Origin of the sequence: Flavobacterium sp. Arc2, assembly GCF_041431385.1 — a bacterium.
Classification (GTDB): domain Bacteria; phylum Bacteroidota; class Bacteroidia; order Flavobacteriales; family Flavobacteriaceae; genus Flavobacterium.
Window position 1 is genome coordinate 115,343 of sequence record NZ_JASMRH010000001.1, and the last position, 57,671, is coordinate 173,013.

44 protein-coding genes and 2 tRNA genes (2 of these 46 running past the window's edge) are annotated in these 57,671 nt (G+C 34.9%); 26 read left to right on the plus strand and 20 right to left on the minus strand.

Annotated features, from left to right (window positions below; translation table 11 throughout):
- The 3 genes from murA to QO182_RS00590 all read right to left on the minus strand — a co-directional run.
- Positions 1-281: the 5' end (the start) of a UDP-N-acetylglucosamine 1-carboxyvinyltransferase gene (murA, locus tag QO182_RS00580; RefSeq protein WP_371541110.1), read on the minus strand. The gene continues 1,033 nt to the left of window position 1, outside the view; 281 of the gene's 1,314 nt are visible here — the first part of the coding sequence; it begins with the start codon at positions 279-281; the stop codon falls past the left edge of the window.
- Between the two features lie 91 nt (positions 282-372).
- Positions 373-1,095, minus strand: a complete 723-nt coding sequence (locus QO182_RS00585; RefSeq protein WP_371541108.1) for a DUF4290 domain-containing protein — start codon at positions 1,093-1,095, stop codon at positions 373-375.
- A 92-nt stretch (positions 1,096-1,187) separates the two neighbouring features.
- Positions 1,188-1,472, minus strand: coding sequence for a DUF493 family protein (locus tag QO182_RS00590; protein WP_371541106.1), 285 nt, complete (start codon positions 1,470-1,472; stop codon positions 1,188-1,190).
- Between the two features lie 152 nt (positions 1,473-1,624).
- Between QO182_RS00590 and QO182_RS00595 the strand changes: the two genes are divergently transcribed.
- The 5 genes from QO182_RS00595 to QO182_RS00615 all read left to right on the plus strand — a co-directional run bounded on the left by QO182_RS00595 (position 1,625) and on the right by QO182_RS00615 (position 6,217).
- The gene (locus QO182_RS00595) at positions 1,625-2,164 is read left to right on the plus strand and encodes an AAA family ATPase (protein ID WP_371559317.1); all 540 of its coding nucleotides are present in this window, start codon (positions 1,625-1,627) and stop codon (positions 2,162-2,164) included.
- 72 nt (positions 2,165-2,236) lie between these two features.
- Complete coding sequence (locus tag QO182_RS00600; protein WP_371559319.1) at positions 2,237-4,132, plus strand: ATP-dependent DNA helicase RecQ; 1,896 nt, start codon at positions 2,237-2,239, stop codon at positions 4,130-4,132.
- On the plus strand, positions 4,132-5,079 hold the full coding sequence (gene fmt, locus QO182_RS00605; protein ID WP_371559324.1) for a methionyl-tRNA formyltransferase: 948 nt from the start codon (positions 4,132-4,134) through the stop codon (positions 5,077-5,079). Before QO182_RS00600 ends, fmt begins: the two co-directional genes overlap by 1 nt.
- 179 nt (positions 5,080-5,258) lie before the next feature.
- Positions 5,259-5,531, plus strand: a complete 273-nt coding sequence (locus QO182_RS00610; protein ID WP_371541099.1) for an HU family DNA-binding protein — start codon at positions 5,259-5,261, stop codon at positions 5,529-5,531.
- A gap of 125 nt (positions 5,532-5,656) precedes the next feature.
- Entirely contained in the window at positions 5,657-6,217 is a 561-nt protein-coding gene (locus tag QO182_RS00615; protein ID WP_371559328.1) for a YqgE/AlgH family protein, read from the plus strand.
- Here the strand turns inward: QO182_RS00615 and QO182_RS00620 are convergent.
- Positions 6,214-7,053, minus strand: a complete 840-nt coding sequence (locus QO182_RS00620; protein WP_371559331.1) for an aminotransferase class IV — start codon at positions 7,051-7,053, stop codon at positions 6,214-6,216. The two genes, QO182_RS00615 and QO182_RS00620, sit on opposite strands and share 4 nt — an antisense overlap.
- A gap of 55 nt (positions 7,054-7,108) precedes the next feature.
- Positions 7,109-7,501, minus strand: coding sequence for an START-like domain-containing protein (locus QO182_RS00625; protein ID WP_371541094.1), 393 nt, complete (start codon positions 7,499-7,501; stop codon positions 7,109-7,111).
- Between the two features lie 156 nt (positions 7,502-7,657).
- On the opposite strand from QO182_RS00625, the gene QO182_RS00630 reads away from it, so the two are divergent.
- Positions 7,658-7,731: transfer RNA gene (locus QO182_RS00630), tRNA-Met, on the plus strand.
- An 855-nt stretch (positions 7,732-8,586) separates the two neighbouring features.
- The gene (locus tag QO182_RS00635; RefSeq protein WP_371559334.1) at positions 8,587-9,966 is read left to right on the plus strand and encodes an exonuclease domain-containing protein; all 1,380 of its coding nucleotides are present in this window, start codon (positions 8,587-8,589) and stop codon (positions 9,964-9,966) included.
- A gap of 193 nt (positions 9,967-10,159) precedes the next feature.
- On the opposite strand, the gene QO182_RS00640 is transcribed toward QO182_RS00635, so the two are convergent.
- Positions 10,160-11,521 (minus strand): exonuclease domain-containing protein, encoded by a 1,362-nt coding sequence (locus QO182_RS00640; protein WP_371559336.1) that lies wholly within the window; start codon positions 11,519-11,521, stop codon positions 10,160-10,162.
- 107 nt (positions 11,522-11,628) lie between these two features.
- On the opposite strand from QO182_RS00640, the gene QO182_RS00645 reads away from it, so the two are divergent.
- On the plus strand, positions 11,629-11,814 hold the full coding sequence (locus QO182_RS00645; protein ID WP_371559338.1) for an SOS response-associated peptidase family protein: 186 nt from the start codon (positions 11,629-11,631) through the stop codon (positions 11,812-11,814).
- A 203-nt stretch (positions 11,815-12,017) separates the two neighbouring features.
- Here the strand turns inward: QO182_RS00645 and QO182_RS00650 are convergent, their stop codons facing one another.
- From QO182_RS00650 to QO182_RS00660, 3 genes are all read right to left on the minus strand, one after another.
- Entirely contained in the window at positions 12,018-12,281 is a 264-nt protein-coding gene (locus QO182_RS00650; protein WP_371559340.1) for a hypothetical protein, read from the minus strand.
- Between the two features lie 477 nt (positions 12,282-12,758).
- Positions 12,759-12,947, minus strand: coding sequence for a transposase (locus tag QO182_RS00655; protein WP_371559553.1), 189 nt, complete (start codon positions 12,945-12,947; stop codon positions 12,759-12,761).
- 344 nt (positions 12,948-13,291) lie between these two features.
- The gene (locus QO182_RS00660) at positions 13,292-13,564 is read right to left on the minus strand and encodes a transposase (protein ID WP_371559342.1); all 273 of its coding nucleotides are present in this window, start codon (positions 13,562-13,564) and stop codon (positions 13,292-13,294) included.
- A gap of 578 nt (positions 13,565-14,142) precedes the next feature.
- On the opposite strand from QO182_RS00660, the gene QO182_RS00665 reads away from it, so the two are divergent.
- From QO182_RS00665 to QO182_RS00695, 7 genes are all read left to right on the plus strand, one after another.
- Positions 14,143-21,990, plus strand: coding sequence for an Ig-like domain-containing protein (locus QO182_RS00665; RefSeq protein ID WP_371559344.1), 7,848 nt, complete (start codon positions 14,143-14,145; stop codon positions 21,988-21,990).
- A 14-nt stretch (positions 21,991-22,004) separates the two neighbouring features.
- Entirely contained in the window at positions 22,005-23,030 is a 1,026-nt protein-coding gene (locus QO182_RS00670; protein ID WP_371559346.1) for a PorP/SprF family type IX secretion system membrane protein, read from the plus strand.
- Between the two features lie 388 nt (positions 23,031-23,418).
- Entirely contained in the window at positions 23,419-23,577 is a 159-nt protein-coding gene (locus QO182_RS00675) for a hypothetical protein (protein WP_371535102.1), read from the plus strand.
- 775 nt (positions 23,578-24,352) lie between these two features.
- The gene (locus QO182_RS00680; protein WP_371559348.1) at positions 24,353-26,464 is read left to right on the plus strand and encodes a choice-of-anchor D domain-containing protein; all 2,112 of its coding nucleotides are present in this window, start codon (positions 24,353-24,355) and stop codon (positions 26,462-26,464) included.
- A 109-nt stretch (positions 26,465-26,573) separates the two neighbouring features.
- On the plus strand, positions 26,574-29,864 hold the full coding sequence (locus QO182_RS00685; RefSeq protein ID WP_371559350.1) for a LamG-like jellyroll fold domain-containing protein: 3,291 nt from the start codon (positions 26,574-26,576) through the stop codon (positions 29,862-29,864).
- 473 nt (positions 29,865-30,337) lie between these two features.
- Positions 30,338-35,302, plus strand: coding sequence for a LamG-like jellyroll fold domain-containing protein (locus QO182_RS00690; RefSeq protein WP_371559352.1), 4,965 nt, complete (start codon positions 30,338-30,340; stop codon positions 35,300-35,302).
- A gap of 109 nt (positions 35,303-35,411) precedes the next feature.
- A complete protein-coding gene (locus QO182_RS00695) occupies positions 35,412-35,657 on the plus strand; it encodes a hypothetical protein (protein ID WP_371535108.1) in 246 nt (81 codons plus the stop codon).
- 85 nt (positions 35,658-35,742) lie between these two features.
- On the opposite strand, the gene QO182_RS00700 is transcribed toward QO182_RS00695, so the two are convergent.
- Positions 35,743-36,198: a DUF4442 domain-containing protein gene (locus QO182_RS00700; RefSeq protein ID WP_371535110.1), complete on the minus strand. Its 456-nt coding sequence runs from the start codon at positions 36,196-36,198 to the stop codon at positions 35,743-35,745.
- A gap of 196 nt (positions 36,199-36,394) precedes the next feature.
- On the opposite strand from QO182_RS00700, the gene QO182_RS00705 reads away from it, so the two are divergent.
- The 5 genes from QO182_RS00705 to QO182_RS00725 all read left to right on the plus strand — a co-directional run bounded on the left by QO182_RS00705 (position 36,395) and on the right by QO182_RS00725 (position 40,703).
- Entirely contained in the window at positions 36,395-36,850 is a 456-nt protein-coding gene (locus QO182_RS00705; RefSeq protein WP_371535111.1) for a DUF4870 domain-containing protein, read from the plus strand.
- 125 nt (positions 36,851-36,975) lie between these two features.
- The gene (locus tag QO182_RS00710; protein ID WP_074723411.1) at positions 36,976-37,305 is read left to right on the plus strand and encodes a PadR family transcriptional regulator; all 330 of its coding nucleotides are present in this window, start codon (positions 36,976-36,978) and stop codon (positions 37,303-37,305) included.
- Between the two features lie 5 nt (positions 37,306-37,310).
- Entirely contained in the window at positions 37,311-39,041 is a 1,731-nt protein-coding gene (locus tag QO182_RS00715; protein ID WP_371559354.1) for a PspC domain-containing protein, read from the plus strand.
- A gap of 2 nt (positions 39,042-39,043) precedes the next feature.
- Entirely contained in the window at positions 39,044-39,784 is a 741-nt protein-coding gene (locus QO182_RS00720; protein ID WP_371535115.1) for a head GIN domain-containing protein, read from the plus strand.
- Positions 39,785-39,869: 85 nt separating this feature from the next.
- Positions 39,870-40,703: a GIN domain-containing protein gene (locus QO182_RS00725; protein ID WP_371535116.1), complete on the plus strand. Its 834-nt coding sequence runs from the start codon at positions 39,870-39,872 to the stop codon at positions 40,701-40,703.
- Between the two features lie 191 nt (positions 40,704-40,894).
- On the opposite strand, the gene trxB is transcribed toward QO182_RS00725, so the two are convergent.
- The 6 genes from trxB to QO182_RS00755 all read right to left on the minus strand — a co-directional run bounded on the left by trxB (position 40,895) and on the right by QO182_RS00755 (position 48,019).
- Positions 40,895-41,842, minus strand: a complete 948-nt coding sequence (gene trxB, locus QO182_RS00730) for a thioredoxin-disulfide reductase (RefSeq protein WP_371535117.1) — start codon at positions 41,840-41,842, stop codon at positions 40,895-40,897.
- Between the two features lie 380 nt (positions 41,843-42,222).
- On the minus strand, positions 42,223-43,395 hold the full coding sequence (locus QO182_RS00735; protein WP_371535119.1) for an alanine--glyoxylate aminotransferase family protein: 1,173 nt from the start codon (positions 43,393-43,395) through the stop codon (positions 42,223-42,225).
- A gap of 12 nt (positions 43,396-43,407) precedes the next feature.
- The gene (gene rraA, locus QO182_RS00740) at positions 43,408-43,887 is read right to left on the minus strand and encodes a ribonuclease E activity regulator RraA (RefSeq protein ID WP_371559357.1); all 480 of its coding nucleotides are present in this window, start codon (positions 43,885-43,887) and stop codon (positions 43,408-43,410) included.
- 94 nt (positions 43,888-43,981) lie between these two features.
- Positions 43,982-45,607: an isocitrate lyase gene (locus QO182_RS00745; protein ID WP_371535121.1), complete on the minus strand. Its 1,626-nt coding sequence runs from the start codon at positions 45,605-45,607 to the stop codon at positions 43,982-43,984.
- Positions 45,608-45,690: 83 nt separating this feature from the next.
- Positions 45,691-47,289, minus strand: a complete 1,599-nt coding sequence (aceB, locus tag QO182_RS00750) for a malate synthase A (RefSeq protein WP_371559359.1) — start codon at positions 47,287-47,289, stop codon at positions 45,691-45,693.
- Between the two features lie 655 nt (positions 47,290-47,944).
- A tRNA-Pro gene (locus QO182_RS00755) sits at positions 47,945-48,019 on the minus strand.
- Between the two features lie 444 nt (positions 48,020-48,463).
- Between QO182_RS00755 and QO182_RS00760 the strand changes: the two genes are divergently transcribed.
- From QO182_RS00760 to QO182_RS00785, 6 genes are all read left to right on the plus strand, one after another.
- A complete protein-coding gene (locus QO182_RS00760) occupies positions 48,464-49,231 on the plus strand; it encodes a ParA family protein (protein ID WP_091092104.1) in 768 nt (255 codons plus the stop codon).
- 4 nt (positions 49,232-49,235) lie between these two features.
- A complete protein-coding gene (locus tag QO182_RS00765; protein WP_371559364.1) occupies positions 49,236-50,138 on the plus strand; it encodes a ParB/RepB/Spo0J family partition protein in 903 nt (300 codons plus the stop codon).
- The gene (locus tag QO182_RS00770) at positions 50,138-50,698 is read left to right on the plus strand and encodes a DUF5683 domain-containing protein (protein WP_371535126.1); all 561 of its coding nucleotides are present in this window, start codon (positions 50,138-50,140) and stop codon (positions 50,696-50,698) included. Before QO182_RS00765 ends, QO182_RS00770 begins: the two co-directional genes overlap by 1 nt.
- Positions 50,699-50,756: 58 nt before the next feature.
- Positions 50,757-51,458 (plus strand): 4-hydroxy-tetrahydrodipicolinate reductase, encoded by a 702-nt coding sequence (gene dapB, locus QO182_RS00775; RefSeq protein WP_371559367.1) that lies wholly within the window; start codon positions 50,757-50,759, stop codon positions 51,456-51,458.
- Positions 51,459-51,524: 66 nt separating this feature from the next.
- Complete coding sequence (lepB, locus tag QO182_RS00780; protein ID WP_371559371.1) at positions 51,525-53,099, plus strand: signal peptidase I; 1,575 nt, start codon at positions 51,525-51,527, stop codon at positions 53,097-53,099.
- A gap of 68 nt (positions 53,100-53,167) precedes the next feature.
- On the plus strand, positions 53,168-53,794 hold the full coding sequence (locus tag QO182_RS00785) for a WbqC family protein (protein ID WP_371559375.1): 627 nt from the start codon (positions 53,168-53,170) through the stop codon (positions 53,792-53,794).
- 13 nt (positions 53,795-53,807) lie between these two features.
- On the opposite strand, the gene QO182_RS00790 is transcribed toward QO182_RS00785, so the two are convergent.
- From QO182_RS00790 to mutL, 4 genes are all read right to left on the minus strand, one after another.
- Positions 53,808-54,854 carry an endonuclease/exonuclease/phosphatase family protein gene (locus QO182_RS00790; RefSeq protein WP_371535131.1) on the minus strand — a complete coding sequence of 349 codons (1,047 nt, stop codon included), beginning with the start codon at positions 54,852-54,854 and terminating at the stop codon, positions 53,808-53,810.
- A gap of 83 nt (positions 54,855-54,937) precedes the next feature.
- Complete coding sequence (locus tag QO182_RS00795; RefSeq protein ID WP_371535132.1) at positions 54,938-55,801, minus strand: rhomboid family intramembrane serine protease; 864 nt, start codon at positions 55,799-55,801, stop codon at positions 54,938-54,940.
- A gap of 50 nt (positions 55,802-55,851) precedes the next feature.
- Positions 55,852-56,598, minus strand: coding sequence for a rhomboid family intramembrane serine protease (locus tag QO182_RS00800; RefSeq protein ID WP_371535134.1), 747 nt, complete (start codon positions 56,596-56,598; stop codon positions 55,852-55,854).
- Positions 56,595-57,671: the 3' portion of a DNA mismatch repair endonuclease MutL gene (mutL, locus tag QO182_RS00805; protein ID WP_371559379.1), read on the minus strand. 780 nt of this gene lie beyond the right edge of the window; 1,077 of the gene's 1,857 nt are visible here — the last part of the coding sequence; its start codon lies beyond the right edge, outside the window — the gene reads right to left on this strand; its stop codon occupies positions 56,595-56,597. Before mutL ends, QO182_RS00800 begins: the two co-directional genes overlap by 4 nt.

The following is a 57,671-nucleotide window of genomic DNA, read 5'->3' on the forward strand; positions in this document are numbered from 1 at the left end:
CCTCCTTCTTTTTTAAATGCTTCCGTTTCTAAATAACCAACATTTACATCATCTGCTTGGAAACTATAAGAACCCGGTCCGTTTTTTTGAATTTTCACACCCAAATTTTCTAACAACGTGATTAATTTATTGATATCAATAATATCAGGAATGTTGTTGATTGTTACTTTTTCAGGAGTTAAAAGAACAGCACATAAAATTTGCAACGCTTCGTTTTTTGCTCCTTGTGGAGTGATTTCACCTTTTAGCCTAATGCCTCCTTCTATTTTGAAAATTCCCATATGATTGTAGTAAGATTTATGTAATACATTTAAATTGCTCGGATTTTCTTAGAAAATTACTCTCCAATCGAGATCCTAATTTAAAACATTACTATTTCTGATTATTATTGTTTTTTGTGTATGTTTTTGATTTGCCCGTTTTTGTGTTTTTATTGCTTTGTATTTTTGGTTGTCCGACAGGCAAAATTTTATTCGATATTCGTTTGTTTGTTCGCAACAAATCCGTTGTACTTATTAGTTCTTCCGTACTTTGGATCATGTTTAATTTACCATCTGAAAGTTCATATAAATGCTCAAAAATAACGTCATCTTTAACGGTGTCTTTGTTCCAGCTTAGGTAGGATTTCTTCATGTGATTTGCGATCACTTTAACTAGCGCATTTTTCATGTCGCCGTCCTCCCATTTATTGGCAACATCAATCATGTACTTAATGTTGTTCCCGTAATACCTGTATTTTGGAAAATTCTGTGGGTATTGTAGCACGTCTGGTTTAAGTTGCAAAACTTCACGAGATGGTATTGGGTAAGGGGACTCTACATCTAATTTAAAATCAGACATAATAAAAAGTTGATCCCATAATTTATGTTGAAAATCTAATACGTCACGTAAATGAGGATTCAAACTACCCATTACTTGAATGATGTACTTTGCGGCTTTATTTCGCTCTTCTGCATCCTCTATCGCGGTAGCCTGCTCAATAAGTTTTTGTAGATGACGACCATATTCAGGAATAATTAAATGCGATCTCTCCGCATTATATTCTAAATGGTGAACGACATCGTTCGCGATTTCTTTTTGGTATTTTGAATTCATAAGTGAATTTAATTTTGAATCTATGTTACAGTCTGACATAAAGCAGCGACAAATTTAGTATTTGCATTTGCTTTAAACAGTCTCTTTCCTATTTATAAGGAAACGATACCCTTAATTGTGGAAACTTCCAGGTATTTATCAACTACTTCTTGAGAATCCTTAACCTGAACATCAACTGATATACTGGTAAACTTTCCTGTTTTGGATTTTGTCGTTTTAATAACGGCTCCCATACAATCAAAAGCCTGTTCTACTCGAGCAATGTTATCATTCTCAGAAGGTACAATAAACTTAAACAAATATAAGGCAGGCCAAGCATTAGCCATATCCAGCTCCGCTTTTAATCTAGTATAAAATTCTTCGGTGTTTTTATCCATTTTATATTTAAAAAAATAATAGCAAATATACGGTTTCAAATGCAAATTATGAATTATGAATTATTAATTTTTCCCAAAAACTATTATTTTAATGGTAATGATTTTTTCGATTTCCAATAAGTTTGAGTACTTTTGCGCCTTATTTCCAAAAAGTGCAGAAAGAAATCATAGTAATTATCGGAGGTCCGGGAACAGGAAAAAGTACTATTATCGATGGATTAATAGCCAAAGGTTTTTGTTGTTATCCTGAAATTTCCAGAGAAGTAACCCTAGAGGCAAAAAAACAAGGTATCGAGCAATTATTTCTCGAAAAGCCATTATTGTTCAGCGAACTACTTCTTGAAGGAAGAAAAAAACAATTCGTTGACGCACAAAATGAACCGCATGATGTTGTATTTATTGACCGCGGAATTCCTGATGTTTTAGCCTATATGCATTACATTGGAGACAGCTACCCCGCCTCTTTTGATGCTATTTGCAAAGAACACGTCTACAGTAAAATTTTCATTCTTCCTCCATGGGAAGCCATTTATGTGAGCGACGAAGCTCGCTATGAAAACTATGAACAAGCAAAATTGATTCAAAACCACCTTATAGAAACCTATGAAGGATATGGTTATTCTCTTACAGAAGTCCCTAAAGACACTCTAGATAACCGAATTCTTTTTATATTAGATGAAATTTCTAAGTAAATTAGTTGTTTGAGGTAGGAACTATGGATCATTGATTTGTAATTCGAATTTTGTAATCCAAATTCATAATTGATGTCAGAAGCATTACAAATCCTAAAAAAATACTGGAAACACGATTCCTTTAGGTCGTTGCAAAATGAAATCATTGATTCCGTTTTAAGCGGTAAGGATACCTTTGCCTTAATGCCTACTGGCGGAGGAAAATCAGTATGTTTTCAGATTCCAGCGATGATGAACAAAGGAATTTGCTTGGTAATTTCTCCTTTGGTAGCCTTAATGAAAGATCAAGTTGCCAATTTGCAACAGCGAAACATCAAAGCCATCGCATTAACAGGCGGAATAAAATCTGACGAAATGATTGACCTGTTGGATAATTGCCAATTTGGAAATTATAAATTCCTCTATTTATCGCCTGAACGCCTGCAGTCAGACTGGATATTAGAAAGAATAAAAAATCTTCCTATCAATTTGATAACCATCGATGAGGCACATTGTGTTTCGCAATGGGGACATGATTTCAGGCCAGCCTATTTAAAAATTTCCAACTTAAAAGCACATTTCCCTACGGTTCCTTTTTTAGCTTTAACCGCAACTGCGACACCTAAAGTTAAAGAAGATATTATCAACGAACTCGGCTTACATGAACCGCAGATTTTTGAAAAATCATTTGCTAGGAAAAACATAGCTTATATGGTTTTTGAAGTAGAGGACAAACTCTTTCGAATCGAACAAATTCTAAAGAAAAATCCTCAATCCTCAATAATCTATGTTAGGAACAGAAAATCCTGTATCGAAATTTCATCCCAATTACAATCTTTAGGATTTAAGGCCACTTACTATCATGGCGGACTAACATCTAGGGAAAAGGACAAGAATATGCAACTTTGGATGGAAGACAAGGCTCAGGTTATTGTTGCCACAAATGCATTTGGAATGGGAATCGACAAAGCAGATGTCAAGACCGTAATTCATATTCAGCTACCAGAAAATCTTGAAAATTATTATCAGGAAGCAGGTCGCTCTGGTAGAAATGGAGAAAAAGCGTTTGCCGTACTACTCACAAACCCTTCGGATATTAAACAGGCCGAAAATCAGTTTATCCACATTCTTCCTGACAAAAAGTTTCTGAACGAAATGTATAATAAACTATGTAATTTTTTCCAGATTGCATACGGAGAAGGAATCAACGAACGATTTTCATTCAACTTGAATCAGTTTTGTTTAAAATATAAGTTTCCAGTGTTAAAAACATACAACGCAATGCAGTTTTTAGATCGGCAAGGAATTATAACACTGTCACAAGAATTTTCAGAAAAAATTTTATTGCAGTTCATTATTCCTTCTAAAGAGCTAATTCGTTACATGAGTTTGAATCGCAACGACGAAGAAATCATTCTAGCCATCTTAAGAACATATGCTGGAATTTACGATACGCAAACTGCTTTTAATTTACAATTAATCGCAAAAAAATCAAAACATACTGAAGCTCAAGTACTCACCGTTTTACAGAAATTAAAAGAAAAAGACATTGTTGATTATCAATCAAAAAACAATGATGCCTCTTTTATTTTTAATGAAATTCGGGAAGACGAAAGAACCATTTCCAGAGTTTCTAAATATTTAGAAAACCAAAATCAATTAAAAAAAGACCAACTTAAATCAGTATTGTATTATATTAATGAGCAAAAAGTGTGTAAAAGCAAATTGATTTTGAGCTATTTTGGCGAAAAAACAAGTACTGATTGTGGCATATGCTCCTACTGTATTACTAAAAAAAATAAGAAAACAGATAGTTCTAGTCTTTCAAAAGAAATAATCTGCTTACTAAACATCGAGGATTTAAATTCCAGAGAGATTGAAAATAAAACAAATAAAAAATCAGACGATATTATATTTGTACTACAACAACTATTAGAAAACGAACGTATCCTGATAAAATCAAATAATAAATATACCTTAAAACTATAATGGAAAAATTAAGAATCGTATTTATGGGAACACCAGAATTTGCCGTTGGCATTTTGGATACTATAATGAAAAACAACTATACGGTTGTCGGGGTTATTACGGCCGCCGATAAACCAGCAGGCCGTGGCCAAAAATTAAAATATTCAGCGGTAAAGGAATACGCGATAGCAAACAATTTAAGACTATTACAGCCTACCAATCTTAAAGAAGAATCTTTCTTAGCCGAATTGAAGTCTCTAAATGCAAATTTGCAAATTGTTGTTGCCTTTAGAATGTTACCTAAAGTAGTTTGGGAAATGCCTGAATTAGGCACCTTCAATCTTCATGCATCTCTCCTACCCAATTATCGTGGGGCTGCACCTATAAACTGGGCAATAATAAACGGAGAAACAAAAACAGGAGTCACCACTTTTTTCATCGACGACAAGATTGATACTGGTGCGATGATCATGAGTTCAGAAATTGAGATTGATTCAAATGAAAACGCGGGACACTTGCACGACCGTTTAATGCATTTGGGTAGTGAAACCGTAATAAGCACTTTGGAGCTAATCGAAAAAGGAAATGTAACCACCACCATTCAGACTGATTCCTCTGACATCAAATCAGCATTTAAACTTAACAAAGAAAATTGCAAAATCGATTGGAAAAAATCAGCTTCAGAAATCAATAACCTAATTAGAGGCCTGAGCCCTTACCCTGCTGCCTGGAGTGTGTTTTTAGACAAAAATGAAGAATGGAATGTAAAAATCTATGATGCTAAGATACTACTTGAAGATCATGATTTAGCTATTGGTACTATGATCTGTACTAAGAAAGAAATGAAAATAGCAATAGAAAATGGGTTTATTCAGGTTCTAAGTTTACAGTTTCCTGGCAAAAAAAAGATGACAACACCTGAATTCCTCAATGGAATCACGTTTTCTGCCGACGCAAAAGTCTACTAACCTCAACAAAACAGGGTGGTTTTTACAAATCACAACAAATAACAGTGGTTTTATGAACAAAAAAAATAAGTTATCAACAAAACCAACTAAAATCCACGGAAACGCTTGCGAGGAAGGGATTTCCTGCTAAATTTGTGTATTAACAATTTTTTTTTAACCAACAATTAATAACTATTATTATGAACAAATCAGAATTAATCGATGCTATTGCTGCTGATGCAGGAATTACAAAAGCAGCTGCAAAATTAGCTTTAGAGTCATTTTTAGGAAATGTAAGTGGAACTTTGAAAGCTGGTGGTAGAGTATCACTAGTAGGTTTCGGATCATGGTCAGTTTCTGCGAGAGCAGCAAGAGACGGTAGAAACCCTCAAACAGGAAAAACTATTCAAATCGCAGCTAAGAATGTTGTAAAATTCAAAGCGGGTGCAGAATTAGAAAGTGCAGTAAACTAATTGTAAGATTTCAAAGCTATTATAATAAAAACCTTCCTGACGGAAGGTTTTTTTTTGCCTTTAAACGATTTTATTTGGTTATTTCTGTTATTTTTTCTTAAATTTATTAAAAAAATTACGGTATTATGATTTCAGAAAACTTAATAAAAGGACAACTACTTATAGCAGAGCCTTCTATAATTGGAGATCTATCATTTAATAGATCTGTAATTTTACTAGCAGACCATGACAAGGAAGGATCAGTAGGTTTTATTATCAATAAACCATTGAAATATACAATCAATGATTTACTCCCTGAAATCAATGCTTCTTTTAAAATCTATAATGGAGGACCTGTTGAACAAGACAACCTCTACTTTATCCACAATATTCCAGAACTTATACCAAATAGCATAGAAATTTCTAACGGTATCTATTGGGGCGGAGACTTTGAGTCCACAAAAGCGCTCATCAATAATGGAAAAATAAATAAAAACAATATCCGTTTCTTTTTAGGCTACACTGGATGGGAAGAAAATCAACTACAGTTGGAAATGATATCAAACTCGTGGATTGTTGCTCCAAATAGCTATAAAAACAAGATAATAGGTAAGGCTTCTGCTCATTTCTGGAAAGAACAAATCCTAGAGTTAGGAGGCGATTACATGATCTGGTCTAATGCTCCAGAAAATCCTTATTTAAACTAAGTCGCACTTACCACTTCATTTAATTTTAGTAACAGCATTTTTGCCAAGTCAATACGGAACTCTTTTTTTCTGTATTTTGTTATGGGTTGTATTCCTTTTATCACATTTGTAACAAACAATTCATCCGCTTTTTGTAAGTCAAAAGGAGAGATTACCTCTTCTACTACTTGCAAGTTATCCATCTTTTTAGCTAATGCTAATACCTGTTTCCTCATCACTCCATTTAGACAACCTTCAGAAACTGGCGGGGTAATTAATTTGCTCCCAGTAAGCATGAAAATATTTCCTTGAATTGCTTCAACAACATTCTTACTATCGTTTAATAGCAAGCAATTATCAAATCCATTTTCACTAGCAAAAATACTAGCCGTGATATTTAGAATTTTATTAGTTGTTTTTATAGAAGAAAGCAATTGCTTAGTAACATAAAAATCTTTAAATAAATCAACTTCATATTTCCCCTCAATGAATGAATAAAGCTTATCTTCTATACCTATGGTGTGAATCAAAAAAGAGACTGTATTAGTTTGAGGTAAATAATACCCACCATCTTTCCTAAAAACAGTAATTCTGGCACGAGACGAACTCGACAACGAATTATTAGCTACTAAAGAAAGAATTTGCTCTTCTAGGTACTCCATGGTGAAATCCATCGGAATCTCCATTCTAACCACGCGCATGGACGCCATCAGCCTAAAATAATGATCTTCTAAAAAAAGAATTTTAGAGTTTACGATTTTAACCGTTTCAAAAACGGCATCACCATATAAGAAAGCACGATTCTGCGTCAATATATTACTATCCTGAGATACAATAGTTCCATTAAAATTAATCATAAAAAAAGCCCTAAATTTAGTTTAGGGCAAATGTAAGTTATAATATACAATTTTACTATACAGATCCAATTAGATGTTTAAGATCTGAAATTTGGTTTCCCCATAATTGAGTCGCTTCATTAATTTCATCTTCTTCAGCAAAATCAACCACCATTAACGAAACATCTTTGGTTAGCTCATCGACTAAAATATGTAGTTCAAAAAAGTACTCAGTATCTTTACCGTTACCATCCACCCATTTAAACTTTACTTTTTCGCCTGATTTCTTTGAGGCAAGTCTAGCTTTTTCCTCAGAATCATTCCATATAAAGGTGAAAAACTCACCTCGAGAATTTACATTATCTGCAAACCACTCTGACAATCCAGATGGAGTCGAAATATATTGATACAATAATTGCGGAGAAGAATTTATGGGGAACTCTATTTCGTAACGTACTTTTAAATCCATGAGCTACATTTATATTTTTTCTCGAATATATAGAATATAATTCCATAAAAAAAACGTTTTTAAAAATATTTTTTTTTCTTTGTTTTTTGCTTGTATGCTGTGAAATTATTTTTATATTTGCACCCGCGTTCAGGGATTGTTATTCTTCGAACATTTGGCGAGGTAGCTCAGTCGGTTAGAGCGCAGGATTCATAACCCTGAGGTCACGAGTTCAAATCTCGTTCTCGCTACACACAAACCCTTAAACATCAATTGTTTAAGGGTTTTTTATTGAAATTCATTCCTCACTTAGTGAGGAAATAGAGTGAGGAAATTAAATAAAACACTAAGTTATCACCCTAATAATGTGAACAATACGTAACCAGACCTCAGGTTCAATCACACTAGTCCTTTTTTTGTTTTCATTTTTATATCAAGAAAAAAGTAGTGAAGTAATTTAACTGAAATTACCGAGCCGTTAAATAAGAACGGATTCAAAACTTCCCAGGGAAATAGCTATCATTTAATGAGTGCCAGAAGATTATTTGACCTTTACTTATATGCACTAGTATAAAGACTATTAATAGCAAATCAATAATAATATGTATTAAAAATTTCCAAAGGAAAAACATAACACAATACTGCTGTATTGTTTTAATTCATTTATAGAAAAAGTACTATAGTTTTAAAGTAATACACTTAAACTGATGTTATCTAAAAATAAAAACACAGCTATTTTGTTATAATTTATAACAACAAATACAATAAAATTTGTTATCATCTGTACTAATTTTGTAACGTATAAAAAAGAAAAGAAGATGGAAAGAGCATTTGTACAGATGGATTTGGATACTTTTTTTGTATCCTACCATAGACAGGGGAATTCAAAACTGGACGGCATCACTTTGATTACTGGTGGCTGCAATCATTGAAAGATGTAACATAATCCATCGGCACCGCATCAACAGGAACATGAAATTAACCTGCCAAGGCATAAAATGGAGCTGGCCGCAAAAAAAAGAGCTTTTGACTCTTTTAGGGAAAGGCAGCAGCGCTTTTTTAAAATTTTGCACAAGAATAACAATACAGTTCACGTTATATAACAAATGAAAAAACAGGAATACGCAATAGTAGATATAGAAACCACAGGCGGAAATGCCAGCGGCAGTCGCATTACAGAAATTGCCATTATTATCCATAACGGAACTAACATAATCGACCGCTGGGAAACCCTCGTCAACCCAGAAAAGGAAATACCGCTTGCCATTTTTTCGCTTACAGGCATTAACAATGAAATGGTACGTGATGCACCTATTTTTGATGCTATTTCTGAAAAGGTTTTAGAAATGCTTACCGGACGCATTTTCGTTGCACATAATGTCAACTTTGATTATTCATTTGTTCGCCATCAACTCGAAGCAAGCGGATTTAAATGGACTGCGCCAAAATTGTGTACCGTTCGCGCCGCAAGAAAGATTAAATCGGGATTGGGTTCGTACAGCTTGGGAAGACTTTGCCACTCGCTAGATATCCCTTTGATAAACCAACACCGTGCCGGTGGTGATGCGGATGCCACAGCCATATTGTTTTCACGTTTGCTGGAATGGGACGTCGAAGGCGTAATCGCAAAAATGATAAAAAAGACGGCACAAGACAAGCGCTTACCACCTAACCTACCGCCTGCTGATTTTGAGCAGTTACCTGAAAAAGTAGGGGTGTATTATTTTTACGATCAAACAAGGAAAGTCATTTACGTAGGAAAGGCTATCAACGTAAAAAAACGGGTGGCCTCCCATTTCAGTGGACATAATATCACGCCACAAAGGCAAAATTTCCTGAGAGAAATACACAGTATTTCCTTTGAAATATGTGCTACCGAATTAATGGCGCTGTTGCTGGAATGTACTGAAATTAAAAAGCTCTGGCCCACCTACAACAGGGCACTCAAACGCTTTGACCCTAAATATGGACTTTATGAGTATGAAGCCCGTAATGGATATCGGTATTTAGCAATTGGAAAACTGGAAAAATTTCAGGCGGGTATTGAATCTTTCAATAGCTTGTATAAAGGCATCAATGTATTGCGCAGCCTGGCCGAACAATTTGGCATTGATAACAGATTCTGTAGCTACGGCATGGACGACCGCGGAGAATTCATCCCAAAACCAGATCGGGACAATTTACCCGCAGTGGAACAACACAACGAGCAAGTTGAAAATGCCATTGCTTTTTTAGTAAAGAACAGGCCAAGCTTTGCCATTATAGACAAAGGGAGAACTTCTGAAGAACGCAGTTGCATTTGGGTTGAAAACGGTCACTTTTATGGCATGGGATATATCCCTTCGGATATTGGATTTACGGATCCCTCAGAGATAAAGGATCATGTCACTCCCTACAAAAGCAACCAATACATAGTGGATTTAATCCTTTCTTATGCTGAGAAATATCCGGGAAAAGTGCATTTTAAACAAAACGAGAAGGAATGATTATCCATTTCAATTACATCTAAATAAATTTACTTCGTCGAATTTACTTCCTCAGTCGCTACTTTTGTGTTATTTCCCGTTGGACCCGCGGCACTTGAGCTTTATTTTAAACCCATCCAGAATAATTCCGTCTAGCGTTCACCCGGCATTGCATTCAGTCCCATTCTATCAGGAGATGAATAAAGTTCAAAAATCAGAAATTCACAATTTTCATCAATTTGCCTTTTCGTAAATAACTTTGAATAATATTTCGCGCATCACGGTTGTTCTGCATGGGTATAAGTATGTTTTTTAGATTTTCGATCCGGGAAATTGGGGAGCTCAAATCATAAAAAGCGTAGCCCTTGTAAATTCCGTTTTCAATCAAAACTGCGCTAAGTTCACTGCTATTCCTCCCTCTGTCATGGAGTATCATACTATCCGCTTCGAAACTGCTTTTATCAATAAATTTTTGAACTCTTTCATTGTATTCTTCAGGTAAAACAGAGCCAATGCAGGCACCATCACATTCTTTTATTTGATATTGAAAACATTCCTTTTTTGTTTGATATAAACCTGTAAATTTTTGGCATAAACGATAGTGCGATGTAATGCTGAACAGGCTATTTTTGGCTTCTTGCAGGGAAGCAAAGGACGTAATTTCTTTTTTTTGACCATCTGCTTTTTGCAATTTTAAATTCAAATAGCCATTTTCATCTTTCTCAGCGTAGAGTACAAACTGAAAAATACTCTTTCTTTGCGCACGATTATAGATGGGTTTGTTGATTTTTATCTCTTCGCTTTCTTTCAATAAAGCAATGAGTTCACTTCCGGTTTCATAATAAGTTAGGGCAAAAACGTCAGTTTGAATTTTCTTGCATTTGGTGGAAGTTCCTGTAAAATGCTGCTTGATTCGTTTCTTAATGTTGTTGCTTTTGCCCACATAAACCAACTTTCCTTTTTCGTTGTGCATGTAATAAACGCCCGTAGTGGAAGGCGCACTTTCTAAAAGGTTCTTCAATTTGGGAGCAATTCCTTTTTGGACTTCAAATTTGATGTGCTCTTCTACTATTTCATTATTGAGATTCGTATCCAAAAATAGTTTAAACAACTTCAGGGTGGCCAATGCATCCCCACTCGCACGGTGGCGGTCTGCGATAGGTATACCCACATCACGAACTAATTTACCCAAACTGTAGGAAGCTTGTTTAGGCAATAATCTTTTGGATAGTTCTAGCGTGCAAAGTGTTTTTTTATTAAAATCATATCCCAAACGGAGAAATTCAGTGCGAAGAATTCGATAATCAAAACTGGCATTGTGGGCTACCAAAACGCAATCGGTGGTCATTTCAATAATGCGTTTGGCCACTTCAAAAAATTTTGGAGCGCTTTGTAACATCACATTATCTTTCCCGGTTAATTTTACTACAAAAGGCTGAATCGGAATTTCAGGATTGATCAAACTGATAAATTGATCCACGATTTGATGACCATCATATTTATAAATGGCGATTTCGGTAATCCCTTCTTGATTGGATTGTCCTCCCGTAGTTTCGATGTCTAGTATTGCGTACAAAATTCAGTGTTCAATTTACGGTGTTCAATTTACAGTATTTCTGCAAGCAGTTTTCTTGCAGCAAAGATACTACTTCCTGTCCGAACCACCGGGTCTACCATATTCAATTGAGAGCGAATTATCACTGGACATTGCAATTGGGATCTAATTCCGGCATGGGCCAGAAACTCTCCTTCAAAAATTCAGTTGATAAAAGATGCTTGGTTATTGCTAATGGCTATTACGAATGGCAGTGGTTGGATCCAAAAGGGAAAGCAAAACAAAAATACGAATTGCGCTTGCCCTATGAATAACTGTTTGCTTTTGAGGGATTATATTCCCATTGGATAGATAAAGAAACCGGAGAAATTAAAAACAACTACACCATATTCACCACCGAAGCCAATCCCCTACTGACAGAAATCCACAATCATAAAAAAAGAAGAAGAATCCAAATGGTTGAATCATGAACCAATAGAACACTTTGCATTCCCCTATTCTGCTGATTTGATTACTGTTAAATTATATATAAATGATAATATTTAAACACTACGGTAGTTTCTATTTTTGTTTCACCACGCTCTTCAAGAACCGTATTACTGGAAGGATAATTATTTTCTACAATGCTCAAAAAAGCGGCTCTAACTTCATTAGGTTTCGCATCTAAACCAATTCCCAAAATAGCTTGGGGAACATCAAAACGGAATAAAGTGCCATTAAACAAAGCATCATCAATACCGTCGGCAGCATTATCAGGAACCAACCCAAAATGATTCATCATGGCGGCATCCTGTTGCAACAATTCAATGATAGTGAGTAAATAATTGATCCTCACCTAATCCATTAGGCAAACTAATGGAAGCTGCGTCAATAATCAGAGAGCATTAAAGAATCGTTTTCCATTTGATATTTTTTATAAAATTACAAAAAATTAGCAAAATCCAGGGCTTATTCATTTTCTGTTGTTAAACAGGTTTAGCCCTTTTTAAAATATTATGGTTTAAATAATTTGTATAAAAAGCCTACTGATTCAGTAAAACATTTAGAATAGAAAAGAGTGAGGAAAAAGAGTGAGGAAAAATAAAAAATACGACATAAACCAATTTAAGCTAAAAAAAACAACATCTAACAATCAACACTTTACAAATTAATAAAAGTCACATTTCAATTTTCATAACCCTGAGGTCACGATTTCAAATCTCGTTCTCGCTACAGACTTAAAGTCATATAAATCAAGGATTAGTGCAAAAGTTGGGGATTATCCAAAAAGGTTAGATAATCTAAAAAGAAAAAAGTCAATTTTACGAACTCCTCTAAACTGACTTCTAAATACTTTGATTTTTGCATTAAAAGATTCTACAGAAGCATTAGCACTTCGATTGTTAAAGTAGTTTTGTATTGAGAATGATATTAAGGTTTTTAAAACCTGATTCCTCCACTTTTCTATAGCACTGAGCTAATTTTAACGTAGCAATATTCCTTTTGTTATTACTGTTGTAGATAGTTGGTAATTGCTGTGTTAAAGCATCTGCTTTTTTAGCAACTTCGTAAATAGCTAAGTGAGTTCCTGTTTTTTTGAGGTAAATAATCCATTGATGTGCGCGTTTTCTAGGCTCTCACGTGCTAAATGTACCGAGGTGTCTTTTGTACTGTCTTTGAAATTTTTTTACAATTAACCCCAAAGAAACTGCAAATCGTTTGACAATTAATAGCTGTGTTATCTATTAATTTCTTTTAAAAAAGCCCCAAATTCTTACGTCATTCTTGCTTCTTTAGCAACTAACAGTCACTCTATTTAATGATTTTACTAGTTATTTCGTTTGTCCAACCACTGTCTTTAATGTGTAAATACACAAACTTGCCCCTAAAAGGAAAATCTTGGATTGTTATTTCATCTAGAAAGCCTTTATATACTAATTCTACAGCGTCAAACTCTTTTCGAGGTGTTGCTTTTTCTTCAAAATATAGATGAAGGTTTTCTTCAGAATTAGTTGCAGAAATTATTTCAAAATTCTCTATCAAAAAATCAGGAAGCATAAATTTTAAAAGGTCTATGGAAGTCATATTTCATTGTTAATTCTAAAAACATCTTCTTTTCTTCTAAAACTTCTCCCTAGATTTTGTTCCTAATCCACAATATTTAAAACCTAGAATTTATAATAGGGATAATGATATCAAATTATGCAATCAATTCTCAAAACTGGAATAGCCTACAACTCATTCTAGAGATTGGTATGTCTATTATAAATTAATTTATAACTGTGCCGGGAAATTCAAATTCATGTTTACTATTAATACTGGGTTTAATTTTTGTAATCAGGTATACATTTCCCCTAATCAATAAGAGTTTGTTCTTTAAATTAAGCCTCTTGATATCGATTTACAGCGGTAGTGAATCGTACTTTAGCAACTGTGTTTTTATATATGAAATATCATTAAAAGTGGGTATGGTTAAACTCCTATAAACATTGTTAATTTACATGATAAATCAATCCACACAAAATTTAAAATAATTGAATTATCCTTCCTTATAAAATACATTTTTTACGGAAAACCGTAGAAGAGTCATTCTTATAATTTGTATGTTTGAAAATTATTATTAAAGGATTAAATATAATCACCCATCGTAGCAAGATACATTTATGAAACACCTGTACAGAATTATATTTTTATTTATCTTCCTATTTACTACAATATCTAGTGTTCACTCCCAAACAATCAATTTAATTCGATTTAACAATACGGCTAATTATACTGCTGGTTCAGGAGTTTCAGTGATAATTAACCCAACAGGAATATTTAAATTGAATAATCAATTTATTCTGGAACTGTCTAATGTTGGAGGGGCATTCACAACACCTACAACCTTAAACACTTTAAATGAGTTTTATGCTCCAGTGATTAATGGTACACTTCCTGCTGGTCTTGCTGCTGGAACTTATAAATTAAGGGTAAGAGCGACAACAGGTTTGGGGACAACACCAGAAACATATTCCGTAGTAGAGACTTTATCATTTAATATTATACTGGGAAGTAGCGATGTACCATCTGCTACTTCTGAATTACCCAATAACAGTTCTTTTTTTAATTGTACTCTAAGTTGTTTAAAAACAATAAACACATTTGGCTCTTTGACTCAAAGTTTTGGAGCTACTAGTACTATTTTACCAAAAAAGAAAATCACAATTTGTAATTATTCAAATACCGATAATTATAAAATAACCTTAATAGACTTAATTAACGGAACACAAACTCCAATATTATACAACAATGGAAATGGAGATATAATAATCCCTGATAATTTAACCATTGGGACATATATTTTTGAAATTGAAAAAAACAATAATTCGGTGTATAGTTTAGTGTTTTTGTTTCATGGTAATGGTACCAGTTTAGGCAACTCAACAAGTGAAGTAGTTTGCGTGGGCGTGGATGTTTCATTTACGGTTGACATAACAAATCAAGGAATAGGAAGAAATTACAATGGTTCCAAATATATAATTGATTTTGGAGACAACTCAACTTTGCTTGAACTTACTCAAGCACAATTGATGTCTAATCCAACAGTAACCCATAACTATACAACCGTTTCTTGTGCCAAAACAGACAGTAATTTTATTATAAAAGAAACCCTTTTAAATAAAGGTGTCTACAATGGAGGTGTTAATACAAATTACTGTACTGAATTTCATAAGAATGGAAATGGTGTTGAGAAAAAAGTAAACGTGAGTTTAGCTCCCAAAGCAGATTTCACATTAGCCAATAAACAATGTATAAATCTAGATATTATTGCCACAAATAAAACTATATTAGGATCTTATGGAAGTAGTGGCAATTGTCTTGATAAAGCAACTTTTACTTGGTATTACAAAAAACCAGGAGATCTTGCCTTTACTGAGGTTACAATCTCTAACTGGATTGATTCTTCGAATAATTTAAGAATTCCGAAAAGCATAATATCTACACCTGGTTGCTGGGAAATAAAGTTGACAGCAGTAAATGACGACTTATGCCAGACTATAACTGAGGCAATCCATACCATAAAAATAGAGGTTCAACCAACTGCTTCATTCACAAATTCACCACAATCACCTATTTGTCCAAATACAGAAATCCAATTTACAAATACGTCAAATGTAATTAATCTTAATTGTCAGGACCCTACCTACGCATGGACTGTTTCACCCTCGACTGGTTATCAATTTGTCAATCCGTCTAATTCTGCTTCAAAAGACACTAAAATATTATTTACAAACCCAGGCACTTATACTGTACTATTATCTGTCACAAATTCTTGTGGAACTGTTGTGTCAGTACCAAAAATTATTGAAGTTTCAGGAAGTCCTACAGTAAGTTTTATTCCCAATACACTATCAATATGTCAGACGTCACCCAATTACACAATTGATTTTAGTCAAGCGGGGACGAAGCCAAATTATAGTGCAGCTCCTTATGCTCCAACAAATTTCTTATGGTCCATTTCCGGCCTTGGTGTCACTGCAGCAGATTACAGTTATACAGGCGGAACAACGGCTAGCAGTCAGTTCCCTAAAATTAACTTTACTGCATTTAAAACGTATAATATCACCGTAGTTGTTAATGGAAATTGTGCAGGCTCGGGTCAAGCTACTTTTAGTTTTGTATTAAATGAATTCCCTACTTTAATTGTTACAAATCCCTCAGCAGTTTGTTCTCCTGCTACTGTAGACATTACAGCACCAGGAATTACATTAGGTTCAGACAGCGGGTTAATTTATAGTTATTGGACAAACACATCAGCAACAATATCAATGCCAACAGCAGCTGCGATAACAGTATCAGGTACTTATTACATCAAAGCAACGAATTCAAACGGCTGTTTTATAATTAAACCAGTAATAGCAACAGTAAATGCTTTACCTATTATAGGAGGCACATTATCTACATGTATTGGTGCAAGCTCGCAATTATCAGGTTCAACACCACCAACTTCAGGTAATCCCTGGATTTCATCTGATACTAGTGTAGCAACAATAAACAGTGCAGGTTTAGTTTCTCCAATAGCAATAGGTACAACAGTAATAACTTATACAAATTCTAATGGTTGCTCAAAAAGTGAAACATTTACAGTTAATGCTTTACCTTCAATTTCAGGCACTACGTCAGCATGTATAAATGCAACTTCACAATTAACGGGTTCTGCAGCACCAGCTTCAAGTTTGCCATGGACTTCGTCAAATACTGCTATTGCAACAGTTAGCAATACAGGACTGGTGACGGCTAAAGCGATAGGTTCGGTAACAATTACTTATAAGAACTCAAGTAATTGTGCGGTCACTTCCAATTTTACGGTGAATGCTTTGCCAACGCTTACAGGTACTTTCTCTGTTTGTACCAATTCAACTTCGCAATTAACAGGTTCTGGAACTTCGGCTTCAAGTTCGCCATGGGCATCTTCAAATCCTACTATCGCTACAGTCAATAGTACCGGATTTGTAAACGCCCTGACGGCTGGTACGACAATAATTAGTTATACAAATTCGGATGGTTGTACAGTAAATATAACATTTACAGTAAATAACCTTCCAACAATAACAGGATCGTCAAAAGGATGTATAGGGACTACAACACAATTATCAAGTTCGGGTACAGCTAGCACTAGTTCGCCATGGATATCTTCAAATCCTTCTATTGCGACAGTCAATAATACAGGACTAGTGTCAAGTATAACAGCTGGAACAACAACAATTACATATAAAAACAGTAATGGTTGTACTGTTGATTTCTTATTTTCTGTAAATGAATTGCCTAATTTAATTGTTACAAATCCCTCAGCAGTTTGTTCTCCTGCTACTGTAGACATTACAGCACCAGGAATTACATTAGGTTCAGACAGCGGGTTAATTTATAGTTATTGGACAAACACATCAGCAACAATATCAATGCCAACAGCAGCTGCGATAACAGTATCAGGTACTTATTACATCAAAGCAACGAATTCAAACGGCTGTTTTATAATTAAACCAGTAACAGCAACAGTAAATGCTTTACCTGTTATAGGAGGCACATTATCTGTATGTATTGGTTTTACCTCACAATTAATTGGTTCTGCAACAGCATCCACAACTTCACCTTGGTCATCTTCAAATCCTGCTGTTGCTACAGTTAATGATACAGGATTAGTAACTGCATTAACAAGCGGAACTTCAATAATTACATATACAAATTCTAATGGTTGTCTAAAAACGGTAACATTTATTGTAAATAATAATCCAATTATTATAAGCCCACAAATCCAAACCATCTGTTCCAATACTGCCTTTTCAATAATTCCCTCAGACGGATCGGGAAACATCGTTCCAGCTGGAACTACTTATTCTTGGGGAGTTCCAGTCATCACGGGAGGAATTACGGGAGCTGCAGCATTAACAAATCAAACAACTATTAATGGGACCTTAGTAAATCCAACAAATGATGTTCACACAGCCACTTATACCATAACCCCAAAATCGGGCAGCTGTATTGGCTCTTCATTTACGGCAGTGGTCACGGTAAACCCTTCTCCAAAAGTTGTTTTTTCGGGAGGCAACCAAACACTATGTTCCGGAGATATCAGTTCGCCAATAACATTAACGAGCCCGACTACCGGAACGGTAACTTTCAATTGGACCGCAAACGTTCCAGCGGGAATTTCTGGAGCAACAGCTTCTGGAATGGGTACAATACCAACTCAAACGCTAATCAATTTAACCACAAATCCACTAACCGTAACTTATACGGCGGCAGCCACTTTCGAAAATAATGGGGTTTCTTGTTCGGGCCCGACTTTAGATTATAAAATAATTGTAAATCCTGCCATAATAACATCCAGCATCCTGTCTAATTTCAATGGTTTCAATGTGAGTTCTGTTGGAGTATCTGATGGAGCAATTAATGTTACAGTTATGGGAGGTTCGGGTGCTTATACCTATTTGTGGTCGGGACCAGGCGTTTTTTCGGCCATAAGCCAGGATATTTCTAATGTTGCCGCGGGAGCGTATACGCTAACCATAAATGACGGCTTATGTAATGCTGTCATATTAAATTTTACTTTGACCTCCCCCCTGCCGTTACTCATCCAGGAAGATACCGCGGCACATAGCGATGTTTTGTGTTTTGGTTATTTGACTGGTATTATTAAAGTTGCTATTACACAACAATCTGTTGGCCCTTATGATTATGTATTGACTTTGCAAGGAGGCGGACCAATAATTAGTATTATTGATTCAGCGGCTACGAATTATACTTTTACGGGTTTGGCAGCAGGGATTTATGACATAAAAGTTACGGATGCAAATGGGAGTGTAAAGACAATTCCCGGAATAGTCATTACACAGCCCAGCGGCATCACTGCTTCCATCTCAGGAAAAACAGATGTTAGCTGTGCAGGCAATGCAACAGGTTCAGCAACGGTAACTGCCAGCGGTGGTATTGGAAACTTAACTTATTCCTGGAATACCAGCCCGATTCAAACTTTAGCAACAGCCACTGCATTGACGGCAGGAACTTATACCGTTACTATAACTGATGCCAATAACTGTTCGATACAAAAACAAGCAGTTATTACGGAACCAAATATAATTGTTACGTCTATCGCTTCCCAAACCAATGTATTATGTTTTGGAAACAGTACGGGCTCCGCAACGGTTCTCGCTAGCGGAGGCACGGGAGTTCTAACCTATTCCTGGAATACGGTACCGGTACAATCAATTGCAACTGCGACCGGTTTAACGACAGGAAATTATAATGTAACCGTTACAGATGCTAATGGTTGTTCAAAAGTGCAAACGGTGCTCATAACACAGCCATTAGGAGCGTTAAGTTCAATAATCTCCAACTCAAATAACGTAAGTTGTTTTGGCGGCAATGACGGAAGCGCTACCGTTTCAGTTTCTGGAGGAACTTCCCCTTATTCTTACTCGTGGAATACCAGCCCAATTCAAACCTTGTCAACAGCTACCGGATTAAAAGCAGGGATTTATAACGTAACTGTTACAGACGCAAACGGATGCGGAATTTCAAGTCCAATCACAATAACAGAACCAGCGGGAATGAGCGCAATTATAACCGCCCAAACGGATGTTTTCTGTTCAGGAAACAGTACCGGTTCAGCAACTGTAACTGCTAATGGAGGAACATCACCTTTTACCTATTCTTGGAATACAACACCAATACAAACTTCGAATGTTGCCATAAATCTGGCAATTGGAACATATACAGTTACCGTCACAGATTCGAAAGCTTGTTCGACAAGCACGCAGGCCATAATAACGGAACCCAACGGAATTGTAACCGCAATCGCTTCTCAAACCAATGTGGATTGTTTCGGGAATAATACGGGCGCAGTTTCCGTTTTAGCCAGTGGGGGAACAGGAACATTGACGTACTCCTGGGATACGGTCCCGGTACAAACTTCGTTAAATGCAACAGGCTTAATAGCGGGAACTTATCATTTGACCGTTACCGATGCTAACAATTGTGCCAAGGTTCAAACAGTAAATATTACTCAACCCGACGATATTGTTATAACCACTGATTTAGAAAAAGACATTAGTTGTTTTAATGATGCCAATGGCGAAATTAAAATCACGATTTCCGGCGGAACATTAAACTATAAATTCACCTGGACCAAAAATGGAACCCCTTATGCAACCACAAAAGACCTATCAAATTTAAGTCCTGGAGTATACGTTGTTTCGGTTTCAGATGCTAACAATTGCGGTCCAAAAACAAGGCCATTTACTATTACTGAACCGCCAATATTAGCTGTAAGCCTGATAAGCCAGACCAATATATTGTGTTTTGGAGAATCTACAGGAGCTATAAATATTTCGGCAGTTGGAGGAACACCCGCAATTTCCGGTTATAATTTTGCCTGGACAGGACCAAATGGATTTACAAGTTCCAATAAAAATCTAAGTGCTATTATTGCTGGAACTTATGATTTGGTTGTAACCGATAATTCAGGCTGTTCCAAAACATTAAGTGTTACGCTAAGCCAACCAACGAATATTGTTTTGACTGCCACAACCACGCCAATAATCTGTTATGGATCTAATGATGCTTCCATCACCCTTACCATAAATGGAGGTGTTGCTCCCTATGCAATCGTCTGGAGTAATATGGGAGGCGGCACTTTCCAGGACAATCTATCCGCTGGTGATTATCTGATTACCGTTACAGACTCCAATAATTGTACAAAAACCCTGAATGTAAATATTCCCGAAGCACCGATTTTCACAATCAACCCGGTTGTCAAAGACATCAGCTGTTTTGGTGATCATAATGGCAGTATTAATCTAAATCTAGTGGGTGGTATCGCTCCGGTAAAATTGACTTGGGATGATAATGCCACGGCAGGAAATGTCAGGAATAATTTGGGCCCGGGTTCTTACACGGTAACGATTGTTGACAGCAAGCCCTGTACAATCAAAAGAACTTTTATCATATTGGAACCTCAATTATTAGCACTTTCGGCCAATGTTACCAATGCCTTTGATTGTGATAATGCCAATAGCGGCGCGATAAACCTCCTTGTTGCAGGCGGCACGGCGCCATTTACCTATACCTGGTCTAACGGTACGACCACGGAAGATTTGTTCAATATTTCCGCAGGGAATTATTTGGTTACGGTAAAAGATGCAAACGGCTGTTCAAAACAGGCGCAATTTAGTATCAATAGGCCACCGGCTATAGTGATCGGAGTGGTTACCAAAACCGAATTTGACTGTGAAACCAAATACGTTAAACAAAGTTTTGTAGCCCAAGTTTCTGGCGGGGTTCCACCCTACCAATTAGTTTGGTCAAGCGGAACGGTTAGCGGAGCGAATAATGAAACGATGAATACCAGTCAAAACGGGACAGCTATACTATACGTAACCGATGCCATCGGCTGTAAGTCAAATTACTCCTTCAATGTTAAATTGCAGTACCTTGGAACGCCTTCTTATAATGCAAGTTCTTATGCATATTCAAGTTATGGGTCTTATTCGATAAATGACCCCATTCAGTTTACCAATACTGCCACTGGAGATTATATCAGCGTGGCCTGGGATTTTGGAGACGGCAGCGTTTCGACAGAACCTAACCCAGTGCATACCTTCATAAATCCAAAAGATTATGTTGTAACCCAAACAGTAACCTACCCTTTCGGATGCGTATATGTGCAAAAAATCACCTTTATTGTTGAAAAAGGATATTTATTGGTAGTTCCTAACGCTTTTACTCCAAATGACGATAATCTCAATGATACGTTCAGACCTGTCACTAAGGCTTTAAAAAATGTTCGATTGGACATCTACGATACCTGGGGTTCATTGATCTATTCAGAGACAGGAGAAATTTTGCGAGGTTGGGATGGTAAAATAAAAGGACAGAATGCGGAAAACGGTAATTACTACTGCAAAGTCAGCGGAGAAACTTTTTATGGAACTGTTGTCAATGTAAACCATCCTTTTGTATTAATAAAATAAGCCCACAAACCAGAATGAAACTAAAATTTGTTATATACATACTACTGACTACTATATCTATCGCAGAAATTAAGGCGCAGGACCCTGTTTTTACACAGTATTTTTTGGTTCCCGAATCACTTAATCCTGCCTTTACAGGAACATTAATAACGGGATACACTGGCCTCATACACCGCTCACAATGGCCAAATGACAACAGAAGAATCGATACGGAATATGCTTTCATTAATGGACCTGTTGGACCTGAAAGAAACATGGGCTTAGGTTTAACTATTTTAAATCAGCGGGAAGTTTTTACCAATTATAATTATATTCAAGTCAACGGAGTTTACTCCTATAACGTGAATCTAAATTATGATTGGCGACTTCGATTAGGACTGGAAGCTGGATATGGAAGTAAAAACTTTAATTTCAGTAGTCTTTTATTCGAAGATCAAATTAATACAAATGACGGTTCAATAAATGGAGGAAGTGTCGATCCAAGTTTTTTAAACGCTACCGATAAAATCAATTTCTTAGATGTTTCCTCTGGAATACTATTGTATAGTGACAAAGCCTGGTTTGGTGCGTCATTAAAACATTTGAATAAACCAAATATTGCATTTACTAACAATGCTAAAGTTCCTTTAGAAATGTTTTTAAGCATTCATTCCGGATATTCATTTAGTTTGGATGAAACCCATTTAAATTTCTTTCCAGATCAAACAAATTTATTGCTTACTGCCAACTATATGCGACAAGCTGAATACAACAGATTAGATTTTGGGACAGCTCTCGAATTCAAACCTTTAATTCTGGGAGTCATTGCGGCAACGAATCCGGAAGGAAAAAGCAATAACAGTCACTTTTTAACGTCTGTAAATCTTTTTGGCTCCATTCAGTTAAATCGTTTTGTATTTGCCTATTCCTATGATATCAACACTTCGAAATTGGGAAACACCCAAGGCGTGCATGAGCTTTCATTGACTTGGCAAATTGGTCGCGGTTGCTCTAGTTGTGATAATTATTTAGTAAAACAACCCTGGGGCAGAAACTATTAACTTAGTTTATCTGAGAATAACACATCCCGAAATAACTAATAAATCATCGCAGAAACAAAAAGGAATCATAGTAGTGCTTTTCTATTTGATTATCTTGTAATTGATTACACACTTAATAAAAAACACTTATCGCCGGTCCCTTGAAAGCTCTCCGTAAAATGGGAAGTTCCCTCACTTTGGAGTTGTAAATTAAGGAAATAGAATCACTCTGAGTTGTCAACAACTTTTAGCAAATTCGGAAATAAGTTAAATACATTTTTATAATGAACCAACTAGGTTAAAAATCAGAAAATTCAAATTGCTAAATGAGCTTAAAAAGATTAGCAAAACATTACCTACTTACTTATTAGACTAGATATACGACCCTAGAATTGACCATTAAGACGGCTTGTTAACTTTAGTAATTCCCGCTCCTCCGGTAAAAGTTATTACTGGAATAATAGATCCATTTACACAGACCGAAGAAACACTAGCTGTCATCATTGCTCACGGCAATACCACATCAGCTACTATTTCATTTAAGTTTTCTACATCATTATCTAAATAACTGCTATTCACTTTAGCATGTAATTGACTAGCTAAAATTAACAAAAAAAACAGAATCAGGTAAAGTTATTTCATAATTATATTTTGAAGAGGAACATAATATAACAGCTATTTTCACTGTCATAAAAAAGCTAATCTACACAAATATAAACTTTTAGTGTTTAATTCTTTTATGGATTCCAATAAAGACTGTGCATTAACTCCATGGTCTATTAAATAATAGTATATACTTTTTATAAATAACCGCAATACTATTAGGTAAGCATCTTAAAAAACTAAACTGACGGAAATAACAAAAACCCGCTAAAAGTTACATTCCTAAAAAAACTGGCACTTCTGGCAGTTTACCTTAAATTAGAATTGTAAATCATAGTAGCCGTACTACTTAATTTACGAGTTAAAATCTAGTCCTCACTAAAACAAATCCGTAACCAATAATTTTTAAAAGATGTATTATTAGACTTTTATTTCTTAATTATCTACCTCACTCTTTCATCTTTTGGAAGATATCATATTAGTCGTTATGCACAAATATCAAATCACATGATAGTACTGAAAAAATTTAAATCATATACTTTTTTTCGATTACGTACATTACTTACCTAATTATAACCAAACTAGATATTTATCAGTAATTATCACAATAAACTTACTTATCTCAAAGCTTTTGTGTTTTTTATCGATTATTTATACTTTTAAACTACTTTAAAGCTAAATTAACATACCTTTATCTTACAAAAAAGCAACCTAAAGGTCTCTATAGATTGCATTATAGAATGAATTTATATTTTAATAGTATGGAGAAAAACTACCTTATATATTTTAAACTGTTTTTAACGTTCGTAATTTTTTTTAATTGTGGTGAACTGTTTTCACAAACATATACTAACACCACCCCTGGAACATACACCATTCAAGTTCCTGCCGGAGTCACGAGTTTACAAGCCGAAGCGTGGGGGGCAGGTGGTGCTGGTGCTGGAAACAACGGTAATGCTTTAAAAAATGGTGGTGGTGGTGGTGGTGGCTACGCTCGTACTCCGAATATACCTGTAAGCGCCACGACTAGCTGCACTGTTACTGTGGGAGCGGGAGGTACATCAAAGTTCAACTCTTCTAATAATTCTGTCACTCAAGTTCACGGGGGCGCATCTTCCTTTGGTACTACTGTAATTGCGACAGGAGGTAAAACTCCACAATCATGGGAAGACTTCTCCAACAGCACCTCCAATACTGGACCTACAGGAGCAACAGGCTCCACGGGATCCGTAACGTATAACGGTGGAAATGGTGGTTATGGAGCCTATCCCGGCAACAATTACTCTGCCTCTGGTGGTGGTGGTGCGGGAAGCTCAAACAACGGAAGTGCGGGAAGCAACACAAGCAATACATCAACAATAGGAGGTGCAGGCGGTTCAACCGGTGGTGGCAAAGGTGGAAACGGAAGAAATAGTAATATAGTAGGTTTATCTGGAACTAGCTCTGGTGGTGGTGGTGGTGGAGTTGCCGCAACTGGCTATAGTGGAGGCGCTGGTGCTAGTGGTAAAATACTTCTTACCTATTCTTGTCCTACCTATTCCTTATCTAATACCGCAGCGCAAACAACATCACCAAATAATAGTAGCCTCATTACAGTAACAGGGCCCACATCAACATTGCCGGTAGGAACGTATACAGTTACTTACGATTTAAGTAGTCCTAATAGTGCAACCAACAACACCGCTACGATGACCGTGAGCACGGCGGGCACAGGAACTTTTAGCACAACAACGTTAACTACCGTTAGCACCACAACTATCACTATAAAAACACTTAGTAGTGGTTCCGGAAATGCATGTTCTTCAGCATTAACTGCTAACAATACCACGAATATTCTTATAGCTAATATTCCTACAATTGTAGTCACTGGAAATAACATTACAATAGCAAACAGAGATGTTACTCCATCAACAACAGACAACACTAATTTTTCAACGGTACAAATTTCAAGTTTAGTCGTAACGAAGACATTTATCATCAAAAACACTGGTAGTACTACATTAACACTTACGAGCTCACCAACAATTTCTGGCACCAATAGTAGCAATTTCACGGTAACAACTGCTCCTTCTTTATCCGTTGCATCGGGAGGAAGCACTACTTTTCAAATTTCTTTTAGCCCAATAACCACTGGTACAAAAACAGCAACAGTAAGTATTAGCAGTAATGACACATATAATAGTCCCTATGAATTTGCACTTGAAGGTGAAGCCGTACAATACTTTTATGATAGCGATGGAGATGGTGTATTAGACGATGTAGATGTAGATGATGACAATGATGGAATTCTTGATGTTACCGAAGAGGCCAATTGCAAAGCAGTTAGCGGTTATGCGGTAAACTACAAGTTTTTAAATGAAACTTTTGGCACAGGAACTAGAGTCCAGATCAATACTACTTACGACGCTACAACAACCTATTGCTATCAAGATGCAACGACTCCCACAGTTTGTGAAGGCAGTCCTAATTCAACAGATCTTAATGATGGTAAGTATACCGTAGGTCCCACAGCACAAATTGCCAGTTGGGCAGCAGGCATATGGTGGCTTGGTGGCGATCATACTGGGGATGCTAATGGTAGAATGGCGCTTTTTAATGCTTCTTACAATCCTGGCATATTTTATACGGCAAAAATCACTGGAGCATTACCCAATATACCCGTAACTTATAGTTTTTGGGTTCTTAACTTAGACCGCATTTCGGCTTCGGGGCGACTTAAACCAAATATAAAAGTCGAATTTAAAGATCTAAACGATACTGTTTTGGCAACCATATATACAGGTGATATTACAAATGATGAAATTTGGCACCAATTTAAAGCCGATCTAAATTTGCCTGCAAAACGCTTTTAAAGTAATCTTTACCAACAACAATGTAGGAGGACTGGGAAATGACTTAGCGATCGATGACATACAGATCACACAAACTTTATGTGATCGTGATGGTGATGGAATCCCTGACTTGTTCGACTTAGACTCTGATAACGATGGAATTCCAGACGTAGTTGAAGCTGGATTAGGCTATATATCTAATGGCAAAGGAAAAATAGATATCTCTTGGGTAGATACTACTCTTAATAATGGTCCCAACGGCTTACACGATGGAGCCGAATCAGCTGCTGCGCTTCCAGCTTTAGATTCTGATGGTGATGGAATACCTAATTATTTAGATTTAGACAGCGATAACGACAGTGTTTTTGATGTAGATGAATCTGGAGCAGGAAACACTAATGCCGTAGCAGGATATGTAAATGGCGATGGTGACATTAATGACGACGGTGTGGGAGATCGTCCAGAATCAGAAGCTTTTAGACTTAAAGATGTAGATGGTAACGGTGTACCAGAACTTTTTGGAGATGGAATACTTGATCTTTACGACTATGGTACAGCTGCCAACGGCAATCAATATGGGAATTTAGACCAAGGAATTTCAAATTCGAATGCTGCTACTACTTATCTTAAAGACTCTGATGGCGATGGAATACCCGATTATCTAGACCTTAAATCCAATGGAACTACCTTTGACATTGAAAACAATAAATTAATTTACCTACCTAAAATTTTTGACGATGGATATGGCAAAATAATTGGCACCGCCGATATCGACAAAGATGGAATTTTAGACGCTTTCGATACAAACACCGCACAGTTTGGTTCACCTAGAGATATGAATACTAAATTGTACCTCGATTTTGATGGTCGCAATGATTATGGACAAAGTACTGCGATTCTTGGCGGTTTGACCAATGCATCATTGATGGCTTGGATCGATTTAAATGCTGGTTATACTGGAGCTGGTGTTATCGTAGGTCAAAATAATTTTCAGCTTCGAATAACGGCTGCCAAAAACCTAGAAGCAGTTGTTAACGGTACTACATTAACATTTAACACTTTGGTGGCTCCTTTTTCATCTACAACTCTTACTACTTCGCAATGGTACCATGTCGCTGCCGTTTATGACGGAACAAATTCATTGTTAAAATTATTCTTAAACGGAAATATGGTAGCGTCAACAGACGCTCCAGGAGCTATTGCATCAGACACTTCTTTACTAACAATAGGTAGAGATCCATCAACTATGGGGCCAACTGGAAGTAAGTACTTCAAAGGAAAAATTGATGAAGTTCGCGTTTTCAATGTAGCGCTAAGTGATTCTTTTTTACAAAGAATGGTCTATCAAGAAATTCAAAACTTTAGCTCAGAGATTCGCGGAACCATTGTTCCTAAGAATATCGCTACTTCTCCATCAAGTTTGCCTTTCACTAATTTACTTCGATATTACCGAATGGACGCTTATAAAGATGATATTATTGATGACTTGACAACAACGGCAATAGATGTAACAGGCACAAAAATATACAATCATAAAAACATGTATGTGCAACAAGCGCCAATGCCGTTTTTAACAGAAAGGACTGGGACATTTGCGGTAGCGGTAAACAATACAGCCAAAGACATCAGGGGTGTTGATATAATGGAAAATGATTGGTCAATTGTCAAAGTGCAACATGACATCATCGAAACGGCTAACAATATAGATCTAGGTATGTTTGTCGATCCCTCCAAAACGATCAATATGACTAACAATACCAAGATACAAAACGATTGGTATCTAAAATTGGACGGAAAAATTGATTTGGTCGGTATGTCACAACTCTTACAAACTACAGAAAGTGATTTAGATGTGACAAGTGCAGGATCTATAGAACGCGACCAACAAGGACAGCCCAATAAATTCAATTATAATTATTGGAGTTCTCCAGTAAGTACAATAAATAAAACGGTTAACAATAACGATTATACAGTTGCTGAAATTATGAAAGACGGAACGAATAGCACGCCTGTAGACATTAAGTGGATTGGCGGCTATGATGGAAATGCTAGCTCTCCTATTAGTCTAGCTCGTTATTGGCTTTATAAATTTGACAGTTATTATAATGCGTATGCAAATTGGGTTGCAATTGGTGAAAAAGGTACTGTAAGAGTAGGTCAAGGATTTACATTAAAAGGCAGCGGAGCGACGACAGCGCTTCAGAACTATACCTTTGTAGGAAAACCTAACAATGGTTTAATTGCAACAAATAGTGTAGGTCGAAACCAACTGTTATTAGCCGGAAATCCCTATCCATCAGCATTAGATGCAGATGCTTTTATACGAGATAACTTAAATACGTTAGGCTCTAATACGAGCGACGCCACTAATGGATCATTATATTTTTGGGAACATTATAGCAGTAATAACACCCATATTCTAAGGGACTATCAAGGAGGCTATGCAGTGCGCAATTTAGTAGGAGGTATTGCACCTTCCTCCGCAAATGTTGACTTTATTAGTAAAGCCGGAACACCTTCTAGAGGTATTCCAAATCAATATATTCCTGTTGGGCAAGGTTTTTTTATTAGTGGACGTCCAAACTCTGAAAGTAATACAGTTATTTTTAAAAACAGTCAAAGATTCTTTGTTAAAGAAGATACGATAGCATCTAATGTTTTATATAAGATTAAAGGTTCCAAAAAAGAAGTTTGGGACAATAACTATAATGATAAAATAGTAAAAGACTTTACTAAAAGAATTCGTTTGGGCTTCATCTCCCATAACGATTACCACAAACAACTGTTATTAGGTTTTATGAATGAAAAAGCAACTGATGCAATTGATTATGGCTATGACGCAACTAGTTTTGACAACTTACCTAATGACATTTACTTCTCAACTAACGGTTGGAAATTAATCATTCAGGGTGTGGGGTATTTTGATACAGCTGCGTCTTACCCTATTGGTGTAAAAACAGATGCAGCAGGAAAAGTAAAGTTCTTGATTGACGAACTCGAAAACTTTGACACTAATCAAGCTGTTTACATTTATGATAATGAGACAGACACCTATTATAATATTCGTGATAAAGCTTATGAAGTTATTCTTCCTCTAGGAGAGAACAAAACGCGCTTTTCATTGCGCTTTACCGACAAAAAATTAGCCGTAAAAGAAGATGAATTTATAAATTCAAATAATATAACAGTAAGCCATTCACAGAACAACAATAGCCTCATAATCCATAACTACTTAACCGACAATGTCGTGCAAAAAGTCGTTTTATACAATATTATTGGGCAGACAATAAGCACCTGGAATATAGAAAGTCAATCACAGCAAAATATTGAATTGCCTATCAAAAAAATAAGTTCTGGTGTATATGCAGTCAAACTACAAACTGCTAAAGGAAATATTAGTAAAAAAATAATTATTCCGTAAAGCAACGCTTTTCTTTCAAAAAAAAAAAACTGTCACTTCTGGCAGTTTTTTTTTTGAATAGTAACAGAATGCAAAAAATATTAAAATCCTTAAAATAATCTTACTACCTATGGTATAAAAAAAATATGGTCTTTAAGAGAAACTATACAATCCAAAAATCGCTGTGAAACAATTTTATTTAAAGCTAGATGAATGCTTTAACCATTTATAAAATTAGATAATATCTTCTATCCAATATCGCTTACAATTATTAAATACTCTTATAGATTCTCACTTATAAATAAAACTCATAAGTTATAATAACAATATTTAACTTACTTTTTAAATAATTCGATGTACTTTATCGATGTTTTAAGCTTTTTGTCGATAAAAAAATAAATGTTTTATACTTTTACTTTGTAAAATAGGGTTTTTAGACAATCATGCTTTTCAGATGCGAAAAGCTAAAATATCTGGAATCAAAAAAACAAACTATGGAGAACTTTACTTTTAAACATCACTCATTTTTATTGTTAATTTTAGTTATTCCATTTTTCAAATTCTATGCTCAAACCGTAACATCACCACAAGTTAATTTTACACAGAGAACTTCGACTGCAACTCCTGCTAAAAAAATATATAATGTAAAAGGAGATTTTACCATGTTAGGAAACACTAACCTAACACTTGCAACTTATGGCGATAATATTGACAATCAAAATAATTACATGAAGTTCGTCGATACTGATAACGACCCTACTACTTTCAATTCATCTAAAGCAACCCTTGAGCTTTCAAATACGGGAGAGAATAGTTCTAATCAAAATTGTTCCACCGTTCTTTTTGCAGCACTATATTGGACCGGAAAATCAGATGATGCGGATATCTTCACCACAACAAAACAGAAACAAACAGGAACAAAATCAGTTAACGCAAATTCGTCGGTAAGTCATAATCAAAATATCCAAGACTCTAATTATTCTTTAAGTATATCAAGCGGATCCAACGGCAATAGTAGGTTTCCATTTTATACATTTAGGGCAAATAATATAACATATCAGTTTGCATACTATACTGATTTTAACATCTACGTTTCGGTAAACAACGGTAATTTTACACTCATTCCATCTTCAACAACCTATAGTGGAGGTTACGCATATGGAACTCTTAACACTCCTTACGTTATTCAAGATGGAGCAGCAAATTTATCCATTAAGCAGTTAGTAAGAAAAAGTAATGGATCTCTAAACACTACAGAGATTCAAAACTCATCAACAGCATCAGTAAATATGTCTGGAACTGTTCCAATTTACACGACCGAATCAAAAACTTTTAATAAGAAAGTAATCTCCTTAAAAGGCCCTGGAGCTAGTACTTATACCTCGATCACAGCGAAAACTACGGGCACTAGCTCTAATCTACTTTTTCCTGGGACTTCAAATAGTGGGATTTTTGTAGGCTATCAAGAAGTCACAGATTACGTAAAAACGCATGGTCCAGGAGCATATACAGTCGCAGATATCGCATTATCAGAAATAGGATCAGAGTACGATTCACCCGGTTTTTCTGGTGGATGGACAATGATTGTTATTTATGAAAATCCCGTTATGAAAAGCAGAGCAGTGACCCTTTTTGATGGCTATGCTAATGTTAATAGTAATGAATATGGAAATATTTCTATATCAGGTTTTACAACCGCAGGATCTGGAAATGTAAACATGAAACTTGGAGTCATGGCAGCGGAAGGAGATATTGGCATATCTGGAGATTATTTGGCGGTACAAAAACTTAATTTACCTACAAATTCCTACCCCTCCAGCTATTCTATATTAACTCATGACGGTAATACGACTAATAACTTTTTTAATTCTTCCATTTTCCCAGTACCTGCAGCAGGTAAAAGTGACCCTATTCTAAAGAATAATTCTGGAGTTGACTTTAGTATGTTCACTATTCCTAATTCTAATAATTCAGTTATAGGAAATAATCAAACTTCAACCAATTTTAGATACGGATCATCTGGTGATGTATATACCATTTTTGGTTTTGCAATGTCTGTAGATGCTTACATTCCCGAGCCAAATGGACTTATAAGTGTAAACTCAATAAATAATAATACAAATCCAACTGTTTTAAATGCATTACCTGGACAAAAAATCAATTACTCGCTTAGCATTACAAATGAGGGAACTGAAGCCACAAATAACACCATAATCGAAATTCCAATCCCAGCAACTGCAATTTTCAATACAGCAGCAGCTATTACATACAATACTTACAATGGTTTTTCAACGGCAGAGCCTCCGCGTTTTGATTCAGCAGCAAATAAAATCATTTGGAAATTAGGGACCTTACCCATAGCTGCCGGTCATCCCGAATATGTATATGCCGATATAAGCTTTGAACTCAATGTTACAAATGATTGTAGTATTATAATAAATGCTGGCTGTAATCCAGTAGTTTCTTTAGAAACTGGTACAATATCAGGTAATGGAGCCACATCGGGCTCCCCATTTACACGGTATTTCTTTCAGGGATACGATAGTACCTCTTGTCATTTACCAATTGAAGGATCAATAAAAGTTGCAATAAACGGAACTTCTTGTGTGGCAGTGCTCGCGGGTGTTGATGCATCACCTTCATGTGGTCTGCAATCTGTTAAATTAGCTGCGACCTCAAGCACTTCAGGAAAGTGGTCAATTGTTAATGGCCCATCTGGCGGAACTTTTTCAAATCAAACAAGCACCAATTCAGAATTTTACAGCCCTAATAGTGGTGTCTACACACTACGATGGACAGTTACGACTAACAATAGCTGTCCCCCTATTACGGATGATGTACAAATTAGTATCGGACTCTGTAATAAATTGGATTTTGATGGGATTGATGATAATGTTAATTTCAACAACAACTTCAATTTAAACAGTGGATCATTTACTATAGAAACATGGATTAAACCAGGGGCAGTAAGCACAGATATTCAAACTATTTTTTCCAAAAGAAATACGCTTGTATCAAATGAGGGTTATGATTTAAGACTTGTAAATAATATAATCTCGTTTAATTGGAATAATTCAAACAACAGTAACTCAATAAAGTCGAACTATCCTGTCAGTACAGGAAGATGGCATCATGTAGCTGTTACATTTGACGGAACATCCTATAAATTATACATAGACGGTGTGAGTGTACAAAGTCCTGTTGCTGGTTCTAATCCAATTATAAATAATAATACAAATTGTATTTTGGGTGCGATGATGCAAGCTCCTACTTATCCTTATCTACCGGTTAATTTCTTTAAAGGATGGATGCAGGAACTCCGAATCTGGAAAGTAGCTTTAACCGAAGCGCAAACTCATCAAATGATGAACCAAAAAATTAAAAATAATAGCACCAATGTTTACGGAGAAGTAGTTCCATTAGCGATTCAGGGGCTAAGTTGGGAAAATTTAGATGGTTATTTCCAAATGACTCAAAGTAGTGATATCGTTGATGGTCTTCTAATGGACAAAACGAGTAATCTCCACAATGGAAGATTAATCGGTATAATTACAGCACAACCTGAAACAGCCCCTCTACCGTACACTTCGTCAATAGATGGAGCGTGGGAGGCAAACAGTTCTTGGACTTATGGTGATGTTTGGAATATCCCCAATACTTTAGGCGTTGACAACACAACTTTCATTGATTGGAATATTGTTAAAACGGTTAATAACATTACAACTATTGGTAATAAACAAGTATTAGGACTTCTCGTGGGAAGCAACACACTTGGAGCAAACAACGATAATAAAATTGAAATCTCGCATTATTTAAAATTAGATGGAAAAATAGACCTAGTCAGTAAGTCACAACTTATACAAACGGAAGGAAGTATCTTAGATATCAACAGCTCCGGTAGTATTGAAAGAGACCAGCAAGGGCAATCAAACAAATACAACTATAATTATTGGAGTTCTCCAGTAAGTACAATAAATACAACGGTTAACAATAAGGATTATACAGTTGGTGGAATTATGAAAGATGGGACAAATAGCACGCCTGTAGACATTAATTGGATTGGCGGCTATGATGGTTCCCCTACTACACCAAAGATTAGTTTAGCTCGTTATTGGTTATTTAAATTTGACAATTATAGTAATGCTTATGCGAATTGGCTTGCAATTGGCGAAACAGGTACTGTAAGAGTAGGCCAAGGATTTACATTAAAAGGGAGCGGAGCGACGACAGCGCTTCAAAACTACACTTTTGTAGGAAAACCTAATAACGGACTAATTAATAGCAATACTGTTAGTCAAAATCAATTATTACTAGCAGGAAATCCATATCCCTCCGCATTAGACTCAGAGGCATTTATAAAAGACAACCTAAGTGTCGTAAATTCTAATACAAATGATGCCATTAATGGAACACTATATCTCTGGGAACATTATAGTACTAATAATACTCATGTTCTAAAAGATTACCAAGGAGGATATGCAGTACTTAATTTAACTGGAAGCACCGCACCTTCCTCAGCAAATGTAGACTTTATTAGTAAAGCAGGAGTACCCTCCAGAGGAATTCCTAACAGGTTTATCCCTGTAGGTCAAGCTTTTTTTATAAGTGGGCGTCCAAATTCTACTAATAGTACTGTAATTTTCAAAAACAGTCAAAGAGCCTTTGTAAAAGAAAATGAAGTTAAAGATTCGAACGTTTTATATAAAATACAAGAAACTAAAAAGGTAGCCTGGAAAAATAACAATAGTGACATCATTCCTGAAAATACAATCAAAAGAATTCGTTTGGGCTTCAACTCCCATAACGATTACCACAAACAGTTGTTATTAGGTTTTATGAATGAAAAAGCAACTGATGCAATCGATTATGGCTATGACGCAACTAGTTTTGACAACTTACCCAACGACATCTACTTCTCAACTAACGGTTGGAAATTAATCATTCAGGGGGTGGGGTATTTTGATGCAGCTGCGTCCTACCCTATTGGTGTAAAAACAGATGCAGCAGGAAAAGTACAGTTCTTAATTGATGAAATCGAAAACTTTGACACTAATCAAGACATTTACATTTATGACAATGAAACAGATACCTATCATAACATTCGTGACAAACTCTATGAGGTTGTTCTTCCTCAAGGGGAGAATAAAACCCGCTTTTCATTGCGCTTTACCGACAAAAAATTAGCTGTAAAAGACGTAGACATTTTAAGTGAAACTGATATACTTATCAGTCATCAAAAAAACAATAACACATTAACAATTCACAACCGCTCATTAGACACCTATATAAATGATATAACACTTTTCAATATTCTAGGACAATCAATTACTTCCTGGAACATTGAAAACCTGAACCAAAAAGACCTCCCTCTTTCTCTTAAACGATTAAGTACTGGGGTATATATTGCTAAGATTAATACTTCCAAAGGACAATTTAGTAAAAAAATAATTATCCAATAAACGCAAACAAAGAGTAGCAACAAAAGTTATGATTTCACAATTTATCTAAATTTAAAAAGCACTTTGTTTTTTTTAATATATTTGGTCATCTAATAACAAACCTCAACAAATGAAAAAGATATTTATCCTTGCTGCATTTGCATTATTCACTATTACTACAAGTGCGCAAGAAGCAAAAGCTGCTCCTAAAAAAGAAGTGAAAGAAAAAAAATGTTGTGCTAAAGAAACCGATTCTAAAGCAATGACTGCTGCAGAAGTTGCAAAATGCAAAGCTAAATGTAAAGCCGAAGGAAAAAAATGTGATGCTACTATGGCAGGAACAGAAGAAAAAAAATGTTGTGCTAAAAAAGCATAAAGTACTTTTCACATAGCAAAAATGCCTCCATCAGGAGGCATTTTTTATTTTAAGCCGAGTTTAAAACTCATTTTATAAATCTGATTTATTTTTTTATTCTAACACTCCATTCAAAATCCATTTCAGATACCTGAACTCCTTTTTCGTCAGTTCCAATAGATTTCATCCAGAAGGTTTGTCCCTCGCCTGTTGCTACAGACTCTTGAATGGCACGTTCTATTAAATGACCGTCCTTACAGACAAATGTTATTCTACCTGTGGCTTTCTTAGTAAAATTTCCCTTATTATTTGCCACTAACATTGATATTTTCTTTCCACTTTTTTGAATTTGATACATAACCAAAGCTCCTGTTGAAAGTTCAGCTGCCATGGCTTGGACTGCAAAATACATCGAATTAAATGGATTTTGGTTAATCCAGCGGTGTTTCACTGTCGTTACACATTCCTTCTCATCAAGTTTCTTTACTCTAACCCCACACAGAAATGCAGAAGGCAATTTGAAAAACAAAAATTTATTTAGTTTAGACGCTGTAAGTTTCATTATCAGTGGTTTTTTTGCTAATGTACAAAAAAATACTATGCGTACATACAATATTACTTTGTTAAAACTATGTTAAGTTTTACTACTATGCGATACAAGATACTGTCTTTTAGATATATATTTGCATAAGAAATTACTATGTACAACTATTCAACAATCACTGAAAGTTTCAATCATCAATCAAAAATCAAAAAAAATGGAAGCAACTACCGAAAAAAACATCGCCACTTTTACTCACCTGAGTGCATTGACCCAGTATTTCATTCCTTTTGGGAATTATATTTTTCCAATAATACTTTGGACTTCAAAAAAAGACAAGTCGGAATTTGTAGATTACAGTGGGAAACAAATACTTAATTTCCAATTAAGCGTGTTACTATACACAATTGCTCTTGCACTTATTGCTATTCCTATTTTGATTGTAACCATTTTTAATAATGTCTCTTTGAACGCTATGATTCACGAGGATAGTTTTGTAATTAATAATATAAATTTTGAAAATAACGTAGCTTTAATCACGCTAGGCTTAACCACTGTATTTGTTTTTATCTGTTTAAAAGTAGCCGAGTTCTTTCTAATCATTTATGCTTCTATAAAAACATCTAATGGTGAAAAATATAAATATCCAATAACGATTCCTTTTATAAAATAGAGAGTCACTAGCCCCGAAGCAGCTCAGGACAAAAGCTAATTAGTAAAGTAATTAACTCCCAAAAAAAAAAACATCAATCAAAAAATGAATAGTTTAATCAACGAAAAAATCAAAAAAAACGAATTATGAATATTGAAAACACAAAAGCCCAGATGCGCAAAGGTGTTCTCGAGTTTTGCATCTTATCTGTTTTGAAAGAAAAAGATGCCTACACATCGGAAATATTAGACACTTTGAAAAATGCAAAATTATTAGTGGTGGAGGGAACCATTTATCCGCTGCTTACCAGACTAAAAAATGACGGATTATTAAGCTACCGTTGGGAAGAATCAACTTCGGGACCGCCTAGAAAATACTACGGTCTTACCGAAATAGGACAAACATTTTTAAACGAACTTACCACTACTTGGACTGAATTGTCTGATGCAGTAAACCTAATCACAAACCAAAAATAATAGCCATGAACAAGACTGTAAACATAAACCTAGGCGGAATGTTCTTTCATATTGATGAAGATGCATACCTAAAACTAACACGATATTTTGACGCTATAAAGCGATCATTATCTAAATCATCTGGACAGGAAGAAATCATAAAAGATATTGAAATGCGTGTTTCGGAATTATTAACCGAAAATCAAAAAACAGACAAGCATGTTGTGGGTCTAAAAGATGTAGACCAAGTAATCGCCGTAATGGGACAACCAGAAGATTATATTATAGAAGAAGACAATCACACTTCTCAAAGCTATAGCAATGCAGCAACCAGAAGAACTAAAAAACTATACAGAGACACTGACAAAGGAATGATCAGCGGAGTTTCGGCAGGACTAGGTCATTATTTTGGAATCGATGCCGTATGGGTTAGAATCATTTTTATCCTATTAGTATGGGGAGCTGGAACCGGAGTTCTTGCTTATATTATTCTATGGATCGTTGTTCCTGCTGCAGTAACAACGTCAGAGAAACTGGAAATGACTGGAGAACCAGTTAATATTTCGAACATCGAAAAAAAAGTTAGGGAAGAATTTGAAAATGTTTCTGACAAGTTTAAAAATGTTGATTACGATAAATACGGGAACCAAATAAAAACGGGAGCCGGAAAAATAGGAAGTTCTTTTGGTGATTTCATCATGACAATTTTTAAAATTTTCGCTAAATTCCTTGGAGTTATCTTGATTATGACAGGCTTAGCTACATTAATGGCCTTATTTATAGGAATGTTTACACTAGGAACTTCTTCTTTTATTGACTTTCCGTGGCAAGGATTTATAGAAGCAGGAAACTTCACTGACTATCCTATATGGGCTTTTGGACTATTGATGTTCCTTGCAGTAGGGATTCCATTCTTTTTCTTGACAGTATTAGGATTCAAACTATTGGCTCCCAATATGAAGTCTATTGGAAACATTGCTAAATACACCTTGCTAGCTTTATGGTTGATTTCAGTTGCTTTAGCCATTTCAATAGGAGTTAAACAAGCATCTGCTTTTGCCGCAGACGGGAGAATAGTTAAAAAAGAAAATATTGTGCTGCTACCAACCGATACGCTACAAATTAAATTCAAGCACAATGATTATTATACTAAGAATATTGATGATCGCGACGATTTCAAAATAGCACAAGATCCTAGCGGTGCAGAGGTATTGTATTCTAACGATGTTAGTTTAAAAATAGAAAGTACTGATGAGAAATTACCTTATATCCAAATTGAGAAAGAGGCAAAAGGAAAATCGATAGCTGAAGCAAGAAAAAGAGCGGAACAAATAAAATACAGTTATAAAATTGAAGGAAATCAATTGACATTAGACAACTACTTAATTACTGATTTAAAGAATAAATTCAGAGATCAGGAAATAGAAGTTACTTTATACTTGCCCGAAGGAACTTTGTTTAAAACAGATTCTAGTGTAAAAAACTATGATCGTTCTAATGATGATTTTTTTAATCTGCACCACAGCTCTGATAAGTATTTGTACAAAGTCTTTGATTCGAAAGTAAAATGTCTGGACTGTCCTTCTGATGAAGATGAGTACAATGATGTTTCAATGCATATTGAAGATGATGAGAACAAGACAATCAAGATCACTAAAAATGGTGTTTCTATTACTAATGACACTGTAAATATTTCAAATAGTGATCTTAAAGAGTTGAAAATAAACAAAGATGGTATAATTATAAAAACGAGATAATCATGTTAAAAGTCATCACAATAATAACGAAATTCATTCTTGTAACATTAACTGCATTATTGTTTGCGTCTTGCAACCATTCGATAAACATAAAATCTATAACGGGAAGTGGCCACGTTACTACCGAGAATAGAAATGTAAATGAGGGTTTTAAAAGTATCGAAGTTAGCAATGCTATTGATTTGATAATTGAACAATCAGACAAAACCGAGATTACAGTTGAAGCAGATGATAATTTACAAGAAAGTATCACTACAACAATTGAAAACGGCGTGCTTATTATCGCTTGTGATTATAATTCTTTTATCAACATCGAATCAAAAAAAGTCACCGTTAAAATGCCTATTATTGAGTCTTTGCGCGCTTCTAGTGCTTCCTCGATTACAAGTGTAAATACACTTAAAGCGGAGAATATTAACCTAAGGACATCTTCGGCCTCAAATATGAATCTGAATATTGAATCGGACAATATTGAATGCAAAGCCAGCAGCGGGAGTTCAATAACTGTTGACGGTATGGCACTAAGTCTAGAGGCTACGGCTTCTAGCGGAAGTGATATTGATGCAAATGATTTACTTGCAAACGAAGTAAGTGCTGTAGCATCTAGCGGGGCGACCATTAATGTTCACCCTATTGTAAGTTTAAAAGCAAAAGCTTCTAGTGGAAGCAATATTAACTACAACAAGACCCCAAAATCAATAGAAAAAAAATCAAGTTCAGGAGGAAGTATCGACAAGGTTTAACTTTTTATTTGACAATTAATAACTGAATCATCCATCAAAAGTGGATGGTTTTTTTATATTTGTAATAATCATAATAAAAGATAAAATGAAAAAATATATAGTAATCACACTACTTGTACTATCAACCACTCTTGTTTCTGCACAAAAAAAAGAAAAAATAAAAGGTTCAAAAACAGTTACGACTGAGCTAAGAGAAATTGGCTATTTTGACACCCTTGAACTAGAAGATAATCTTGAAGTTTATTTAGAAAAAGGAGAAAAACCAGGAATAAAGATTGAAGCAGATGATAATCTTCATGATATTATCTCAATGGATTTAAGAGGTAATACCCTTCGCATCTACACTTCTAAAGAAGCTATAAAATATAGAAAACTGATTGTAAAGGTGACGTATACCAATGAATTAACAAGTGTTTCTTCAAAAAATGATGCAGTTGTTAACGCTATACAAGAAATACAACTTGACTCCATCGTTTTTAAAAGTATCGATTACTCTAAATTATTTTTGAATATAAACACGAAGAATTTTGTTCTGCAAGCGGATGATAAATCAAAAATTGAACTGAATGCAAAATCTGAAAAAGTAAAAATTGTTTTGAGTAAAAATGCCGCCTTGAAATCTTTAATTACAACCCCTGAATTAGCTTGTGACATGTACCAAAAATCAGAAGCAAATATTGAAGGTAGTGCTACGAACGCTGTGATTCGTCTAGACAACAATTCTGATTTAAAAGGAGATAAGTTGACCATTAAAAATTTAGAATTACTTACTGAAAGTTACTCTAATGCTAGTGTAAATGCAGAAACATCTATTAGCATAAGTGCTGGAGAGAAATCTCAAATTGAACTTTATGGTAACCCAAAAATCGAAATAAGAAAATTTGCTGACGAAGCTAAATTACTTAAAAAGGTAAAATAAAATACCTCGGGCAAAGCCCAGGGAGCATTAAAATTCTAATTCAAAAATTTCGGAACAAATTCCAATAAAAGAAGCATAACCTCAGACTAAGAAAATCCTAAAGCGAAATAAAAAGCCCCATCTACTACTTATGTAAATGGGGCCTTTTTTATTCAAAATTTAATCTTTCGAATATTAATTTTATTTAGAAATTACTCTTTAGAAGCTAAATATCTTTCAGCATCAAGTGCTGCCATACAACCTGTACCTGCAGCCGTAATTGCTTGACGATACACGTGGTCTGCAGCATCACCAGCAACAAAAACACCTTCGACATTTGTTTTTGATGATCCAGCAGTATTCACAATATAACCAGTTTCATCTAATGTGATAAAGTCCTTAAAAATATCAGTATTTGGTTTGTGACCAATTGCAACAAAGAAACCTGTGGCTTCAATATCAAAAGTTTCACCACTTGTTTTATTCAAAGCTCTTACACCAGTTACTACTTGTTCATCACCAAGAACCTCAACTGTGTCATGATTCATTAAGATATGAATGTTCTCTGTTTTACGAACGCGCTCTTCCATGATTTTTGAAGCTCGGAATTTTTCACTTCGAACTAACATCGTTACTTTTTTACAAAGTTTAGACAAATAATGAGCTTCCTCACAAGCTGAATCTCCCGCTCCTACTATAACTACTTCTTGATTTCTATAGAAAAAACCGTCGCAAACTGCACAAGCAGAAACACCACCACCCATTTGTAAATAGTGTTGCTCTGAAGCTATTCCTAAGTATTTTGCAGTGGCACCAGTAGAAATAATTACAGTTTCACAATGCAACTCAATTGCATCATTAATCCATACTTTATGAATACCGCCAGAAAAGTCAACTTTGGTAGCCCAACCGTCGCGAACATCGGTACCAAACCGTTGTGCTTGAGCCTGTAAACCCACCATCATTTCTGGGCCTGTTATTCCTTCTGGATTACCAGGCCAGTTTTCAACTTCATTTGTAGTAGTCAATTGACCACCTGGTTGCATTCCTTGATATAAAACCGGATTCATATTTGCTCTTGCAGCATATATTGCAGCAGTATATCCTGCAGGACCAGAACCTATAATCAGGCATTTTATTTTTTCGATAGTATCAGACATAGTAAAATTTTATAATTATTTTAAACAGTACAAAAATAAGTCATATTTAGTGGAATACTGAAACGGAATAATAAGTTTTTGTTATTCTCTAATAAAAAAATCCGCAATGCAGAAACAGTACGTTTTTTCATCGTGGACGACGCATAGCACAAAACCATTCTATATCTTATAAATCATATAGTTGAACTCTAAACAACACTACTAAGAACCGGTTAAACAACTTATTTTTAATATACTTTTATTAACTGGATAAATACAAAAAACGAGTTTTAAGGGAGGAAACCGTTTAATAAAAATGGCGCAAAAGACAAAGTATACTATTTCTCTCTAGTATTAACTCTACCTCTGCGCCAATCTGATTTTTGTGCTAAAAAATTTTACTAGTTAGCTTTTAAAAGTTCAAGTTGAAAAGTTTGCAAACTTTTCCCTACTTCTAAAGGATGACCTAATTCTGATAAAGCACGTTCTAAAGCTCCTAATACAGCCAAAAGGTCATTAGGAGAAACAGAACCCATATGACCTATTCTAAAATAAGTGGTTTTTATTTCTGGCAGTAAACCTCCTGCAATTATCACATTACCATCAACCATTTTAGCGCTAAATGCCGCTCCGTCTATCCCTTCAGGATAATACACGGCGGTTAAGGTATTGGCAGTTATTGTATTTGTTTTTGGCAATATAGTTAGATTTAAAGAAGCGATTCCTGCTCTAAAAGCTTTTGCTAAACTTTGATGTCTTTTTACCCTTTTGTCCATACCTTCTTTACATATAATTTTCAAGCTCGTTTCTAACGCCACAATTAGATTAACTGCTGGTGTTCCAAAATAGGAAGGTTTCCTTTCTTCATAAGCCCTCATTATAGGCAACCAATTGTTCCAATCTGCATAATAATTAGGCACAAGCGTTTTTCTATTTTTCCAAACTTGTAATGCTTTTTCTGAGACCATTAAAAGAGCTAATCCCGGAGGTACGCCAATTGCTTTTTGAGATGCCGTCAAAACAACATCAAGCCCCCACTCATCTTGATTTAACTCTTCACCAGCTACCGAGCATACACCGTCTAAAACACTTAACGTATTATACTTTTTAGCTAATTGAGCTATAGGTTTCGGATCTACCAATATTCCCGTAGAAGTGTCTACATGAGTAATGGTTAAAGCTTTATATTGTTTGTTTTTCAGTTCTTTTTCTATAACATCAAGCCGTACATTTTCGCCTAAAGGCGCTTCTAAAAGCATTGTATTGGCACCATAGCGATCTAAAATATCTTTGAATCGTTTACCAAAATAACCCGAAGAAATAACCAATACATTATCTCCTTGTTCGATGAGATTAGCAGCAGCCATATCCATAGCTAGTGTACCTGTACCTGCGACGATAAATGGTTGCCCTTTTGGAGATTTCCACACTTCTCTCATTAGCTCAAGGCTCTTTCCGAAAATTTCAATAAAATCTGGTGCTACATGACTTGTCGTAGGTATTGCCATTGCTTGTAAAACTTCTGGTTCAAATTCGATAGGACCAGGAATCATCAGTAATTTTCTAGCTTTCATTTGGTTTTTGTTTTATTTTAATAAATTATCTTTACTTACCAATATTCCATCAGCGTCTGCATAAATGTAATATTCTGACAAAAAAGTTATCCCTCCAAATTTAACTGGAATATCTATCTCTCCTATATTACGCTTCACGCTTTTAACAGGACAAGTATTTAGCGCTTTGATACCAATATTCATTGAATTTATAACTTCACTATCGCGAATACAACCATTTACAATAATACCTTCCCAGTTATTTTGCATAGCTAATTCAGCTAATTGATCACCTACTAATGCACATCGTAAAGAACCACCGCCATCAATCACGAGTACTCTACCTTTTCCGTCAGATTCTAATTGTTTTCTTACTAATGAATTGTCTTCAAATAACTTTATCGTAGTGATTTTTCCCGAAAACACCTTTTTGCTACCAAAATGTTTAAAAATAGGATCAACACAACTAAGCAATTTTTCATACTCATCCCAAAGGTCTGCAGTTGTAAACATAAATATTGTGAAATTTAAAAAAGTTATTTTAATTGATGAAATTTGAAAAGGCAACATGTGTACATGTTGCCTTTATCATTAAATAGAATAAATATTATTTTTCTAATACCAATTCTCTTTTTTGCTCATTTTTTTTACTTTCAAACTGATCACTAGTGTTTTTAGCTCCATCAGCTTTTAAGGCTTTATCACCAGCAAAGAATGTTTTATGATCATCACCAAGATTTGATCCCGCCATTCTTTGATGTTTTACACAAGAAACACCTTTACGAATTTCTTGTCTCTGAACACCTTTTACATAAGCTAACATTCCCTCTTCTCCAAAATAACCTTGAGTTAAATCATTCATATGAAGGGCTGTAGTATGATAAGTTGGTAATGTAATTAAGTGATGGAAAATTCCAGCTTCTTTTGAACTATCCATTTGGAACGTTCTAATTTTCTCATCGGCACGATGACATAATTCTGAAGAGTCATATTGTGCATCCATTAAATTGTTTCTATCATAAGCTGTCATATTATCACCTTCTGCAAGCATTTCATCATAAGCTTGATTACGGAAATTTAATGTCCAGTTAAAGGAAGGTGAGTTATTGTAAACCAGTTTTGCATTTGGCACTACTTCTCTAATTCTATTAACCATACTTGCGATTTGTTTCACATTTGGTGTTGGAGTTTCAATCCATAAAAGATCAGCACCATTTTGTAGACTCGTAATACAATCTAAAACAACTCTATCTATATTAGAACCATCTTTAAACTGATATAAGCCGTTTGACAATCTAACAGGACGCACTAATTTACCATCTCTTTTAAGTAGTACATCATCTTCTCTAGCATCAGCGATAGTTATTTCTTCTGCTTCCACAAAAGCTAAATATTGAGAAGCTAAATCTCCTGGCTCTGTGCTTACCGGTAACTTTTGAGTAAGACTTGCTCCTTCTGAATCGGTTCTTGCAACAATAACTCCGTCATCAACTCCTAATTCTAAAAATGCATAACGAATAGCATTAATTTTAGCAAGAAAATCTTCATGAGGAACCGTTACTTTTCCATCTTGATGACCACATTGCTTAGCATCCGACACTTGATTTTCAATTTGGATTGCACAAGCACCAGCTTCAATCATTTTTTTAGTCAACAAGTAAGTCGCTTCTTCATTTCCAAAACCTGCATCGATATCAGCAATAATAGGAACGATATGTGTCTCAAAATTATCGATTTGATCCTGCACATCTTCTCCTTTTTCAAGTCTTCTGAATAAATCATTTAAATCAATAGCATCTGCTTGACGTAAGAAATCATAAATTTCTTTGATTAATGCAGGAACCGTAGTTTTTTCGTGCATGGATTGATCTGGTAAAGGACCAAATTCTGAGCGTAATGCAGCAACCATCCATCCAGATAGGTATATGTATCTTTTATTCGTTGTTTTATGATGCTTCTTTACAGCAATAATATTTTGTTGGGCAACAAAACCATGCCATGAACCTAATGATTGGGTATAATTAGAACTATCCGCATCATATTCTGCCATATCTTTTCTCATAATGGCAGCTGTATATTTAGCGATGTCTAAACCTGTTTTAAAACGATTTTGAGCAACCATTCTAGCTGCGCTTTCAGGATTTATTGCATTCCAAGTAGCTCCGTACTTTGCTTTTAAATCTTTTACAGTTTGCAAAGCAGAACTATAGTTACTTTGTTCTAAATTTTTCATAATTTTGTTTTTAGTTATTAAGGTTTTCTAGATTTTGATAATTAAGTCTCGTAAACTATTGCAGTAGTTGCGAGACATTTTTTTTAAATATATTGGTATGCTGGTAGTGTTAAAAATTCTTCGAACTCTTCGGTGGTAACAAGTTTATCAAACAATTTAATTGCCAAATCAAACTTGGAATTTTTTGTTTTTTCTTCCCCAAATTCTGCGGTTAGTTTTTCTATTTCACTATCAAAAATATCTTTGTATAGAGCCATATTAAAAGTTCTTCCATCTTCTATAACAACTTCATTATGTAGCCACTGCCAAACTTGAGTTCTTGAAATTTCTGCCGTTGCAGCATCTTCCATTAAATCATGAAGGGCTACGGCACCATGACCTCTTAGCCAAGCTTCAGTATATAAAATACCAACGTTTATGTTCTTTCTAATTCCTGATTCTGTTACAGTACCTTTTGGCATTTCTACTAAATCTTGTTCCGTTATATGTACATCATCACGTGTTACATGTAATTGGTTAGGTGTTGGCATGTGTTTATCAAATTCTGCCATAGCAACCGCAACTAATGCAGGATGCGCAACCCAGGTACCATCATGTCCATTTTTCACTTCACGCTCTTTATCTTTTCTGACTTTTTCTAGAGCAGCGTTATTTGCTTTTTCATCATTTTTAATAGGAATTTGTGCAGCCATTCCGCCTATAGCAAGAATTCCTCTTTTATGACAACGTTGAATAACCAATTTTGAATACGCATCCATAAATGGTGTCGTCATGGTTACTTGATCACGATTTGGCACTACAAAATTGGGATGATTTCTAAATTTTTTGATGTACGAGAAAATATAATCCCAACGTCCACAATTTAAACCAACAATATGATCTTTAAGTTCAAAAATTATTTCGTCTAGTTGAAAACTTGCAGTAATAGTTTCCACTAAAACAGTTGCTTTAAAAGTTCCGATGGGTACTTCTAAATACTGTTCCGCAAATTCAAAAACTTTGTTCCACCAACGCGCTTCTAAATAATGCTCTAATTTGGGTAAGTAGAAATAAGGTGCTGTTCCATTTTGCATCATAGTTTTCGTATTATGGAAAACATACAAGCCAAAGTCAACCAAACTACCAGAGGCTTTTTCGTCGTTAATTATAATGTGTCTTTCATCTAAATGCAAACCTCTTGGCCTAACCAATAAAACAGCCGTTTCTTGGTTTAATGCATAGGTTTTATTACGTTTTGTATCGACTAAGGAAATTGTCTTTTCGTTAGCATCTATCAAATTTTGTTGCCCTTCAATAGTATTTTTCCAAGTAGGAGAATTACTGTCTTCTAAATCGGCCATAAATGTTTTAGCCCCAGAATTTAAAGCATTAACAATCATTTTTCTATCCACAGGACCAGTAATTTCTACACGTCTATCTTGTAAATCGTGTGGAATTGTACCTGCAGTCCAATTTGCTTCTCTTATGTCTGCAGTTTCTCTTGGGAATTCAGGAAACTTTCCGCTATCAAAAATTGCTTGTTGTGCAACTCTACTTTCTAGTAGTTGCAATCTTTCTGCATTAAATTTCTCATGCAGTGCGACAATAAATGCTAATGCTTCATCAGTTAGAATTTCCGGATAGTAATTATTAACCTCTTTAGAAAAGTTAATTTTTGATTGTTTTAATAGTGCGCTTTCCATGATACTTTTAATTTAGAGTACAATACTATAAAAAAGTTTTTAATAAAACAAGCGAACGTTCGTTATTTATTTAATTTTATTAAAAAAAACATGTTCGCAAAAAAACTATTTTTACATTTTCTCAATAACGCTATACCCTACTTAACCAACAACATAGAAGACAACAAGCATTTTTACTTTTAAAAAAAATAACAAAAAACACAGAACCAACACGACCTTATTACACTCCTAAACGCAACTTAATTTTCAACTGCAGATCACAATAAACAAGCATTATACCACATCTATCAATCTTTATCTGTCAATAAAAAAGACAATTAAAACACACTTCATTTAACAAGCTTTCTTTTTACAACTACACTATTGACGCATTTCAAAACGCGATAAAAATTTTAGCGCATAAAAAAACCGCCTTGATACACAAGAAGGTTTTTTTTTATAACAGGGACAGATTTTAATCCGAAAAACGAAAATTAGAACTTGCGGTATTTTCTCGCAAATCCAAAACTAGAACTAGAACTTAAATACCGATTCTCTTACTTCATAAAAGCACAACCAAAATCGTACTTACAAATTAATCATTACTTTAAAATAGTAAAGCTCCACCTAATTTAAAGGCATAAAAAAACCTTCTTGGTTCACAAGAAGGTTTTTGTCGGGGTGGCAGGATTCGAACCTGCGGCCTCCTGCTCCCAAAGCAGGCGCGATAACCGAGCTACGCTACACCCCGTAAGCGAGTGCAAATATAAAACTATTTTTTGCTTAAACAACACTATTTGAAAAATAAGAAACAAAAAATGTTTATAAGAAAGAACGCTGACAATTTACCACTCACATCGGCTTCATCTTTTGTGCTTTAGCTACTATCTTAATAAATCTGTCATTATAAATAAAACATCTCCGTTTATAAACTCAATTATAAAATACCTTACAAATAGGCGAAACACATAACAATATGAACTATTAAAACAACCGGAAACTATAATTCACACGCTCTAATCACCGTCACCACCAAGCTGCAGCAGCAACCTAAAATCATAGAAAACCAAATCTAAAAAAGCGTACCATAAAACAAAGCAATATGCCCCTAATCAAGCTTTAACAAATGTTAACAAAATAGATTTTTAGAAACCATAATAAATTGTATTTTTACGGTTCAAAATTTATAAAATAAATGGGCAAAATCATTGCGATTGCTAATCAAAAAGGAGGAGTTGGAAAGACTACAACATCTGTAAATCTTGCCGCTTCCTTAGGAGTTTTAGAAAAGAAAGTATTACTCATAGATGCTGATCCACAAGCTAATGCGAGTTCCGGCTTAGGAATAAACGTAGACGAAGTTGAAATTGGAACGTACCAAATTTTGGAACACAGCAATACACCTAGAGAGGCAATTATAAAATGTTCTGCACCAAACGTAGATGTTATTCCATCACATATTGACCTCGTTGCTATCGAAATCGAATTGGTAGACAAGGAAAACAGGGAATATATGCTTAAAAAAGCACTAGAGAGCGTAAAAGACGATTACGATTATATTATCATTGATTGCGCACCTTCTCTTGGCCTACTTACTTTGAATGCATTGACAGCAGCAGATTCAGTAATAATCCCTATTCAATGTGAATATTTTGCATTAGAAGGTTTGGGTAAATTACTAAATACAATAAAAAGCATTCAAAAAATCCATAATCCAGATTTAGATATTGAAGGATTATTATTAACCATGTTTGACTCCCGTCTTCGTTTATCGAATCAAGTTGTTGAAGAAGTGCAAAAACACTTTAACGATATGGTTTTTGACACTATCATTCAAAGAAATGTAAAATTGAGCGAAGCACCTAGTTTTGGCGAAAGCATCATCAATTATGACGCAACCAGTAAAGGGGCAGCAAATTATTTACATTTAGCTCAAGAAGTTATAAAGAAAAACAGCAAATAGTTTTATGGCAAAAGCACTAAAAAAACAAGCCTTAGGCAGAGGATTATCAGCACTATTAAAAGATCCAGAAAACGACATTAAATCAGTAAACGATAGAAATGCCGACAAAGTCGTTGGTAATATTATTGAGCTTGAAATAGATGCTATTGAGATTAATCCTTTTCAACCCCGAAGTAATTTTAATGAGGAATCATTAAGAGAACTTGCTACTTCTATAAAAGAATTAGGAGTAATACAACCTATTACTGTTAGAAAATTAGAATTCAATAAATACCAGTTGATTTCAGGAGAACGTCGTTTGCGTGCTTCTACCCTAGTTGGATTAACAACCGTTCCAGCATACATTCGTATTGCAAATGACAATGAATCCTTAATTATGGCTTTGGTTGAAAACATTCAACGCCATGATTTAGATCCGATAGAAATTGCACTTTCCTACCAAAGGTTAATTGATGAAATTCAATTGACTCAGGAACAAATGAGCGAGCGTGTAGGAAAAAAACGTTCTACTATTGCTAACTATCTACGTCTTTTAAAACTGGATCCGATTATCCAAACAGGAATCCGTGATGGTTTTATTAGCATGGGACATGGTCGTGCCATTATCAACATCGAAGATTTAGACATTCAAACTGATATTTATCAAAAAATAGTAAGTCAAAACCTTTCTGTACGCGATACTGAGGCTTTGGTAAAAAACTATCAGGAAAGTTTAAAACCGAAACCAGCAGCCAAAGCGAAATCAGCATCAGGATTTGAAATTGAAGAAACACAGAAAAAGGTTTTTACTAATTATTTCGGAACCAAAGTGGATGTAAAAGTTGCCGGAAATGGGAAAGGAAAGATTACAATTCCATTTCAATCAGAAGAAGACTTCAATAGAATCATGGAAATAATAAAAGGATAGTGAATAAAATTCTTTACATAGGAATGTTCTTTTTTATTATAGGACACACCACTCTTTTTGCTCAAGTAAAAACAGATGCTGTTCTCGTGGCTAAAGACACACTAAAATCAAATGACATAGACCCACTTACTCCTGCAAAAGCAGCTTTCTATTCTGCTGTTTTACCAGGTTTAGGACAGGCATACAATAAAAAATACTGGAAAATTCCTCTTGTGTATGGCGCTATTGGAACCAGTCTGTACTTCTACTTAGACAGTAATAAAAAATACCATCAATATAGAGATGCCTATAAACGTAGATTAGAAGGATATAGTGATGATGACTACTCCTACCTAGATGACTCCCGATTAATTACCGGACAGAAATTCTACCAACGAAATCGCGACTTATCAGCTTTGTTTGTTGTGGCATTTTATGCTTTAAACATTATTGACGCTAACGTAGATGCTGCCCTTTTGCAGTTTAATGTTGACGAAAACTTATCAGTCCGACCTGTAATTTACCCTGATGATGTAACATTGAAGGCAAATGTAGGTCTAACCTTTAATTACAATTTTTAGATCTTAAAACGAAACAATTCGTTTATCATCTATATTTTAATTTATAAATAAACACCAAATGAAAATTGCGCTTTTAGGATACGGAAAAATGGGTCAGGTAATCGAAAGAATTGCACTTGAACGAGGACATGAGATTGTTTTAAAAAAGGATGAAAACAATACTTATGACGGACTTTCAACTGCTGATGTCGCCATAGATTTCAGCGTCCCTACAGCCGCTGTGCCTAATATTTCAAATTGTTTTCTCGCTAATGTGCCTGTCGTTTCTGGAACAACGGGTTGGCTGGAACATTACGACGAAATGGTAGCGCTTTGCACATCTAAAAATGGTGCTTTTATATCCAGTTCAAACTTTAGTTTAGGCGTTAATATTTTTTTCGAAATAAACGAATACTTAGCTAAAATGATGGCTAAACTAGATAATTATAGCATTGATATGGAGGAAATTCACCATACACAAAAACTAGACGCTCCTAGTGGGACTGCTATTTCATTAGCTAAAGGAGTAATTGAAAATAGCAATTATACAAATTGGACTCTAGATACACCAGCAGAAAATCAAATTCACATTGAAGCAAAAAGAATTGGAAACGTTCCTGGAACACATACAGTAACTTATAATTCAGTTGTTGATAGTATCGAGATAAAACACACCGCACACAATCGTGAAGGATTTGCTCTTGGTGCCGTAATTGCAGCCGAGTGGATTGTAGGTAAACATGGCGTTTTCACAATGAAAGACGTTTTAGAATTAAAATAAATCAAATAAAATTCCGGGAAACACCCATTAAACTTCCCATTCTATAAAACTAAAAAAAACTAAGTTATGTCTATATATCAATGGTTTGTATTTTTCCTATTTGTACAAATAATACACTTTTTAGGAACTTGGAAATTATATGAAGCCGCCGGCAGAAAACGTTGGGAAGCAGGAATTCCAGTTTACAACGCTATTGTATTGATGAAAATCATAGGTCGCCCTACGTGGTGGACGCTTTTACTTTTTATTCCAATTATAAATCTTATTATGTTTCCAGTAATATGGATCGAAACATTGAGAAGTTTTGGAAAAAAATCAAGCTTAGATACTTTTTTAGGAGTAATTACTTGTGGCTTATATATCTACTACATCAATTACACTCAAAAACTAGAATATGTTGCTGATAGAAGCATACACCCTCAAAATAAAACCGCAGATACGGTAAGCTCTTTGTTGTTTGCTATTATTGTAGCCACCTTAGTACACACTTATTTTGTACAACCTTACACTATTCCAACATCGTCTTTAGAAAAGTCTCTATTGATTGGAGATTTTCTATTTGTCAGCAAAGTTAATTACGGTGCGAGAGTACCCATGACCGCTGTTGCATTACCAATGGTTCACGACTCAATTCCAGTTGTAAAAACAAAATCTTACCTAAACTGGCCGCAAATTCCTTATTTAAGATTACCTGGAATAGAAGACATAAAACGAACAGATATTGTTGTTTTTAACTGGCCTGTGGATACCGTGCATTACTTCTTTGAAGCAAAAGGAACTCCTGGTGTAATTAAACCAATCGATAAAAAATCGAACTATGTAAAAAGATGTGTAGGAATTCCCGGAGACAGTTTATCAATAAAAGACGGAATCGTTTATATTGATGGTAAAGTACTGCAATTACCAGAAAGAGCAAAGCCTCAATTTTCTTATACAGTTGCCTTAGACGGTAAAACGCCTATTGATTTTGAATATCTATTAAAAGATATGGACGTAACTGATGGCATTGGATACAAAGGCGCCTCAAAAGACACGTTACTGTTTAGAGCATTAACTGCTGCGGGAGCTGCAAGACTGCGAAATGTACCCGGAATAACAGCTGTAACCCAAGAAATTTCTCAAGGAACAGAAGGCGGAATATTCCCACACATCAATAAATGGAATCGTGATAATTATGGTCCAATTTATATTCCTCAAAAAGGACAAACAGTGGCGTTGACTACTGAAACATTACCATTTTACAAAAGGATTATTACTGATTATGAATTAAATGATGCCGGAGACAAAAACGATCTTAAGGTTACAGGAAACGAAATCAGATTAAATGGTGAGATTGTTAAAAATTATACCTTCAAACAAAATTACTATTGGATGATGGGTGACAATCGCCACAACTCGGAAGATAGCCGTTACTGGGGATTTGTACCAGAAAATCATATTGTAGGTAAACCAGTATTCATCTGGTTGAGCTGGGATACTAATGGAAAAGGGCTAAATAAAATAAGATGGGACCGAGTTTTCACAACCGTTAGTGGCGAAGGACAACCACAATCGTATTTTAAATATTTCTTAATTGCATTAGCAGTGTTTTTTGTTGGAGAGTACTTTTGGAAAAAAAGAAAAGATAAAAAAACCATCTAGTTTAAATGTTCAAGTTTAAAGTTACTCATACCAATTGAAACTTTAAACCTGAACAAAAAAACAAAACTATGAATACAATCCTCCACCCTACCTACTTCCCATCAATAAGCCATTTTGTTGCCATGTCGCAATCAGACGGTATTATACTTGAAATAGAGGATAATTTCCAAAAACAAACTAATAGAAACCGTACTTACATTTATAGCCCTAATGGAATTCAGTTACTAAACATTCCTGTTAAGCACTCTAAAGCTAACCATCAAAGTACCAAAGATATTGAAGTAGATAGTGATTTTGACTGGCAGAAACAACACTACAAATCGCTAGAAACAGCATATAGAAGCTCACCATTTTTTGAATTTTTCGAAGATGACATTCGACCTTTCTATGAGAAAAAACACAAATTTCTATTAGATTTAAATTTTGAGACTTTAGAAATCATCTCTAAATGTATGCGTGAAAAGTTTGACTATATTACCACTCAAGAATATGTAAAAGAAGTAGATTCTAACCTGATTTTAGATTGCAGACCTCTTGCAGATGGAAAAAAAGACCTTTCCTCATTTGAAAAATACATTCAGGTATTTGATGACAAACATGGCTTCATTAACAACCTAAGCGTTCTTGACTTACTATTCAATGAAGGTAAATTTGCCTTAGACTATATGAAAAACCAACAATTAGTGATTAGATAAAAGTGCTGTTCTTTTATTCCAATGAAAGCTGTGCCATAATAGGATAATGATCAGAGTTCTCAAATTCAGGAAAGCTTTCAAACATTTTGACAGTCATCTTCTCATCAGCAAAAATATAGTCAATTCTAGTAGGGTAATACTTGAACTTATAAGTTGCTCCAAATCCTTTACCAGCTTCTTCAAAACTATCTTTTAGCGTTCCTTTAATACTTCTATACACATAAGAAAATGCGCTGTTATTCATATCTCCACATATGATAATAGGATATTCACATTTTTTTTCATGCTTCTTAAAAATCTCTGCTTGTTGCTGTTGTTGCTTAAAAGCTTTACTGATTCTAATAAGCATCATTTGGGATTTATTCTTATTAATCACATCTATATTCTCGGATATTTCATTAACATCAGGTGAAATTTTAATGGATTGTAAGTGCATATTATAAACCCTAATGATATCCTTTCCTTTCTTTATATCGGCATATATAACATTATTATTAGAGCTAGGAAATATAATACTTCCTTGATTTATTATGGGGAATTTAGAAAAAATAGCTTGTCCCGTTTTAATTTTATTCCCTTCCATTAAAATATATTTATGGCGGTACACTTTTAAATCAATTACGGCAGAAGAAGAAAACTCCTGAATGCATAAAATATCAGGGTTTTTGTCATTTATAAACTCTAGAATATCCCCCGGAACATCTGCCTTATCTAACCACTTAAATAAATTAAACAAACGGACGTTGTAACTCATCACAGTGAAATTTTTTTCATCTGGCGGATACACTTTTGCTGAAAATTTATAAAATTTATTAATAAAGGTAATTCCGATTAAAAGTACCAAACCAGATAAAATCATTCGCTTTTTAAATTGGAATCCCCAATACAAGAAAAACAAACCATTTAGAATGAAAAAAAATGGCATAAAAAGCGTTAACACAGATAAAATTGGAAATATCTTTGGAGCCAAAAATGGTAGAATATAAGCGACAAAAGTGACGATAATAAGAACAATGTTCAAACTATACATTGCTTTATTGAACCAAGAAAGTTTTTTCATATTTTTACTTATTCCACTAATTAGATTGTCAAATCACTTACAGCTAACTATTTAATTTATTTCTAAAATATGTTATAAAGTTCCTATTTTCCAACCTTAAACAAAAATTCTTTTTCGTCTTTAGTCAAACTATCATATCCTGACTGACTAATTTTATCTAAGATTTCATCGATTTGTTGCTGCGCCTTATCTTTTGTAATAATTTTTGAAACCCTTTTTTCTACTGGTTTACTGTAATTTTTATGTACTTTTTTAAATGGCGTCGAGGCTGATTTTTTAAACAAATTAACAAAGAAAGTAATAACTCCAGTTACGATTTCGCTCAAGTCAGTTCCCTTTTGAAGTAATCGAATAAAAAGAAAACCAAAAAAAGCACCCGCAAGGTGAGAGATATGCCCACCTGTATTGTCTAAACGAAACTGCATCAGATCCAATATTAAAATCACCGCTGTGATATGCCATAACTTAATATTTCCTATCAATAACAACCTAACATTCATCAACGGCTGATAAGTCGTAACAGCTACTAAAACAGCCATAATTGCTGCTGATGCACCTACAATAGAAGCACTTAAATTCAAAATATAATACCCTAGAACAAAAGCAACACCAGCAAAAATAGCCCCTAAAATATACAGACCCAGTAATTGTTTTTGCGTAAAAAAGGTTAAAAACAACGAGCTAGCAAAATTAAAAACCATCATATTAAAAAGTAAATGCCAAAATCCGTCATGAAAAAACGAATAAGTTAAGAATGTCCAAGGCATCAGTCCAAAAACAGAAGGCTCTGTTGACAAAGCAACCCAATTAGGAAAGTAAAATGATCCCAACTTAAACTCATAGAAAAAGACCAACGAAACCAGAAAGCAGGCAACATTCCAATAGATTAATCTATGGGCTACACCACCTAACTTATACTGCATTTTTAAGTCATCTATAATATTCATTCTTTGTATTTATTTTTTTTATGAAATAATATTCTTTACAAGAAGAAAAATTAGTTCCACCTGTTGTCATTGAATTGATTCTTCTTCCAGTACCACATAATCAAAAAGCCAAATAAAGCTCCACCTACGTGAGCGAAATGCGCGATTCCACCCCCGCCGAAAATAGATTGTCCGGAAACTCCTAAATACAAATCTACTAAAACTAAACCAGGTACAAAATATTTTGCTTTTATAGGCACAGGAATAAACATCAAAGCCAATTCAGCATTAGGAAACATAAATGCAAATGCGACAATTACCCCGTAGATAGCACCAGAGGCTCCAACTACAGTTCCCATAAAAGCGCTAATAAAGTTTTTATATTGCGAAGCGGTTAATAGCTCCTGCCACTGTGTGTTTATTTTACCTTCGTTTAAAATTTGAAGAACTTCAGCCTTAGGAAAACCATTCGCAGCCAGCGTATTTATAGCATCATTGAAATAATAATAATTAATCCCCGTATGCAATAAGGCAGCACCTAAACCACAAGAAATATAAAAAAATATAAATTTTTTACTTCCCCAAAAACTTTCTAAAGCAGACCCAAAGGAATACAAAGCAAACATATTGAAAAAGATATGCATAAAACCACCATGCATGAACATATGCGTGATAGGCTGCCATATTTGGAAACCATTATTTTCAGGAAAAAACATGGCTAACATTTTATAGGCTTGATCTCCTACGACTAAAGTTCCAACAAAAAAAAGAACATTAATTATAATTAACTGTTTTACCGTTTCGGTTACATTTCTCATAGTGCAAATTTTTTATCTAAATCTTCCACACGCATAGTGATGAAAGTTGGTTTTTGAAAAGGGGAAACATTGGGATCTTTACAGGCAAAAAGACCGTTTATCAAATTCTCCTGTTCTTTTACTGTTAAAGCCGTCCCTGTTTTTACGGCTAAACTTTTGGCCATTGATTTTGCAATCGTATCATTTTGACTAAAACTACTGTCAGGAATTCCATCTTGTAAATCGCTTAATAATTGTTCTAAAACCAAAGAAACTTCGCTTTCAGTTACATTAACCGGAATCCCGGAAATAACAACATGATCTGCACTAGTTTCTTCAAAAACAAAACCGGTATTCACCAATGACAATTTTAAATCCTGGATAAGCTCCATTTCAATAGCCGAAAAAAATAAATCCAAAGGAAATAACAATTGCTGACTAGATGCCTGGTTAACTGTCATATTAGTCAAAAACTGCTCGTACAACACTCTTTGGTGCGCCCGTTGCTGATCAACAATAACCATTCCTGATTTAATAGGAGAAACGATATATTTTTTATGAATTTGGTAGGCATTATTAACGGTTTGCTCCACTTCTTCCTCATTAAACAAAGATCCAGTCACTTCTTCGCTTTCGAATGAAAAATCAGTATTCCCGGAAATAAACTCCCCTTCTTGCTTTAATCCTACGTACAAACTTTCCCAACTAGCTGTTGTTTCCGGTTTTTTATAACTAGAACCAGAATAATGCTTATTTACTTTATCATCCGAAAAAGGATTAAAACTCCCATCGACTTGTATTGTAGGTGTAGCACCCTCTAAATCTTTATAATGGTAGGGCGTGTCCAAATTAGAATCTCTGTCGAAATCTAAAACTGGCGCCACATTAAACTGACCTAAACTATGTTTAATCGAAGCTCTTAAAATAGCATACATGGCATGCTCATCATCAAACTTAATTTCTGTTTTGGTAGGATGAATGTTAATATCGATTGTATTAGGCGGTACGGTTAAATATAAAAAATAACTGGGTTGCGCCCCATCTCTTAAAATACCATCATAAGCAGCCATAATTGCATGATGCAAATAACCACT

Coding starts and splice junctions, on each gene's coding strand:
- QO182_RS00615 (WP_371559328.1), top strand. CDS start 5,657: ATGATTTCAGAAAACTTAATAAAAGGACAACTACTTATAGCAGAGCCT.
- QO182_RS00795 (WP_371535132.1), bottom strand. CDS start 55,801: ATGAATATTATAGATGACTTAAAAATGCAGTATAAGTTAGGTGGTGTA.
- QO182_RS00690 (WP_371559352.1), top strand. CDS start 30,338: ATGGAGAACTTTACTTTTAAACATCACTCATTTTTATTGTTAATTTTA.
- rraA (WP_371559357.1), bottom strand. CDS start 43,887: ATGTTTACAACTGCAGACCTTTGGGATGAGTATGAAAAATTGCTTAGT.
- QO182_RS00670 (WP_371559346.1), top strand. CDS start 22,005: ATGAAACTAAAATTTGTTATATACATACTACTGACTACTATATCTATC.
- QO182_RS00790 (WP_371535131.1), bottom strand. CDS start 54,854: ATGAAAAAACTTTCTTGGTTCAATAAAGCAATGTATAGTTTGAACATT.
- QO182_RS00680 (WP_371559348.1), top strand. CDS start 24,353: ATGAATTTATATTTTAATAGTATGGAGAAAAACTACCTTATATATTTT.
- QO182_RS00710 (WP_074723411.1), top strand. CDS start 36,976: ATGAATATTGAAAACACAAAAGCCCAGATGCGCAAAGGTGTTCTCGAG.
- QO182_RS00635 (WP_371559334.1), top strand. CDS start 8,587: ATGAAAAAACAGGAATACGCAATAGTAGATATAGAAACCACAGGCGGA.
- QO182_RS00700 (WP_371535110.1), bottom strand. CDS start 36,198: ATGAAACTTACAGCGTCTAAACTAAATAAATTTTTGTTTTTCAAATTG.
- QO182_RS00590 (WP_371541106.1), bottom strand. CDS start 1,472: ATGGATAAAAACACCGAAGAATTTTATACTAGATTAAAAGCGGAGCTG.
- QO182_RS00585 (WP_371541108.1), bottom strand. CDS start 1,095: ATGAATTCAAAATACCAAAAAGAAATCGCGAACGATGTCGTTCACCAT.
- QO182_RS00650 (WP_371559340.1), bottom strand. CDS start 12,281: ATGATGAATCATTTTGGGTTGGTTCCTGATAATGCTGCCGACGGTATT.
- QO182_RS00725 (WP_371535116.1), top strand. CDS start 39,870: ATGAAAAAATATATAGTAATCACACTACTTGTACTATCAACCACTCTT.
- QO182_RS00705 (WP_371535111.1), top strand. CDS start 36,395: ATGGAAGCAACTACCGAAAAAAACATCGCCACTTTTACTCACCTGAGT.
- QO182_RS00735 (WP_371535119.1), bottom strand. CDS start 43,395: ATGAAAGCTAGAAAATTACTGATGATTCCTGGTCCTATCGAATTTGAA.
- QO182_RS00665 (WP_371559344.1), top strand. CDS start 14,143: ATGAAACACCTGTACAGAATTATATTTTTATTTATCTTCCTATTTACT.
- QO182_RS00610 (WP_371541099.1), top strand. CDS start 5,259: ATGAACAAATCAGAATTAATCGATGCTATTGCTGCTGATGCAGGAATT.
- trxB (WP_371535117.1), bottom strand. CDS start 41,842: ATGTCTGATACTATCGAAAAAATAAAATGCCTGATTATAGGTTCTGGT.
- QO182_RS00760 (WP_091092104.1), top strand. CDS start 48,464: ATGGGCAAAATCATTGCGATTGCTAATCAAAAAGGAGGAGTTGGAAAG.
- QO182_RS00715 (WP_371559354.1), top strand. CDS start 37,311: ATGAACAAGACTGTAAACATAAACCTAGGCGGAATGTTCTTTCATATT.
- fmt (WP_371559324.1), top strand. CDS start 4,132: ATGGAAAAATTAAGAATCGTATTTATGGGAACACCAGAATTTGCCGTT.
- QO182_RS00660 (WP_371559342.1), bottom strand. CDS start 13,564: ATGACTTCCATAGACCTTTTAAAATTTATGCTTCCTGATTTTTTGATA.
- QO182_RS00785 (WP_371559375.1), top strand. CDS start 53,168: ATGAATACAATCCTCCACCCTACCTACTTCCCATCAATAAGCCATTTT.
- QO182_RS00745 (WP_371535121.1), bottom strand. CDS start 45,607: ATGAAAAATTTAGAACAAAGTAACTATAGTTCTGCTTTGCAAACTGTA.
- lepB (WP_371559371.1), top strand. CDS start 51,525: ATGTCTATATATCAATGGTTTGTATTTTTCCTATTTGTACAAATAATA.
- QO182_RS00800 (WP_371535134.1), bottom strand. CDS start 56,598: ATGAGAAATGTAACCGAAACGGTAAAACAGTTAATTATAATTAATGTT.
- dapB (WP_371559367.1), top strand. CDS start 50,757: ATGAAAATTGCGCTTTTAGGATACGGAAAAATGGGTCAGGTAATCGAA.
- aceB (WP_371559359.1), bottom strand. CDS start 47,289: ATGGAAAGCGCACTATTAAAACAATCAAAAATTAACTTTTCTAAAGAG.
- QO182_RS00620 (WP_371559331.1), bottom strand. CDS start 7,053: ATGATTAATTTTAATGGAACTATTGTATCTCAGGATAGTAATATATTG.
- QO182_RS00625 (WP_371541094.1), bottom strand. CDS start 7,501: ATGGATTTAAAAGTACGTTACGAAATAGAGTTCCCCATAAATTCTTCT.
- QO182_RS00765 (WP_371559364.1), top strand. CDS start 49,236: ATGGCAAAAGCACTAAAAAAACAAGCCTTAGGCAGAGGATTATCAGCA.
- QO182_RS00600 (WP_371559319.1), top strand. CDS start 2,237: ATGTCAGAAGCATTACAAATCCTAAAAAAATACTGGAAACACGATTCC.
- QO182_RS00695 (WP_371535108.1), top strand. CDS start 35,412: ATGAAAAAGATATTTATCCTTGCTGCATTTGCATTATTCACTATTACT.
- QO182_RS00720 (WP_371535115.1), top strand. CDS start 39,044: ATGTTAAAAGTCATCACAATAATAACGAAATTCATTCTTGTAACATTA.